Source organism: Microbulbifer sp. MI-G, from assembly GCF_030440425.1.
GTDB lineage: Bacteria > Pseudomonadota > Gammaproteobacteria > Pseudomonadales > Cellvibrionaceae > Microbulbifer > Microbulbifer spongiae.
In genome coordinates, this window is the sequence record NZ_CP098023.1 from 4,045,343 (window position 1) to 4,103,013 (window position 57,671).

The 57,671-nt window shown below is 55.2% G+C and carries 40 protein-coding genes, 1 tRNA gene and 1 pseudogene (1 of these 42 cut by a window edge); 17 read left to right on the forward strand and 25 right to left on the reverse strand.

Features of this window, described 5'->3' with window-relative positions; translation table 11 throughout:
- Positions 1-26 precede the first annotated feature (26 nt).
- Both efp and epmA read left to right on the forward strand, forming a co-directional pair.
- Complete coding sequence (gene efp, locus M8T91_RS16650) at positions 27-599, forward strand: elongation factor P (RefSeq protein WP_301415337.1); 573 nt, start codon at positions 27-29, stop codon at positions 597-599.
- A 48-nt stretch (positions 600-647) separates the two neighbouring features.
- A complete protein-coding gene (gene epmA, locus M8T91_RS16655; RefSeq protein WP_301415339.1) occupies positions 648-1,601 on the forward strand; it encodes an EF-P lysine aminoacylase EpmA in 954 nt (317 codons plus the stop codon).
- A 12-nt stretch (positions 1,602-1,613) separates the two neighbouring features.
- On the opposite strand, the gene M8T91_RS16660 is transcribed toward epmA, so the two are convergent.
- The 6 genes from M8T91_RS16660 to M8T91_RS16685 form a co-directional block, all read right to left on the reverse strand.
- Positions 1,614-2,414, reverse strand: coding sequence for a GNAT family N-acetyltransferase (locus tag M8T91_RS16660; RefSeq protein ID WP_301415341.1), 801 nt, complete (start codon positions 2,412-2,414; stop codon positions 1,614-1,616).
- A gap of 80 nt (positions 2,415-2,494) precedes the next feature.
- Positions 2,495-3,322, reverse strand: coding sequence for a serine O-acetyltransferase (gene cysE, locus M8T91_RS16665; RefSeq protein WP_301415343.1), 828 nt, complete (start codon positions 3,320-3,322; stop codon positions 2,495-2,497).
- A gap of 1 nt (position 3,323) precedes the next feature.
- A complete protein-coding gene (locus M8T91_RS16670; RefSeq protein WP_301415345.1) occupies positions 3,324-4,310 on the reverse strand; it encodes an SrkA family protein kinase in 987 nt (328 codons plus the stop codon).
- A 163-nt stretch (positions 4,311-4,473) separates the two neighbouring features.
- Positions 4,474-4,947 carry an ankyrin repeat domain-containing protein gene (locus M8T91_RS16675; RefSeq protein WP_301415347.1) on the reverse strand — a complete coding sequence of 158 codons (474 nt, stop codon included), beginning with the start codon at positions 4,945-4,947 and terminating at the stop codon, positions 4,474-4,476.
- A gap of 52 nt (positions 4,948-4,999) precedes the next feature.
- Positions 5,000-6,499 carry a catalase gene (locus M8T91_RS16680; protein ID WP_301415348.1) on the reverse strand — a complete coding sequence of 500 codons (1,500 nt, stop codon included), beginning with the start codon at positions 6,497-6,499 and terminating at the stop codon, positions 5,000-5,002.
- Positions 6,500-6,635: 136 nt separating this feature from the next.
- Positions 6,636-7,043, reverse strand: a complete 408-nt coding sequence (locus tag M8T91_RS16685) for a DUF6632 domain-containing protein (protein ID WP_301415350.1) — start codon at positions 7,041-7,043, stop codon at positions 6,636-6,638.
- Here M8T91_RS16685 and M8T91_RS16690 point away from each other — a divergent pair.
- Positions 7,033-7,299 carry a hypothetical protein gene (locus M8T91_RS16690; RefSeq protein ID WP_301415351.1) on the forward strand — a complete coding sequence of 89 codons (267 nt, stop codon included), beginning with the start codon at positions 7,033-7,035 and terminating at the stop codon, positions 7,297-7,299. The genes M8T91_RS16685 and M8T91_RS16690 overlap by 11 nt on opposite strands.
- A 442-nt stretch (positions 7,300-7,741) precedes the next feature.
- Here the strand turns inward: M8T91_RS16690 and M8T91_RS16695 are convergent, their stop codons facing one another.
- Both M8T91_RS16695 and acs read right to left on the reverse strand, forming a co-directional pair.
- A complete protein-coding gene (locus M8T91_RS16695) occupies positions 7,742-8,158 on the reverse strand; it encodes a RipA family octameric membrane protein (protein ID WP_301415353.1) in 417 nt (138 codons plus the stop codon).
- 173 nt (positions 8,159-8,331) lie between these two features.
- Entirely contained in the window at positions 8,332-10,269 is a 1,938-nt protein-coding gene (gene acs, locus M8T91_RS16700) for an acetate--CoA ligase (protein ID WP_301415355.1), read from the reverse strand.
- A 959-nt stretch (positions 10,270-11,228) separates the two neighbouring features.
- On the opposite strand from acs, the gene M8T91_RS16705 reads away from it, so the two are divergent.
- Positions 11,229-11,546 carry a heavy metal-binding domain-containing protein gene (locus M8T91_RS16705; RefSeq protein WP_301415357.1) on the forward strand — a complete coding sequence of 106 codons (318 nt, stop codon included), beginning with the start codon at positions 11,229-11,231 and terminating at the stop codon, positions 11,544-11,546.
- Positions 11,547-12,051: 505 nt separating this feature from the next.
- Here the strand turns inward: M8T91_RS16705 and panD are convergent.
- Positions 12,052-12,438 carry an aspartate 1-decarboxylase gene (gene panD, locus M8T91_RS16710; protein WP_301415358.1) on the reverse strand — a complete coding sequence of 129 codons (387 nt, stop codon included), beginning with the start codon at positions 12,436-12,438 and terminating at the stop codon, positions 12,052-12,054.
- Positions 12,439-12,452: 14 nt separating this feature from the next.
- Complete coding sequence (gene panC / locus M8T91_RS16715; RefSeq protein WP_301415360.1) at positions 12,453-13,301, reverse strand: pantoate--beta-alanine ligase; 849 nt, start codon at positions 13,299-13,301, stop codon at positions 12,453-12,455.
- 286 nt (positions 13,302-13,587) lie between these two features.
- Here panC and M8T91_RS16720 point away from each other — a divergent pair, with 286 nt between their 5' ends.
- From M8T91_RS16720 to M8T91_RS16745, 6 genes are all read left to right on the forward strand, one after another.
- Positions 13,588-14,292: a DUF6515 family protein gene (locus tag M8T91_RS16720; RefSeq protein WP_301415362.1), complete on the forward strand. Its 705-nt coding sequence runs from the start codon at positions 13,588-13,590 to the stop codon at positions 14,290-14,292.
- Positions 14,293-14,536: 244 nt separating this feature from the next.
- Complete coding sequence (gene speA, locus M8T91_RS16725; protein WP_301415364.1) at positions 14,537-16,459, forward strand: biosynthetic arginine decarboxylase; 1,923 nt, start codon at positions 14,537-14,539, stop codon at positions 16,457-16,459.
- 55 nt (positions 16,460-16,514) lie between these two features.
- Positions 16,515-17,708, forward strand: coding sequence for a saccharopine dehydrogenase family protein (locus M8T91_RS16730; RefSeq protein ID WP_301415365.1), 1,194 nt, complete (start codon positions 16,515-16,517; stop codon positions 17,706-17,708).
- A gap of 69 nt (positions 17,709-17,777) precedes the next feature.
- Complete coding sequence (nspC, locus tag M8T91_RS16735; protein WP_301415366.1) at positions 17,778-18,971, forward strand: carboxynorspermidine decarboxylase; 1,194 nt, start codon at positions 17,778-17,780, stop codon at positions 18,969-18,971.
- A 63-nt stretch (positions 18,972-19,034) separates the two neighbouring features.
- Positions 19,035-19,943, forward strand: coding sequence for an agmatinase (gene speB / locus M8T91_RS16740; RefSeq protein ID WP_301415368.1), 909 nt, complete (start codon positions 19,035-19,037; stop codon positions 19,941-19,943).
- A 74-nt stretch (positions 19,944-20,017) separates the two neighbouring features.
- Positions 20,018-20,650, forward strand: coding sequence for a DUF6515 family protein (locus M8T91_RS16745; protein ID WP_301415369.1), 633 nt, complete (start codon positions 20,018-20,020; stop codon positions 20,648-20,650).
- Here the strand turns inward: M8T91_RS16745 and M8T91_RS16750 are convergent.
- The 6 genes from M8T91_RS16750 to rpsF form a co-directional block, all read right to left on the reverse strand.
- Positions 20,640-21,731, reverse strand: coding sequence for a winged helix-turn-helix domain-containing protein (locus M8T91_RS16750; protein ID WP_301415370.1), 1,092 nt, complete (start codon positions 21,729-21,731; stop codon positions 20,640-20,642). The genes M8T91_RS16745 and M8T91_RS16750 overlap by 11 nt on opposite strands.
- Before the next feature lie 47 nt (positions 21,732-21,778).
- Positions 21,779-23,221 carry a replicative DNA helicase gene (gene dnaB, locus M8T91_RS16755; protein WP_301415371.1) on the reverse strand — a complete coding sequence of 481 codons (1,443 nt, stop codon included), beginning with the start codon at positions 23,219-23,221 and terminating at the stop codon, positions 21,779-21,781.
- A 109-nt stretch (positions 23,222-23,330) separates the two neighbouring features.
- Positions 23,331-23,777, reverse strand: coding sequence for a 50S ribosomal protein L9 (gene rplI, locus M8T91_RS16760; RefSeq protein ID WP_301415372.1), 447 nt, complete (start codon positions 23,775-23,777; stop codon positions 23,331-23,333).
- Positions 23,778-23,811: 34 nt separating this feature from the next.
- The gene (locus M8T91_RS16765; RefSeq protein WP_301415373.1) at positions 23,812-24,654 is read right to left on the reverse strand and encodes a hypothetical protein; all 843 of its coding nucleotides are present in this window, start codon (positions 24,652-24,654) and stop codon (positions 23,812-23,814) included.
- Between the two features lie 43 nt (positions 24,655-24,697).
- On the reverse strand, positions 24,698-24,928 hold the full coding sequence (gene rpsR, locus M8T91_RS16770) for a 30S ribosomal protein S18 (protein ID WP_067084304.1): 231 nt from the start codon (positions 24,926-24,928) through the stop codon (positions 24,698-24,700).
- 12 nt (positions 24,929-24,940) lie between these two features.
- A complete protein-coding gene (rpsF, locus tag M8T91_RS16775) occupies positions 24,941-25,396 on the reverse strand; it encodes a 30S ribosomal protein S6 (RefSeq protein WP_301415374.1) in 456 nt (151 codons plus the stop codon).
- Between the two features lie 258 nt (positions 25,397-25,654).
- Between rpsF and M8T91_RS16780 the strand changes: the two genes are divergently transcribed.
- Positions 25,655-26,485 (forward strand): alpha/beta fold hydrolase, encoded by an 831-nt coding sequence (locus tag M8T91_RS16780; RefSeq protein ID WP_301415375.1) that lies wholly within the window; start codon positions 25,655-25,657, stop codon positions 26,483-26,485.
- Between the two features lie 86 nt (positions 26,486-26,571).
- On the opposite strand, the gene rlmB is transcribed toward M8T91_RS16780, so the two are convergent.
- Together rlmB and rnr are read right to left on the reverse strand one after the other, a co-directional pair.
- Positions 26,572-27,351 carry a 23S rRNA (guanosine(2251)-2'-O)-methyltransferase RlmB gene (rlmB, locus tag M8T91_RS16785; RefSeq protein ID WP_301415376.1) on the reverse strand — a complete coding sequence of 260 codons (780 nt, stop codon included), beginning with the start codon at positions 27,349-27,351 and terminating at the stop codon, positions 26,572-26,574.
- A 12-nt stretch (positions 27,352-27,363) separates the two neighbouring features.
- Positions 27,364-30,105, reverse strand: coding sequence for a ribonuclease R (gene rnr / locus M8T91_RS16790; protein WP_301415377.1), 2,742 nt, complete (start codon positions 30,103-30,105; stop codon positions 27,364-27,366).
- A gap of 238 nt (positions 30,106-30,343) precedes the next feature.
- Between rnr and M8T91_RS16795 the strand changes: the two genes are divergently transcribed.
- The 4 genes and pseudogenes from M8T91_RS16795 (at position 30,344) to M8T91_RS16810 (ending at position 33,403) form a co-directional block, all read left to right on the forward strand.
- Positions 30,344-30,430, forward strand: a tRNA-Leu gene (locus M8T91_RS16795).
- Positions 30,431-31,015: 585 nt separating this feature from the next.
- Complete coding sequence (locus M8T91_RS16800) at positions 31,016-31,630, forward strand: 3'-5' exonuclease (protein WP_301415378.1); 615 nt, start codon at positions 31,016-31,018, stop codon at positions 31,628-31,630.
- 571 nt (positions 31,631-32,201) lie between these two features.
- A pseudogene (locus M8T91_RS16805) lies at positions 32,202-32,453 on the forward strand (transposase); the annotation flags it as partial.
- A gap of 461 nt (positions 32,454-32,914) precedes the next feature.
- Entirely contained in the window at positions 32,915-33,403 is a 489-nt protein-coding gene (locus tag M8T91_RS16810; RefSeq protein ID WP_301415379.1) for a GFA family protein, read from the forward strand.
- A 126-nt stretch (positions 33,404-33,529) separates the two neighbouring features.
- On the opposite strand, the gene M8T91_RS16815 is transcribed toward M8T91_RS16810, so the two are convergent.
- Positions 33,530-34,408: a LysR family transcriptional regulator gene (locus M8T91_RS16815; RefSeq protein ID WP_301415380.1), complete on the reverse strand. Its 879-nt coding sequence runs from the start codon at positions 34,406-34,408 to the stop codon at positions 33,530-33,532.
- 156 nt (positions 34,409-34,564) lie between these two features.
- Between M8T91_RS16815 and M8T91_RS16820 the strand changes: the two genes are divergently transcribed.
- Positions 34,565-35,644, forward strand: coding sequence for an NAD(P)/FAD-dependent oxidoreductase (locus M8T91_RS16820; RefSeq protein WP_301415381.1), 1,080 nt, complete (start codon positions 34,565-34,567; stop codon positions 35,642-35,644).
- A 920-nt stretch (positions 35,645-36,564) separates the two neighbouring features.
- Complete coding sequence (gene csrA / locus M8T91_RS16825; RefSeq protein WP_301415382.1) at positions 36,565-36,753, forward strand: carbon storage regulator CsrA; 189 nt, start codon at positions 36,565-36,567, stop codon at positions 36,751-36,753.
- A 189-nt stretch (positions 36,754-36,942) separates the two neighbouring features.
- Here the strand turns inward: csrA and M8T91_RS16830 are convergent, their stop codons facing one another.
- From M8T91_RS16830 to M8T91_RS16855, 6 genes are all read right to left on the reverse strand, one after another.
- Positions 36,943-37,395, reverse strand: a complete 453-nt coding sequence (locus M8T91_RS16830; protein WP_301415383.1) for a hypothetical protein — start codon at positions 37,393-37,395, stop codon at positions 36,943-36,945.
- 548 nt (positions 37,396-37,943) lie between these two features.
- Entirely contained in the window at positions 37,944-38,465 is a 522-nt protein-coding gene (locus tag M8T91_RS19055) for a DUF6933 domain-containing protein (RefSeq protein ID WP_436970308.1), read from the reverse strand.
- Positions 38,466-38,588: 123 nt separating this feature from the next.
- On the reverse strand, positions 38,589-39,683 hold the full coding sequence (locus tag M8T91_RS16840) for an alkaline phosphatase D family protein (RefSeq protein WP_301415385.1): 1,095 nt from the start codon (positions 39,681-39,683) through the stop codon (positions 38,589-38,591).
- A gap of 629 nt (positions 39,684-40,312) precedes the next feature.
- Positions 40,313-52,960 (reverse strand): filamentous hemagglutinin N-terminal domain-containing protein, encoded by a 12,648-nt coding sequence (locus tag M8T91_RS16845; protein ID WP_301415386.1) that lies wholly within the window; start codon positions 52,958-52,960, stop codon positions 40,313-40,315.
- Between the two features lie 55 nt (positions 52,961-53,015).
- A complete protein-coding gene (locus M8T91_RS16850; protein ID WP_301415387.1) occupies positions 53,016-54,995 on the reverse strand; it encodes a ShlB/FhaC/HecB family hemolysin secretion/activation protein in 1,980 nt (659 codons plus the stop codon).
- An 83-nt stretch (positions 54,996-55,078) separates the two neighbouring features.
- On the reverse strand, positions 55,079-57,671 hold the 3' portion of the coding sequence (locus M8T91_RS16855) for a protein kinase domain-containing protein (protein WP_301415388.1). 26 nt of this gene lie beyond the right edge of the window; 2,593 of the gene's 2,619 nt are visible here — the last part of the coding sequence; its start codon lies off the right edge, out of view; the stop codon is at positions 55,079-55,081.

Here is a 57,671-nt window from a genome sequence, read left to right on the forward strand (position 1 = left end):
ATAGACTTTATAAGGCGCGATCATATATGGCTAGTTACTCCACCAACGAATTCAAGGGCGGTCTGAAGGTAATGCTGGACGGCGATCCCTGCTCTATTGTGGAAAACGAATTCGTCAAACCCGGTAAGGGCCAGGCATTCAACCGGGTAAAGCTGCGCAACCTGAAAACCGGCCGTGTGTGGGAGCGCACCTTCCGCTCCGGCGAAAGCCTGGAAGCCGCCGATGTCATGGACCGCGACATGGAATACCTGTACAACGATGGCGAGTTTTTCCATTTCATGGAACCGGAAACCTTTGAGCAGCACCAGGCCAGCAGCGATGCCGTAGGCGACACGGCCAAGTGGCTCAAGGAGCAGGACCTGTGCACCGTCACTCTGTACAACGGCGCGCCGCTGGCAGTTACCCCCCCCAACCATGTGATCCTTGAAATCACTGATACCGACCCGGGCGTGCGCGGCGACACCGCCCAGGGCGGCACCAAACCGGCCACCCTGGCGACTGGTGCCGTAGTCAAGGTGCCGCTTTTTCTGGAAATTGGCGAGACCATCAAGGTGGACACCCGCACCGGTGAATACCTGGGCCGCGCCAGGGAAGAATGATCGCTCCCTGTCCTGCGGGTCCAACTGCTCGCTGTCAGAGCCATTTATATGACTGCAAACCACTGGCACCCCAGCGCCACCGGTGCGGCTCTGCGCCAACGCGCCGCACTTCTGGCGAAAATCCGTCACTTTTTCAGCCAGCGACAAGTGCTGGAGGTCGAGGTGCCGGTACTGTCCCACCGCGCCACCAGCGACCCCCATATCGAATCCATCCCCGCGGAATACTGCGGTAACACCTCTTACCTGACCACCAGCCCAGAGTTTGGCCTGAAGCGCCTGCTGGCCGCAGGCATCGGCGACTGCTACTACCTGGGCAAGGCATTTCGCCAGGGCGAGTGCGGCCGTCGCCACAATCCCGAATTCACCCTGCTGGAATGGTACCGCTGCGGATGGGATGATCGCCGGCTGATGCTTGAAGTGGCCGAGTTACTGGGCCTGGTACTGGGCATATCCCAGGTACAATCCCTGAGCTATCGCGCGCTGTTTCTGCGCGAGTTACAGCTGGACCCCCACAGCGCCAGTGACAAAGAACTGACCGCCTGTGTCGGACGTACAATAGCGCTGTCTTTCACCCCGGGTGATCGGGCCGAATGCCTGGACCTGTTGATGAGCCACTATCTGGAGCCCGCCATGGGCGAGGGCATCACCCTGTTATATGATTTTCCCGCGCACCAGGCCGCGCTGGCCAAGGTGGTTGCCGACGAACAGGGCACTCCTGTGGCACGGCGCTTCGAGGCCTATGTGGGTGGGGTGGAACTGGCCAATGGCTATTGGGAACTGACTGACAGCGCCGAGCAACTGCAGCGCTTTCAAGCAGACCTCCAGTACCGGCGCAGCCACAGCCGTCCCACCCCTCCATTTGACGAGCGCCTGCTGCTGGCCCTGCAGGCGGGGATGCCGGAGTGTGCCGGAGTCGCTCTCGGTGTGGATCGCCTGATGATGCTGGCGGGAGGCTACGGGTCTATCGAGGAAGTGATCGCCTTCCCCATAGCGCGCGCCTGATTTGCAAATGCACTAGGGCCTATACAAATAACACGCCACTTCCCCAACAGCAAAAAAACCACAGTCCAACGGTAGCTGCTGCCGGTCGGCCGGCACCAGTGCCACCAGGCTGCGGTGGTGGCTGGCCTGGGCCTGTTGCAACAAATGGCAGAAAAGCGCACGGCCGACCCCCTGTCCCCGGTAGTCCTCCAGGGTAAACAGATCGTACACACCCAGGGCATCGGCGGAGGCAAACAGGCAACCGGCTGCGGCTGCGCAGCCATCCAGTCGGGCCAAAAAAAACCGCAGACGTGCGCGCCTCTGCTCGGGTATATCCACCAGGGCCCCATAAAACTTGTTCAACTGGGCTGCCTCACGGGTACTGCCGCATCCCGCTGCCTGCACCTGGGCATAGTCGGACAGATCTTCCTTTTTCGCCTGGGAAAAGGTTAACCGCCCGCGCAGCTCGGGCGCCAAAACCGAATCCGGGGTGAGGAACTGTACCTCCGCCGCCATCGCCACCTGAGACGGTTTTCTATGCAGGCCCAGTTCTACCAGCGCACGATCGTCCAAGGGCTTGGTGGCACTGTGCCAGAGGGTGAAGGGGCTGTGGCGCTCGGCAAAGTAATCCACCGCAAAGCGCTGCAGGATACGCGGGGGCATCACCGTGTTGGAGACCACTTGGTTGAGGCTGCCCGACAACAATCCGCTGTCACTGCGCACTAGACCGGTAATTTCCCGGGTGTGGTCGGGACTGATCAGGCCCGCTTTATAGCTGGCATAGGTTTCGAGGTTTCGGCAGACGAGGTTTTTGGCGCTGAGACTGTATTTCATGGATACAATGATAGTTCCAATTAGCCACTTCCCGAGGGGCTGGAAGCCCACTGCGCTCTGTGCAAACGGGAGTAAGCCCGCTATTTTTCCACTGCCGGGAGCGCACACTGATCCATCGACATGGCCGGCTGGGCGCAGGTTGCCGGTCCCACCACCTCGGCCGGCACACCGGCCACCAGAGTCTTCTCCGGTACCTGCTTGAGTACCACACTACCGGAGGCCACCTGGGCGCAAACCCCCACTTCGATATTACCGAGCACCTTGCTGCCGGCGCCAATCAGGACCCCGCAGCGGATTTTCGGGTGGCGGTCACCGGTCTCCTTACCGGTACCCCCCAGGGTCACTGACTGCATGATGGAGACATTGTCCTCCACCACCGCGGTTTCTCCGATAACAATGCCGGTGGCGTGATCCAGCAGTATGCCCTCGCCCAACTGTGCGGCCGGGTGAATATCGACACCGAAAACCACGGACACCCGGTGCTGCAGGAACATCGCCAGCGAGCGGCGTTGTTGTTGCCACAACCAGTGGGCTACCCGATACACCTGCAGGGCGTGAAATCCCTTAAAATACAGTAACGGCTCGCAGGGAGAGTGGCACGCGGAATCGCGCAGATAGGTGGCTTCCAGGTCTGCGCGCGCAGCCGTGCCGATACCGGGATCTGCGGCCAGGGCCTCATCGATCACCTCGCGGACCAACAGCGCCGGCGCCACGGTATTATCCAGCTTGTTGGCCAGATGAAAGCTGAGTGCAGCCTCCAGGGTAGTGTGATTTAAAATGGTGGCGTGCAGGAAGCTGGCCAGAATCGGTTCCCGTTCGACCTGCTGTGCCACCTCGGTGCGAATTCTCTCCCACATCAGATCCATGTCAGTCCCGGTGCCAATAGCGTCCATAGTGGATTTTTCCATATTATACCGTGCCCAGTGTCAGTGGCGGCTCCAGCAGTGCCGACTGCTGCTCCCGTAGCGCCAGAATATGTTCCGCCCAGTAGCGGGGGGTATTAAACCAGGGGAAGGCCCGGGGAAACGCCGGGTCCCGCCAGCGCCGTGCGAGCCAGGCGGCGTGGTGCATCTGGCGCAGGCAGCGCAGCGGCTCCACCAGTTGTAATTGCTTGGGATCAAAAGGGTAAAAGGTTTCATAGCCTTCCAGCACCGCATCCAGGTAGGCGGTCTGCTCCGCGCGATTACCCGAGATCAGCATCCAGATATCCTGGATGGCCGGGCCCATCAGGCAATCATCCAGATCCACAAACCAGGGGGTGTCATCGCGCCACAGGAAGTTGCCGCTGTGGCAGTCACCGTGCAGGCGCAACAGGTCCCAGTCGCGCTCAAACAACGGCGCCACCTGCTCAATGATATGACCGGTCACAGTGGCGTAGGCCTCGCGGTTTTCCGGCGGTAAAAAATCACCATCCAGAATAAATTCACGGCTGTCAATGGCGAAATGTTGCAGGGTCAGGGCCGGGCGATGGGTAAATGGCTTCGCAGCAGCAATGGCATGGATGCGCCCGAGCATGGTCCCCACCTGCACCAGGTGATCGAAGTTGTCCAGCTCCAACTGGCGCCCCCCGCGGCGGGGGAACAGGGCGAAGCGGAATCCGGCGGACTCCAGCAGGGTGCGCCCTTCAAATTGTAGCGGCGCCACTACAGGAATCTCCGCTGCCGCCAGCTCCAGGGTGAACTGGTGCTCCTCCAGTATCTGTGCATCGCTCCAGCGACCGGGGCGGTAGAACTTGGCAATGCGTGGTTCATCCCCCTCAATACCCACCGAGTAAACGCGGTTCTCATAGCTGTTGAGAGGGAATATACGCGCATCGGAAATCAACCCGCTGCTCTCCACACAGTCTATAACCACATCCGGTGTCAGGGCTTCGTAGGGATGGGGGTTCTGGGGCATAGCGGGTACCAGCTGGATTACAGTTGACTATGCTAACGCGGTCGCGGGGGCGGGGACAAACACTGATTGAGCGGTCACCGGTTGATGCGGCAGCCTCCGTTGAATTCCCCCGGGGAGATTCTTTTGTCGCCTTCGCAGACTACCCAGGTCGGCGTGTAATGGATCAACCCTCTGCTGCCATGCGCCGCTGTTGCAGTAACTGCACCACCCGCTCGCGCCCAAACACCCGGGCAAAATCCTCTGCGCTTTGGCCGGCCTTGTTGGTTCGTGCGGTATCGCAGTCCTGTTTAAGCAGGGTGCGAGCAATCGAGAACTCCCCGCGAAAGATTGCGGCCATCAGGGCAGTGTTGCCTCGGCGGTCCTCCACGCAGGCGTCTGCACCCCGTTCCAGAAGGTAATCCACCGCCGGCTCATTGCCGTTATAGGTGGCGATCATCAATGCCGTGTAGCCTTTGGGGTTTTTAAGATCCAGAGGGAAGCCCGCCTGGGAAAATTCACGCAGTACCTCTGTATCGCCGATTCGGGCCGCGGCAAAGTAGTAGCGGGAAAGCTCGGCAAAGCCAGCATCTTTATCAGCCGGTTCCTGGGCAAAAGCCCCCACAGTGACAAAGAGTGCGGTGAGAAAAACATACCTCATGGTTCCACCTCTGGAAAATCCCGGGCGGCAGTTGCCGCCCCTTGACAGAAGCCTACCGGGCCAGTTTCTTGACCCGGTTCAAGTCCCCGCCTACAGCCTTGGTCAGACGCTCGCCGTAGTCCTTATCGGCCCGGTAGAAATAACTCAGCATAATGTGCCTGGTATTGTCATCGCGCACTTTGCCGAGATCACCCGCGAGGTTTTCAATCAGGCTTTGGCGCTCCTCTGGGCTTAGGCCGCGATAAAAAACCCCGGCCTGGGCAAAGGGGAGCTTTTTCTCGATCGCTCTTTGCTGTGTGCTCCCGGTCAATGGCTTGCTGCTGTAAAGGCCCTTGGGATCTTCATTACGCGGGTCAATACGGCTCGGCTGATAATTCACATCCGAAGTTTGCTGACCGTAATTACCTGCACCATCCTGGTTCCAATTCTGTACTGCAACACGGGGGCGGTTAATCGGTAGCTGTTGATGATTTGCCCCGAGTCGATACATCTGCGTGTCAGAATAGGAGAAGATACGTCCCTGCAACAAGCGATCTTCCGAAGGCTCGATACCCGGCACTATATTCGCCGGCGCAAAAGCGGATTGCTCTGTTTCCTGAAAGAAATTTGTCGGCATCCGGTTCAGGGTCATGGTGCCAATTTGAGTTTCTGGCACATCCAACCACATCTTGGTGGCATCCAGCGGGTTGTAATCAAAGCCATTCAGCTGCGACGGTTTCAGAACTTTGATATACAGGTCCCACTTGGGGTAGTCCCCTTTTTCAATCGCCGCATACATATCTCGAGTTGCGTGACTGAAATCTTTCGCCTGGATTTCCGCTGCTTCCTCAGCAGTCAGGTTGTTGATACCCTGACGGGATTTCCAATGGAATTTTACATAATTTACATCGCCATTCTCATTGATAAGCTTGTAAGCGTGCACGCCCCAGCCGTCCATCTGACGCAGATTCGCCGGCGTTCCATAATCAGAATATACCCAGCTCAGCATATGGGTGGCTTCTGGTACATGGCTGAAAAAATCAAAAAACCGATTGGGGTCCTGCTGGTTGGTTACCGGTGAAGGCTTCAGCGAGTGCACCATATCCGGGAATTTAATTGCGTCGCGTATAAAAAATACTGGCAGATTATTACCAACCAGATCCCAGTTTCCTTCTTCGGTATAAAATTTGGTGGCAAAGCCGCGCGGGTCACGCAGGGTTTCCGGGGACCCTTTGGAGTGGATAACCGTGGAAAAGCGTACAAACACCGGCGTCTTGCTACCGGGCTCAAATACTGCTGCGCGAGTCAGGTTACTGATATCCGCCGTGGGTACAAACTCTCCATGGACCCCGGTTCCGCGCGCATGCACAACCCGCTCGGGAATTCGTTCACGGGAAAAACGCTGCAATTTTTGTAGAAGCTGCACATCCTGTAGCATGTTGCCGCCATTTTCTCCCGCTGTCTGCGCGTTCTGGTTATCGCCTACAGGCGCGCCATTATCACGGGTGAGTGTTTCAGCATTGGCACTGCCTATCAGACCGATAGTAAAAGCAAATAAAGGAAGATATTTCATTGGTTTGTTTACCCCGCCAGTAGTCTCTGTTACGAAAACAAACAGTAATGGGGTATACCGTCAACGGGAAATTAGACCTTGTTATCGGCCTTATAGCGCAGGCCAATTGTCGCGTAGAATCAAGAGGCCACTGTTCTCAAGAATTATCGCTGAGCTGTTGATTTTTAAAGCTGCGGCTGGGCATCAGATACCAGAGAACTCCCGCCATCAAATAAAAACTCGGGATACTCCCGATCAGATGGGCGCGCTCAGTCGGGTCGGCCAGCACCTGCAACAGCATAATGGTGGCGTGCACCAGGCTGGACCAGATCGTGAACCAGATCAGGCTCGCATGGGCAATGGGATTTTTTGCAGCGCGAATCAGGAATATGCCCAGCGTTGCGTAGGTTCCCATTAGAATCTGTTCATATTCAGGTTGTGGTGGCATCCAACGCCAACCCGAGGGTGATATCCATGTCATCATGGGGTAGACGGCGAAGATAAAAATCAGACCAATTACCACCAGAGCAATGGGAAGGTATTTGGCGCGTGCCATGTCATTCATCTTTTTCTCCGCTGTCAAACCAGTGGCACTGACTGTCAGGCTCTTCCTGTGGCCCATCGGACAGGGTACAGGCCCGTTTGGTGTTGCTGCTGTCTGGCTTGGAAAGTGGTGGCGCAAGGTATTCGTGACGCCTATAGACACCTGCCACGCCGCCGCCCGGGCCAGCAGCCCGCGCAGCAGACAGGTCATGTCGGCACAGCAACGCACGGTGATTGACGAAAAAAGCAGTCAATGTCTGTGTACTGGCTGTTGGTGATACCCTGTTTCACTCCGCCGCACCGCACTGTAGCTGCAAATCGGCAGTGCCAGCCAGTAGTACACAATCTTCCTGCAGAGGAGCGGAGCCCCACTGTATTCTGCAAGATAGTACAGGGGATGGTATCCCGCTGCTCCCAGGCAGCAGAGAAACCCAATTTCCATCCAGCCAATGAGGTGTCTAATTAATGAATTTAACGCCAACTGAATACTGCCAATGCAGTTCAAGCTGCATCGCGGCATACAGACACAGAATCGGCGGATAGCAACAGCGACTGCACGCAAAACCCCAGCCGGCGGCCTTTTTTATCCTGCCGAGTGTTCTGTAAAGAGAAGCGGGACTGGGTATTATCGATCTGATGCGCGCATCAAACCTGGCAGGTCAAATCCTGGATGCGCACAAATATGCAAAGTCCCTGTGGTGGACAGGTTTTCCCGATCCTTCAGGGAGCGATATACCAGTGATGCAGACCATAGGTAGCAACACTCAGGCCGAAAAGCAGCTGACCGACCAGGAGGATGCGAAAAGCAAAAGTGTAGCGGGCCACATCTCCCCTGCGCACTGCATCGTTGGAAAAAATCCTGGCCTCTTCGGGATATTCCTGCTCCAGTCTTTTTAATGCAGGCACGGCAAGCTTGAGCAGCTGTCTGCTGCGTATATCCATCAACCAGAATACTGTCACCACAATAATAACCAGCCCTCCCAACAGGGCCAGAATCAAAGGGTGAAAATTTTTTTCCACTGCGGTAAAAATTCCACCCTCTACAAACATGGTCAAGACAACAAAAAAGTTGAACACCTTCAAGCGCTGGTTTGCCGCGAAACGGTAGTGTTCACAAAGGTACTGTCCCTGGTCCAAGCTGTTTCTTCCTTATTGCGAAGCACTTATCCGGATTGCGCCGGGCTTGCTTCTGGGGTGTGCAATTCTCCAGCGCATTTTTCCCATGCGTGAATAACAGATTTTCGCACCCTGTGACCGGCGCGAAGACCGGGCGGAGCCGGCCTTTTCTGCAGGCCGTGTGACAGGCAGGGTCAGCGATTTTCTCGATGCGCGATCAATTCGTCAACGACCGAGGGATCCGCAAGTGTGGAAGTATCCCCCAGGCTATCCAGCGCATTGCAGGCAATCTTGCGCAAAATACGCCGCATAATCTTGCCCGAGCGTGTCTTGGGCAGGCCCGGCGCCCATTGGATAATGTCGGGCTTGGCGATAGGGCCTATCTCCGTTGCGCACAGGTCAATCAGTGCCCGTCGCAGGGCTTCACTGGGGGCGTGTCCCGATTTCAAGGTGACAAACGCATAGATACCCTGCCCTTTTACAGGGTGAGGATAACCCACCACCGCCGCTTCGGCAGTATCCTCGTGCAGCACCAGTGCGCTTTCCACTTCCGCCGTGCCGAGCCTGTGGCCGGAAACATTCAGCACATCATCGATACGCCCGGTAATCCAGTAGTAACCATCCCCGTCTCGGCGCGCTCCGTCACCGGTAAAATAATAACCGGGATAGGTGGAAAAATAGGTATCAATCATACGCTGGCGATCACCGTAAATACCGCGAATCATCGAAGGCCAGCTGCGTTTGATCACCAGTGAGCCCTCGCCCTGTCCCTCGATCTCTTTGCCATCACCATCCAGCAGGGCGGGCTGGACACCGAAAAAGGGCCTGGCAGCGGAACCGGGCTTGAGCGCCATGGCGCCTGGCAGCGGAGAAATCATATGGGCACCGGTTTCCGTTTGCCACCAGGTATCCACAATTGGACAGCGCGCGTCACCGACCACCGTGTAATACCACTCCCAGGCCTCCGGATTGATGGGCTCACCCACGGTACCCAGCAGCCGGAGAGAACTGCGGTCTGTCTTCGTGACAAAGTCGTCACCAGCGCCCATCAGGGCACGAATGGCCGTAGGCGCCGTATAAAATGCATTGACCTTGTGCTTATCCACAACCTGCCAGAACCGCGAAGCATCCGGGTAAGTGGGCACGCCCTCAAACATCAGGGTGGAGGCACCAGCACAGAGCGGTCCGTAGACGATGTAGCTATGGCCGGTAATCCAACCGACATCGGCCGTACACCAGAAAACCTCCCCCTCTTTGTAATCGAACACATATTTGAAGGTCATGGTAGCCATCAGCAGATATCCGGCTGTCGTGTGCATCACGCCCTTGGGTTTGCCGGTGGAACCTGAGGTATAGAGGATAAACAGCGGGTCTTCGGCATGCACAATTTCCGGCGCGCACTCGCTGTCCATTCCGGCAACGGACTCCGCATACCAGATATCGCGCTTGCTGTCCCAGTCCACCGGGACACCGGTGCGTTTCACAACGATCACCCTGCGCACCTCGGGGCAATCGGTCAGGGCGCGATCCACATTGGCCTTGAGGGGAATGTGTTTCCCCCCCCGGACCCCTTCATCCGCCGTTATCACCAGACGGCAATCGGCATCCAGAATACGGTCTTTCAGAGAAGCCGGCGAGAAACCGCCAAACACCACAGAGTGCACCGCACCGATACGGGCACAGGCGAGCATCGCATAGGCGGCCTCCGGGATCATCGGCATATAGATACAGACGCGGTCACCCTTCTTAACCCCCTGCGCCTTCAGCAGGTTGGCCAGCCGGCACACCTTTTCGTACAGGGTGCGATAGCTGATCGCCTGGTTATCCGCCGGATCGTCCCCCTCCCACAGGATTGCTGTCTGGTCCGCGCGGTTGGCCAGGTGTCGGTCAATGCAATTGACAGTGACGTTCAGGGCTCCATCCGCAAACCAGGCGGTATCGCCGCGTGACAAATCCTCATGGAATACCCGGGTAAAGGGCTGGTCCCAATGCAGGAAATCCTTGGCCTGCTGGGCCCAGAAAGCCTCCGGATTCTCCACCGACTGACGGTACATCCTCTCATAGTCATCGGCACCAATCAGCGCATTTTCAATAAATGCTGCGGGTATGGGACGGGTGTGGACTTCTGACATTATCTTCTCCTTTATTATGGGCGCGGCGCTTGTTGTGTCGGTGAGCCTGAATTTTACAGAACCTTTTTCATCTCTCTTGATAGTATTACAGCCCTAAAGTCATCACCTTTACATGACCCGAAACCTATGGGCACAGTATCCATTATATGGCGAGTGTAAGTCCTGGCAGGCTGTCCGGCAAGCGATGCCAGGTCTTTAGCACGCCTGGAGTAATTATGCTTGAAGTATTCCAATCACCGCGATTTAGAATCAATAAATGTTGAATAAACCCGACTGTAGCTTATTGGGAAATTCTGGTTTTTGTGCAGTAAATGCCAGGACGGAAAAAACCGGGCATAGTCAGCAGCTCACCCACCGCCGACGCCTTTTATTGTTCCCCAACCAGTGCAACAGAAACATGCATAGAGTCCCAACGTATCGCTTGTGCCCGTTACGACTGGAGGCTTTATATACACTGTTCTACCCCGATACTGTCCGCCATCACAAAACGCTCTTTCCACACACCTGGAGATCCCAGTAAAAACCTTTTCGGTATCCCGCTAGCCAGGACAAGTGCACTCTCCCAGCTTTTCCAAACTTAAACCGGCAGTCCGCAATCTCTGCAATTACTTTGCGAGACCAACGGCCAAAAACCCGATCGACCTTGTGGTGAATACTCTGTTGTAGATAGTGTTGAAGCATTAACTGCATGTTGATATCAACTTTTCACCTATACCCAGTCTGTAACCTGCGTCTTTCTAGCAGGAACACACCCCTCCGGCCAAACGCATGGTATCGGTTGTACTTTTCAGCGGCCAGACGTTATGATCGTCACAAGGTGGCAGTCAATCTATTCCTGGGGAATCTGCAGCTCCTTCCTTCTCGCTCAGGCTGAGTACAGGAAGAACCCTTTCATAAAATAATACCTACAAGCCCCTAATTTATCATTAGGCACGGCATGATCTCATTGAGGAAAACCGATGATTTATACCACAACCCAGACTGTTCCCAATCGTGAAATCACAGAAATTCTGGAAGTCGTTAGCGGTAATGTCGTTCAATCGAAACATGTTGGTCGAGATATTATGGCTGGGCTTAAGGGAATTGTGGGCGGGGAATTAAAAGGGTATACAGAAATGCTGACCGAGGCCAGGAGTGTTGCAATAAAACGCTTGTTATCAAAAGCGCAGGAATTGAGAGCCGATGCTGTGGTAGGCATTCGATTTACCACAAGTTCAATCACGGAAGGATCATCAGAAATATTGGCTTTTGGTACAGCGGTTAAGCTTTCCAGATAATTGAATACACTGGAGCCAGAACCCCTCCCCGCATTGCCGTCTGTGAGCAGAGCATATCAATCCTTTTCCCGGGCTGAAGCCGGATACTGCCCGCTCGATTGTAGATTAGGGTTGTGCAGTATCTGAGGCAGCCCCTTCCCAGGATATGGGCACCACCACCATCCGCCGCTGGGTCAAATAGTTTGAGGGCGAACGCAGCGGTGAGATACCAGCCAGTTAGGGGTTTTTCCTGAGCGGCAAAAGCTCCAAAAGCTTGGGGCCGGATTCAACCAATTGGAAGGGGAGAAAGAGAGAAGATATAGACTGCTGTTCCCTCAGTCTCCGGCAGGATATCCCGGGTATGGAGAAGCCGATTAAGGGAGCAGGAGGTCGTGGAAGCAGCTGAGAAGCGTTTGATGTGCTTCGATTATGCGACTACGAATACAGGAGCACAAAGATCTCACTTGACGCGCCCAGTATGCATTCGCTTCGGGGTTCACGTGATCTTTAAGCGCAATCGTAAAACTCAGACCTCAGCGAGCTGCACCGGGATTGTGTTGGTGCTACGCGCCACCTGATTTTTTTCATCCAGGTAAACCAGACTGGGCTTGAAATTATCGGCTTCTGCTTCAGACACCTGTGCATAAGAGGCGATAATGACTCGATCACCCACCTGCACGCGGCGCGCCGCGGCGCCGTTCATGGAAATAACGCCGGAACCGCGCTCGGCCAGGATCACGTAGGTGTGGAAGCGTTCGCCATTACTCACATTGTAGATATCAATCTTTTCGAACTCACGCAGACCGGCCAGCTCCACCAGATCCTGATCAATTGCACAGGAGCCGTCGTACCAGAGTTCAGCCTGGGTGACTGTGGCCATATGCAGTTTGCCTTTCAACATTTCGAATTGCATGCTCAGGTGCCCCCTCAGAGTTCCAGAGATAGATTGTCAATCAAACGCGCTGCGCTGGTGTACATCGCACCCAGGATCGTAATCTGTTTGTCGTCATCTGCAGCCGGCTGCAAGTCCCTGCTGTGGCAGATGGAAAAGTAGTCGGCACGGAAACCACTGTTTTCCACACGCCTGCGCGCCTCGGCCTCCAGGGCGGCAAAATCCCTGCGTCCCGCCAGTATCTCATTCCTGACCCAGTTCAGCGACTGATTCAACACCGCCACCTTGGGCCGCTCTTTCGCGGTGATGTACACATTGCGGGAACTCATCGCCAGGCCATCCGCCTCGCGGTGCACCGGAGCCGCGAGGATGTCCACGGGCAGGCACAGGTCCTCCACCATGCGGCGAACAACGGCCAGCTGCTGGAAGTCCTTGATGCCAAACACCGCCTTGTCCGGCTGCACAATATTGAACAGTTTGGCCACCACAGTGGTAACCCCTTCAAAGTGACCGGGTCGGCTGGCACCACACAGTACACCGGTCATGGCCGGACAGACCACGCGGGTCTGCTGGTCCATACCATTGGGGTAGATTTCGCCCTCATCCGGGTGGAACAGGAAATCGCACGCGGCATCGCGCAGCCTGGCCATATCCCGCTCCATGGTGCGCGGATACTTGTCCCAGTCCTCGTTCAGACCAAATTGCAGTCGGTTGACAAAAATAGAAACCACTACCCGATCGCAGTGCTGTCGGGCCATTCGCACCAGTTCGATATGGGCATCGTGCAGATTGCCCATTGTGGGTACGAAACCAATGGTTTTGCCGTCCCTGCGGGCCTTGGCCAGTGCCTCGCGCAGGCTTGCTACGTGGTGGAAGACTTGCATCGCTCTCCTGCTCACTGGGGATCTGCGTGGCATCATACTCGCCGCAGTCAGGTGTCTCAACAGGGCAAAACTGGCGCTATTCCCGGGTTTTCCCAGGGTACAGTTCCAAGCCTCGCACAGGGAAAGTGTCACTGGCTGGATTACCAGTCATCCCTTTGTTCCACTCCCTGAGTGACAATCAAAGCAGTTCAGGAAGTGTTCAGATGCGTCAAGGCAAACTACCCGCCATGATACACAAAAGACCGCAAACAACATAAAAGAGCCATCCGGGCTCGGGAGTGCCGCCATGAGACATCTTGCGACCGCCATCGTCACCGCGGGCCTGCTGCTGATAGCAAACCCCGCACTGTCCGAAGTTTCCCGGGGACTCCAGCGCGCACTGGACCTCGATCACCACGGGCAGGGAAAGGCCCATCGCGAGCAGCGCCATGTGAAGCGCAGCCACGACAAATACCATGACAAAAAGCACCAAAACCGCAAGCAGGAAAAGAAACGCCGCAAGCAGGAGCGCAAGAAGGAAAAGCGCAAGCAAAGACGCAAGGAAAAGCGCCAACACCGCCGTGAAGTGCGCCACGCCTACAAATCGGGTTACAACAAAGGCTACCGGCAGGGACATCGAAAAGGGCACAGGCACGCCTTTCGCGCCGCCTACAGACCCTACTACCGTCACGGCTACCGCGGACATCGCCCCCACTGGCGCCCGGTGCACTATGGTTACGGATATCGCTGGCGCCACCTGCCACACAGCTTCGTTGGCCTCAGCCTAGGTGCCGCAAGCTTCTTCTATAGCGATGGTATCTTTTACCGCCCGGCATCCCGCGGATATGTGGTCACCCATGCGCCCCAGGGAGCCATAGTGCACAGCCTGCCAGCCTCTGCCCTCACTGTGGTTGTCGGCGGCCGCCACTATTACGTCGCTTACGACACCTACTACCTGTGGGATGACGTGCGACGCGGCTACCGGGTGGTCCCCAATCCCGGCCTGTTTTAACCCCGATTCCATCCCCCCACCTCTGCGGCCTCCGGGCCGCCTTTTTACTTTTCGGCTTCCCTCATACCCGCCAAATTTGCACAATACCCCGGCGGTGTCACAGCGCTAAAACAGCACCCGGGCACCCCGGGTGTAGCGCTGCTTCTGCGCCGGACAAAAATACCGTCTTTTTATCTATAGTTATTGCTTTCCAGCGCTGCTGGGCCCAAGATTCGCGCCCGCCGAGGCTCAACAGACAAGTGCCATGAAACAGCAACAAATTCAGGATTGGACCTGCGAGGATTCAGCCGATCTCTACGGTATCCGCAACTGGGGCGCCGGTTATTTTGATCTGAATGCAAAAGGAGAGATTTCGGTTCAGGTGGAGGGCCCCAGTGGCAAAGCCCACAGCGTCTCCCTGATGGATATCGCCCGCGGTGCCACCGAGCGCGGACTCGGCATGCCGCTGTTGCTGCGTATCGAAAACCTGCTCGATGCCCAGATCGCCCGCATCAATACCTCCTTTGCCCGCGCCATCGTCCGCTGCGGCTATGGCAATGTTTACCGCGGCGTCTTCCCCATCAAGGTCAACCAGCAGTGCCAGGTGATCGAGGAAATCGCCAGTGCCGGCCATCCCTTCAACCATGGCCTGGAGGCCGGCAGCAAAGCGGAGCTGATTGCAGCACTGTCGATCCTGGACAACACCGAGTCCCTGATTGTTTGCAACGGCTACAAGGATGAGGAATTTATCAATCTGGGTCTGCAGGCGCAGCGCCTGGGGGTACAGGTTTTCTTTGTGGTGGAAACCCCCTCGGAGGTGCAGACCATTATCCGCTGTGCCGAGCGGGAGCAGGTGCGCCCCAATATCGGCGCGCGGGTCAAACTCGCCTCCAAAGTGGGCGGCTACTGGAATGCCACCAGTGGTGATCGCAGTATTTTCGGCCTCGGCAGCAACGACCTGATCGCTATGGTCGACCAGCTGCGCAAGCACGGGATGCTCGACTGCCTCAAGCTGCTGCACTACCACCTGGGCTCGCAGGTACCGAATATCCGCGATATCCGCACCGGTGTACTGGAGGCCTGCCGCTATTACGCCGATCTGGTGGAAGAGGGGGCACCCATGGGCTATCTGGACCTGGGCGGCGGCCTGGCCGTAGACTACGACGGCACCAAAACCAACCACATCCACTCCAAAAATTACTCCCTCGATGAATATTGCGTGGATGTGGTGGAGGCCATTATGGGCACCCTCGACAGTGAGGGTGTGGCCCACCCGGTGATTATCACCGAGTCCGGCCGCGCCACGGTGGCCTACTCCTCGGTGCTGTTGTTCGATATTCTCGACACCACCCGCTTCGAGCCGGTGGAACTGGAGCACACCAGAATCAACGAGGGGGATCACCCGATGCTGATGAACCTGCAGGACGCGGTGCGCAATATCACCCCCAGAAATCTGCAGGAAAGCTATAACGACACACTCTATTATCGCGATGAGGTGCGCTCTCTCTACCTGCACGGCCAGGTGAGCCTGCGCGAGCGCGCCAATGCGGAAAACCTGTTCCTTCAGGGCGCCTGGGAAATTCGCCAGCTGCTGGACGAAGCCGAGGAGATCCCGGCGGACCTGCAGGCACTGCCCGAGGTATTGTCGGATATCTACTACGCGAATATGAGCGTATTCCAGTCGCTGCCGGATATCTGGGCCATCAACCAGATATTTCCGCTGCTGCCGATCCACCGCCTGGACGAGGCACCGACGCGCTCGGCCATCCTCGCCGATATCACCTGCGACTGTGACGGCAAGATCGACCGCTTTATCGGCCGGGAGAAAGCGCAGAAAACCCTGCCCCTGCACGAACTCAAAGAAGACGAGGACTATATTCTCGGCACCTTCTTAATCGGCGCCTACCAGGAAACCCTTGGCGACCTGCACAACCTGTTCGGTGATACCCATGTGGTGAGTGTGCGCTTCCAGGAAGACGGCAGCATTGATTTCAGCCGCGAAATTCACGGCGACAGTATTGCCGATGTGCTCAGCTACGTGGAGTACCAGCCCAAGGCGCTGTTCGAGCGCTTTCGCCGCCTGGCGGAACGCGCGGTGAAAAAGGGCTTGATTACCGCCGCCCAGCGCAAGCAGATTCTGCATACCTACACCGCCAGCATGAGCGGTTACACCTACTTTGAGAAATAAGGCCCAGCGCCAGAGAAGACAGCGGCGAGAAAAGCTGCAGATTAAGGAGATCCTTATGGCCAACATACTGATCATCGGCGCCGGCGGCGTCGGCCAGGTGGTTGCACACAAGTGCGCCCAGGTTGCGGAAGTGTTTGAGCACATCACGTTAGCCAGCCGCACCAGGAGCAAGTGCGACAAGATTGCAGCGATGCTGCCGCGCAAAATTGATACTGCCGAAGTGGATGCGGACAATGTGCCGGAACTGGTCAAACTGATCGAGAGTGTGCAGCCGGACATGATCATCAACGTGGCCCTGCCCTACCAGGACCTGCACATCATGGATGCCTGCCTGGAGACCGGCGTGCACTACCTGGACACCGCCAACTACGAACCGCCGGAAGAGGCCAAGTTCGAGTACAAATGGCAGTGGGCCTACCAGGACCGATTCGAGAAAGCCGGTTTGATGGCACTGCTGGGCAGCGGTTTCGATCCCGGCGTTACCAGCGTATTTACCGCCTACGCCAAAAAACACCACTTCGACCGTATCCATACCCTGGATATTCTCGACTGCAACGCCGGCGATCACGGCCTGCCGTTTGCCACCAACTTCAATCCGGAAATCAATATCCGCGAAATCACCGCCAACGGCCGCTACTGGGAAAACAGCCAGTGGGTCACCACCGAGCCAATGGCAGAGAAGCGCGTGTTCCATTTCCCCGAGGGCATCGGCGACAAGGATATTTACCTGCTGTATCACGAGGAGTTGGAGTCCCTCTGCAAGCACTTCCCGGAAATCGAGCGCGCGCGCTTCTGGATGACTTTTGGCGAGAGCTACCTGAAGCACCTGGAAGTCCTGCAGAATGTGGGTATGACCGGTATTGAACCGGTGGAATTCCAGGGGCACAGCATCGTACCCATCCAGTTCCTCAAGGCGATGCTGCCGGACCCCGCCAGCCTGGGCCCGCTGACCAAAGGCAAAACCTGCATCGGCAATATTATCCGCGGCACCAAGGACGGCGAGGAAAAGATCTACTACCTCTACAACACCTGCGATCACCAGGATTGCTACAAAGAAGTGCAATCCCAGGCCATTTCCTACACCACCGGTGTTCCCGCCATGATCGGCGCCAAGATGATGCTGGAAGGCAAGTGGATGAAGCCGGGCGTATGGAATTTGGAGCAGCTGGACCCGGACCCCTTTATGCACGACCTGAACAAGTACGGCCTGCCCTGGCAGGAAACCTGGCTGGACAGGCCCTTCCAGTAAACCCGCACCCCCCATAAATCCCCAGGGCGGGCCAGGGGCCTGCCCGCCACACCAGGATACAGTGCCCCCATGGACCTCACCCCTCGCGTAGACTACTTCGGCAGTTTTGATCCCGGTCGTGTACCCTCCCCCTGTTTTGTGATCGACGAGATTGCCCTGCGTGATAATTTGTCGGTACTCGCCGATGTACAGGCCCGCAGCGGCGCCAAGGTGCTCGCCGCCCTCAAGGCCTTCGCCATGTTCAGCACCGGCCATATCGTGGCCGAATACCTGTCCGGCACCTGCGCCAGCGGGCTGTATGAGGCCAAGCTGGGATTTGAGGCGTACGGCGGTCACGACCAGGGCAGGGAAGTGCATGTGTTCAGTGCCGGTTACAAGGAGGGGGAACTGCGCGAGATTCTCACATTCGCCCACCATGTGATTTTCAACTCCTTCTCCCAGTGGCAGCGCTACCGGGCACTGTGCCTGGAAATGCAACAGCAGCGCCCGGAATTGCGCTTCGGCCTGCGCATCAATCCCGAGCATTCCGAAGGGCACACCGAGCGTTACGATCCCTGCGCACCCCGTTCGCGCCTGGGCATTGTGCGCGCGCTGTTTGACGGCGAATCGCTCGAAGGTATCAGCGGCCTGCACTTCCACACCCTGTGCGAACAGGACTTCAAACCCCTGGAACGCACCATTGCCGCCGTGAAAGAGAAATTCGGTCACCTGATTCCGCAGATGGAGTGGATCAACTTCGGCGGCGGCCACCATATCACCCGCAGCGACTACCAGGTGGACGCACTGGTGGCAGCGGTACGCGCCTTCTCGGCAAAATACGCCGTACAGGTGTACCTGGAACCCGGCGAAGCCATCGCTCTGTTTTCCGGCATCCTGGTATCCGAGGTGGTGGACACCAGCTGGAACGGCCAGAACCAGGCCATCCTCGACGTCTCCGCCACCTGCCATATGCCCGATACCCTGGAGATGCCCTATCGCCCGGAGATCACCGGCGCGGCGCGGCCCGGCGAACTCCCCCACACTTACTGCCTGGGGGGGCAGAGCTGCCTGGCCGGTGACAGTATTGGCGAGTACAGTTTTCAGGACCCCCTGAAAGCTGGCGATCGCCTGGTATTTGAGGAGATGGCCTATTACACCATGGTAAAAACCAATACCTTTAACGGTATTCCCCTGCCGGCCATCGCCCTGTGGAACTCCGCTAGCGACGAGCTGCAAATCATCAAGGAATTCAGTTACCGGGACTTTAAGGAACGGCTCTCCTGAGTGCATTCCACAGTGCAATAAACAGCCCCAGCAGAAGCGCATCCGCCGCCAGAGGAACCACACATGCTGTCTGAAAATGATTACCCCATTTTTCTCGGCTCCGAAATCGAACAGCCAAAGCCGGAAGAGGCCTTTTTCCATATCATACCCATTCCCTACGAGGAAACCGTTTCCTATGGCGGCGGTACCGGCAGGGGCCCCGCCGCCATTCTGGCAGCCTCCTGGCAGCTGGAGACGTTCGACAACTTCTCCTCCCCCTGTGAAATGGGCATCTACACCCGCTCACCGGTATCGGTGTCCGGTAGCGCGGAACAGGTGATGGGCCATATCGCCGCGGCCACCCAGGCGGTGCGGGCACTGGGCAAGATGCCGGTGGGTATCGGCGGCGAGCACTCGGTGACCTGGGGCCTCATCCAGGGCCTGCTGGACGCCGGCGAGACCGACTTTGGCGTGGTGCAGATCGACGCCCACGCGGACCTGCGCGACCGCTACGAAGGCCACAAGCACAGTCATGCCAGTGTGATGCGCCTGGTGGTGGAGGCCGGCGTGCCGCTGTTCCAGTTGGGTATTCGCGCCTACTGCGAAGAGGAAATGCAGGCGCGCAGGGACTACCAGGTAGGCTACCTGGACGCCCACCAGCTGGTACCCAACCAGGTGCAGGAATTTCAGCTCCCGGAGCATTTCCCCGGAAAAGTCTTCTTTACCCTGGATGTGGACGGCCTGGACCCCTCGGTATTCCCCGCCACCGGCACCCCGGTGCCGGGCGGCCTGGGCTGGTACCAGACCCTCAACCTGTTCGAGTCCGTCGCACGGCAAAGGGAAATCATAGGCTTCGATCTACTGGAATTTGCGCCGATCAAAGGCTTCCATGCCTATGATTTCGCCGCTGCGCAGCTGTTGTACCGGCTGATGGGGATCATCCAGCGCAATCGCCCCCAGGCACCCACTCATGGGAAGGTTGACAATTCTTAACCGAATAACCTGTCTTTACTGCCACGATACGGGGTAGCATCCGGGATGTGAGTGACCACTTCGCTGGAGAAACCGTGAAACTGCTGAAGAGTATACTTGGCGCCAGTGCGTGCATTGCGCTGGCCGCATTCGCCTTTAGCCCGTCTGCCGATGCGCGGGGCTATGAGCGCAGGGGAGACCATCACCATCACCGCGGCGGCTACTACCGCGGCCCCCGCGTTTCCATCGGCTTTATCGCACCGGCATTACCCCTGGGGCACGTGCGTGTTGCCGTCGGCGGGCGCCCCTATTATTACCATGGCGGTCACTTCTACCGCCACAGCCCCAGAGGCTATGTGGTGGTTGCCGCGCCCCTGGGCGCCTCTGTGGTGACCCTGCCGGCCAGCGCCGTGCGGGTACAGCTGGGCGGCGTGACTTACTACCAGTATGGCGACGCCTATTACCAGTGGTACCCGGCCACCCGTACCTATGTGGTGGTGGCACCGCCGGCACCGGCTCCCGCACCGGTAGCGGTCGTGCCGGCACCTGCGCCCGCTAGCCCGAACCCCGGCCCCAATGGTTTCCTGCCCGGCCAGGTGGTTGAAACCCTCCCCAACGGCTACGCCGCCGAAGTGATCAACGGCATCCAGTATTACCGTTACGGAGGCAACTACTTTTTACCCACCCAGCGCGACGGCCGCGAAGTCTATGTAGTGGTCAAGCTGTAAGCGCCGCCCCGGCTTCCAACCCCTGGAAGCGGGCAAACTGACCCAGAGCCCGGTGAAAACCTGCTTCGAGTGTGACACCGGGCTTTTTCACCCAATGCAGCGCCTCTGTACGCAGCACCCCCGCTTCCCTGTCCGCTTTCAAGTCCACCAGTCCCACAAACTGATCACCGTACAGGATCGGCAGGCAGAAGTAGCCAAAGCGACGCCTGGCCGCCGGCACATAGCACTCCAGTTGGTATTCAAAGCCGAACAGGCGGCGCAGGCGCTTGCGCTGCAGTACCAGGGGATCGAAAGGCGATAACAGGCGCACCTTGCGCGGTGCCCGTTCGGGGTGCCGCGCAAGGTGTTCTGCGAGTACCAGTTCCCTCCCCAGCGGCACCAGCTCGCCGCTTGCCAGCATAGCCTCTGCCGCTTGCTGTACCAGGGGCTTGTCTTCCCGGCGCAGGTAGGCAACCTCTTCGGCGCGACCAATACCCTGGCACCCCAGGAAGGTGCGCACCAGATGGCAGCCGTATTCCAGTTCTGAGGCGGCACGGGTTGGCACCTTGGCCGGCAGTAGGCGTTCGGGCAGGTCAAAGACTTTCTGGAAGCCGTCGCGGTGGCTGACCATCAGCTCACCCTCGTGAAACAGTTGCTCCAGGGCCTTTTTCTCTGCCGACCAGTCCCACCAGCCACTCTTGGTGCGCACAAAATCGCTGGCGCGCAGCGGCCCCTCCGCACGCACCCGATCCAGCACATAGCGGCACAGCCTGGCATTTTTCTCAAACCAGTGGCGCTGGCCAGCGCGGATACGGTCCATGCGCACGCGGGCATAGGGATAGTGTGCCATGGGCAGGTAGGCGGCGGCGTGGGACCAGTACTCAAAGATCTCGCGGCGCTGTTCGGCCCCGGCCAGTTGCGCTTCCCGGTAGCGGGGCAGGCGGTTGTAGAGCTGGTGGTGGTGGGCGCGGGTAATGCGCTGGATGGCGTCCAGCTGCAGCGCACCCAGGTGTGTCAGCAGGGCGGAGAGATCCCCTGGCCAGGGCTTGTGGATAAACTGGCGCTCCAGCACCAGGGCTCGCATCTGTTGGTCGGATAACACACTGTGACTCCCTCAAGCCCGGCTGGCAGGAAGCTGCCGGGGCGGGCTTATTCGCCCTGGTAGTATTCCGGTGCCAGGTTATCGAAGCGGGTGAATTTGCCCACAAAAGCCGCCCGGCAGGTACCGGTCTCCCCATTTCTCTGCTTGCCGATAATCAGTTCCGCCATGCCCTTGTCGGGGCTGTCCTCGTTGTAGTACTCATCGCGGTAGATAAACAGGATCACGTCCGCATCCTGTTCGATGGCCCCGGATTCCCGCAGATCCGAATTCATCGGGCGCTTGTTGGGGCGCTGCTCCACGCTGCGGTTGAGCTGCGACAGAGCGATTACCGGGCAATCGTATTCCTTCGCCAGGGCCTTCAGGGCACGGGAGATTTCGGAAATCTCCTGGGTGCGCCCCTCGCTGGCCCCCTGCACCTGCATCAACTGCAGGTAGTCCACCATAATCACCGCCGGCAGGCTGCGGACCTCGGCCTCCTCGCGGCTCAGCTCGGGATGTGCGAGCATCAGCTTGTTGACGTGATCGCGCACTGTGCGCTTGGTGCGCGCGCGCACCTCACTGGGGCTGAGCGCCGGGGTATCGTCGATATACAGGGCTTTGCCCTTCATCTTCTGCACAGCGCTGGAGAGCTTGGGCCAGTCTTCCTCCTGCAACTTGCCGTTCCTGATCCTGCCCTGGTCGATGCGGCCGATGGACGACAGCATCCGCATCACCAGGCTGTCCGAGGGCATCTCCATACTGAAGACCAGTGCCGGGCGCTCCTGGCTGAGCATGGCGCTCTCAATAAAATTCAGTGCCAGCGCGGTTTTGCCCATGGAGGGGCGCGCGGCGAGGACAATCAGTTCGCCGGGCTGCCAGCCGGAAGTGCGCTGGTCCAGCTCGGTAAGGCCGGTGCTCAGGCCGGTGATATCCCCCTCGGTCTTGAACAGCTCATCAATGCGCTCCACTGTCTTTTTCAGCAGTGCGTCCACAGCGACGAAACCGCCCTCTTTGGCGCGCCCCTCGGCGATCTCCGCCACGCGGCGCTCCGCCATCTGCAGCAGATCGGCAGAGGCCAGCCCGCCGGGATTGAAGCTGGTGCGGCTGATTTCGCCGGCGGCAGCGATCAGCTGGCGCAACATGGCGCGCTCGCGCACAATCCTGGCGTAGGCAACGATATTCGCTGCGGAGGGGGTGTTCTCGGCCAGCTCCGCCAGGTAAGCGGGGCCACCCACATCGCCGAGCAGGTCGCGGCTGGTGAGCGCCTCGGCGAGGGTGACAATATCCAGGGGCTGCCCGCCTTCGGTCAGCTCGCGCATCACCGCAAAGATCCTGCGGTGACTGGCGGTGAAGAAATCCTCCTCCCCCAGCTGCTCGGAAACGGCATCGATGCGGCCCGGATCCAGCATCAGGCCGCCGAGCACGGACTGTTCGGCCTCTACCGAATGGGGCAGTGGCGAATGCGCATCGCTGTGCATCTCCTGTTCCGGCGTGGCGTATTCGTCGTTCATTGAAACCTGTTGGATAGCAGAAACAAAACGGGCGCTGACCCCACAAAGGGTGCAGCGCCCGATTGTAGCGCGGCTGGTATCCCAGGCACCAACCGCTGACCGGAAAAGCCTACTCGGCTTCGATCACCACTTTTACCACCGCCGTCACATCGGAGTGCAGCTGCACGTCCACTTCGTACTCGCCCACTTCGCGCAGGGTACCCTGTGGCAGCCGCACTTCCGACTTGGCGACCGCAACGCCGCTGGCGGTAATCGCTTCGGCGATATCACGGGTGCCGATTGAGCCGAACAGCTTGCCTTCGTCGCCGGCGTTGGCGGCAATGGTGACAGCCAGGTCGGCCAGCTTGGTGGCGCGGCTTTCGGCTGCTGTCAGCTTGGCTCCGGCAGCGGCCTCCAGTTCAGCGCGCTTGGCCTCGAACTCGGCAATATTGGCGGCGGTAGCGGCAATGGCCTTACCCGTCGGCAGCAGGAAGTTGCGGCCAAAACCGGCTTTCACCTCAACGCGATCACCCACGTTGCCCAGCTTGCCTACTTTATCGAGCAGAATAACTTCCATCTCGGTTTCCTCAATTTCTCTATTGTGCGGTGCGCTACTTGGCAAAGCGCCCGCGAATATCTATCCAGCTATCTACCAGGGCCAGGCCGCACAGGAACCCGGCCAGAGGCAGCCCACCAATTACCAGCAGCACATACATCGCCACCAAAGGGCCAATGCCCCAGCCGCGGCTGGCAACCAGCCAGTGGATCAGGGCGATGCCCGCCACCACCATGGGAAAGGCGATCACTGCCCCCCAGAAGGCGTAGCCCGGTGTAACCAGGCCCGACACCCACAGCAGCATGCACACCGCTGCCAGCCACAATGGCAGGCGCAACTGGTGAAACTCCTGGCGGAATCCGCCAGGATTGTACAGCAGCGCCTGCCAGTAGCGTCCCAGTACCAGGGCCAGGGTGGCACTCATTGCCAATATCAGGCTGAAGTATCCGGTGATCTGCAACTCACCCGAAAAGACCTGCCTGAGCTCCTCCATGGGAACGCTGTCGGGCTGTTCCGCGGCCCGCTCCACCGCCTGCAGGAAGCCCTGCAGGAGGCCGCCGCTGAAATAGGACGTGAGCCCTATGCTTACCGCCGAGGCCGCAATCACGGCCAGCAGGGCGGCAACCCATGAGCGGCGGCTGCGCAGCGCCAGGGCACCGCAGAGCACCGAGACAAAATAGCCGGCGGATATGCCCGCCACCAAAAGTGGCACATGGCCGCTCATACCAGCGACAACGATCGGCAGCAGCGCCCAGGCCAATACCATCAGGCCGTCACTGCTGCCGCGGCGCAAACTCACCAGGGCGAGAATCGCCGGGCTGACGAGCGGTATCCCCAGCATGGTGAGAATGACCGCGCGCACGCGTCCGCGCATAATAAATTCAGCTACGGCGCGCATTTCCAGATAGCTTCTCTATTAATCAGACTAAGCAAACTGCGGCTTAGGCTTCGTGACTGTCCGTATACGGCAGCAGGGCCAGGTAGCGGGCGCGCTTGACCGCGGTGGCCAGCTGGCGCTGGTACTTGGCTTTGGTACCGGTAATACGGCTGGGAACAATCTTGCCGGTCTCGGAGACGTAGGCTTTCAGGGTATCGAGGTCTTTGTAGTCGATACGCTTGACACCTTCAGCGGTGAAACGGCAGAACTTGCGACGACGGAAAAAACGTGCCATCAGATAATCCCCTTACTCTTCGCTTTCAGTGTTATCGGAAGCGGTTTCTTCCACAGCATCGGAGGAGGCTTTGCTTTCCTCTGCCCGCTCGCGGCGTTCGCGGCGCTCACTGCGCTCACTGCGTGCCGCTTTGCGCTCGCGGCTCTCTTTTTCCGCCTTCATGATCGGGCTCTCTTCAGTGATCGCCCCATCTTCCCGCATCACCAGGTTGCGGATGACCGCATCGTTGTAGCGGAAGTTGGTGGTCAGTTCCTGCAGGGCCTCTTCGGTGCACTCAACGTTCATAAGCACGTAGTGGGCCTTGTGGATCTTGTTGATCGGGTATGCCAGGCGGCGGCGGCCCCAGTCTTCCAGGCGGTGGACCTGTCCACCGGTCTCGGTGATGGCAGCGGTATAGCGCTCCACCATGCCGGGCACCTGCTCACTCTGGTCCGGGTGAACCAGGAATACAATTTCGTAATGACGCATTTTTGCTCCTTACGGGTTAATCAGCCTCCCGGATTTCCGGTAAGGCAAGGAGTAACAACGGGCGCGGAAATATCGGGCCCATCGCGGGCGGCGTATTCTAGGCACTCGCGCCCCCGCTTGCAAGCTCGCCGAATTGCGTCAGGGCGGCATCCAGCGGCGCGGTGTCTTGGCGGATTGGGCCAGCAGAGTGCGCAGTCTGGTCATGGGCCGTGGGCGGGCGCTGGCCTATAGTGCCCGCCGGTTGAAGCGAGAAGTACCATGCCCCAGGAAATCCACGCACTGGCCTTTGGCCCCTTTCGGGTCCCCGTGACTATCACCCGCAACCGTGCAGAAAGCCCCCTGGCGCTGGTGATCCCCGCCATGGGCGTGCCCGCCGATCGCTACCGGCTGCTGCAGAAGGAACTGCAGTGCCTGGGCTACAGCACCGCCATCACCGAGCTGCCAGGCACCGGTGAAAGCCGCCCGCGCCCGCACCGCGGCGCAGACTACGGCTATAACGCGCTGGTGTTTTCATTTATCCCGCAGTTGTTGCAATTGCTGCAGCAACAGTGCGCACAGGAACCGGCGCTGATTCTCGGCCACAGTATCGGCGGGCAGACCGGAACCCTGGCAGCCAGGGCCGGCCTGACCGGCGATGCCAGGGTTGTGAGCATTGCCTCGGGCCATATCCACTACCGCTGCTGGCGCGGCCCCCAGCGCTACGCCCTGCTCGCCTTTGCCCCGATCGCCAGCCTCACCGCCAGCCTGCTGGGCTACTTCCCCGGCGCACACATGGGCTTTGGCTGGCGCGAGGCGCGCGGGTTAATGAAGGATTGGGCCAGGGCTATCTACACCGGCCGTTTCGCCCCGGAAAAGTGCTTTGGCGATCGTCGGCAAACGGTGCAGCCCACCCTGCATATTGCCCTCGCCGGCGATACTTTCGCCCCGGTACAGGCCGCACGCAAACTGGCCGCCATTGTCGGTGGCGAAACACAGGAAATGGCGGCCACCTACCCCAGTGGCAATCCACACCTGAGCTGGATCAAAAACCCGCGCCCGGTGGTTGCCGCCGTAGACCAATGGCTGGCCCGGCAACCCGTTTCGCGCTAAATATGGACAGGGGACTGCAACCGCGGCAAACCGCTCCACGGCAAAGACAGTGCAGGCGCCGCCCGCCGCGCGTGATCAGGTCTGTATCAGTTTTGAAAATCGTCCGGAGTGAGAGCGCTGCGTTGGCGCACCGCCTCAAACAGGCACACAGCAGCGGCGACCGACACGTTCAAACTGCTGACTTCCCCCGCCATGGGGATTTTCACCAGGTGATCACAGTGCTCGCGGGTGAGCCGGCGCAAACCGCCACCCTCGGCCCCCAGTACCAGTGCCAGCGGACCCGTGAGCTGGCTCTGGTAGAGGCCCTGTGCGGCCTCCCCCGCCGCCCCAAAGATCCAGACACCCGCCTGCTGCAACTGGCGCAAGGTGCGGGCAAGGTTGGTCACGGTAACCAATGGCAGTATCTCTGCCGCACCGCAGGCCACTTTCCTGGCGGTAGGGGTGAGGCCGGCAGACTTATCCTTGGGGGCAATCACCGCGTGGACACCGGCAGCCTCTGCTGAGCGCAGGCAGGCCCCCAGGTTGTGCGGGTCGGTCACCCCATCCAGGACCAGCAGGAAAGGCGCCTCACCTTTGCGGGCGAGTTGCTCCAGCATTTCCTGCAGGTACTTTTCATCATGGACCCGGGTTTCCCCGGCACAGAGCGCAATAACGCCCTGGTGATTGGCATTGTCCCCGCTTTTTTCATCCAGCGTACGGCGGTCGACAAACTGCAGTGCAATCGCATTTTTTTCTGCCTGCCGGATAATTTTCTGCAGGCGCTGGTCATTGCGCCCGCGCAGCAACAACAGTGCCTGCACATTTTGCGGGGCACTTTTCAGCAGCGCCTGTACCGCGTGCAGGCCGTATACCACTTCCTGTTTCAATTTATCCCCCGGTCATTTTTTCTTTTTGCTGCTGGAAGTAGTCTTCCTCTTCTTTGCCTTGACGGTGCCTGCCTTGCCCTTGCCTGTTTTCTGCGCCGCTTTGCGCGCGACCACGGCGGGGCGTTTCCCGCCCTTGCGCGGCGGAGTGCGCCTGGCACTGCGGCGCTTGGGTGCCGTATCTTCCTCTGGCTTTTCTGCAGGGGCTTCGCCCGCCGCCTTTTTACGGGCGGGCTGTTCCCCAGAGGCGGCTACCGGCACTGCCTCGCTGCTGCCGACTTTGCGCTTGCGGAAAGGGGGCACTTGCGCGGCGGTTTTTGCAGATCCACTCCAGGGACTGTCGCCGGCTGTGCGCTGTGTGCTCTTCTTCTGTTTGCCGCGGCGCTCGCGATCCCGCTGGTGGTCCACCGCCATTTCCATAGCGCGCGCACTGACTTTGGTGGCTCCGGCCTCGCTGGTCCCGCCCCCGGCCCGGTTTTTCCGTGTGCGCGATACCAACTGCTGCAGGATAAAATCGACCTTGCGCTCTTCCAGGTCAACCCGCGCCACCTGCACCGTGACAGAATCGCCCAAATGGTAGCGCTTGCCGCTGCGCTCGCCGATCAGGCGCTGGTGTGCCTGCTCGAAACGATAGTAATCCCTGGGCAGTGCCGTGACGTGAATCAGCCCTTCCACATACAGGTCATCCAGTTCGACAAACAGACCAAAACCTGTCACCGCGCTGACCACCCCGGAATAGACATCCCCGACATGGTCCTGCAAATACTCGCATTTGAGCCAGCTGACCACATCCCGGGTGGCATCATCGGCGCGGCGCTCGGTCATGGAACACTGTTCACCCAGCTGCACCATGGCCGGCAGATCGTAGGGCAGGATATCCCCGCGATCGATGGGCCCGACACCGGGTTCCGCATGGACCTTTTGCGCCACGGCACGCTGGTTGGCCTTGCCATTGTGGATCAGCCAGCGCAGGGCACGGTGCAGGAGCAGATCCGGGTAGCGGCGAATCGGGGAGGTGAAGTGCGCATAAGCGCGGTAATCCAGGCCGAAGTGCCCGCGGTTTTCCGGCTGGTACACCGCCTGGTTCATGGAGCGCAACAGCATCATCTGGATAATGTGGGCGTCGGCACGCCCCTCGACCTGCGCCAGCAGTGCCTGGAAGTCCCTGGGCTGGGGCTCAGCACCCCCGGGCAGGCGCAGGCCCAGCTCACCCAGGTACTCGCGCAGGTTACTGAGCTTTTCCTCCTTCGGCACATCGTGCACACGGTAGAGCGACGGCAGCCCCGACAGCGCCATCAGGTCTGCAGCACAGACATTCGCCGCCAGCATGCACTCTTCGATCAGCTTGTGGGCATCGTTGCGCACAACGGGCACTATGCGCTCAATCTTGCGATTGCTGTCAAAAACGATGCGGGTCTCGGTGGTTTCAAAATCGATGGCACCGCGGCGATCACGGGCACCGCGCAGTGCCAGGTAGAGGTCGTGCAGCCTGTCCAGGTGCGGCGTCAGCGCCGCAAACTGTTTGCGCAGGCCGTTGTTGCGCTTGTCGTCGCGCGCCGCCAGTAACTCGCCCACCTGGGTATAGGTGAGGCGCGCGTGGCTGCGCATCACACCCTCAAAAAAGCGGTAGTCGAGAATGTCACCGGCACGATCAATCTGCATCTCGCACACCATACACAACCGGTCCACCTCGGGGTTGAGGGAACAGAGCCCGTTGGACAGCTTTTCCGGCAACATGGGGACAACAAAATCGGGGAAGTAGACCGAATTACCACGCTTGTGTGCCTCTTCATCCAGGGCACTGCCCGGGCGCACATAGTGGGAGACATCCGCAATGGCCACCAGCAGCTTCCAGGTATCGTCCGGCAACAGTTCGCAGAACACCGCATCATCGAAATCCCGCGCATCCTCACCGTCGATAGTCACCAGGGGCAACTGGCGCAGGTCAACCCGTGCGCGCTTGTCTTCTTCAAGGACCTCTTCAGAGATCGCTGCCGCCTCAGCCTCCAGCGCGCTGGGCCAGCTGTGGGGAACACCGTAGTTGCGGATCGCAACCTCGATTTCCATGCCCGGTGCCAGGTGATCACCCAGCACCTCGACCACTTCCCCCTGGGGCACCCGGTCGCGCCCGGGCTGGGTGACAATCCTCACCACCACATACTGGCCGTGCCCGGCACCCGCGCTGTCTTCCGCAGCCACCATAATGTCGAGATTGATGCGCGGGTTGTCCGGGCGCACAAAACAGATACCATTCTCCCGGAACAGGCGCCCGGCCAGCTGCTCGGTGTTGTGTTTGATCACCCGTAACACCGCGCCTTCGCGCTTGCCGCGAAAACCGCCCGGGGTTTCCCGCACCAGCACCTCATCACCGTCGAACACCCTGCGCATCTGGCGGTGGGAAAGGAACAGGTCCTCACCGCCATCACCGGGAATGACAAAACCAAAGCCATCGCGATGACCGATAACGCGCCCGCGAATCAGGCTCATTTTGTCCAGCACACCGAAGTCCCCGGAGCGATTGCTGGCGATCTGCCCATCGCGGGACATGGCAATCAGGCGCCGACGCACCCCCTCGCGGCGATCCTCATCCTGCAGCCCCAGCAGTTCCGCCACATCCTCCCAGGACACAGGGCCGGCCTGCTGCTCCAGCAGCTGCAGCAGGAACTCACGGCTGGGTACCGGTTTTTCGTATTTCTCCGCCTCGCGCTGGGCATGGGGGTCTGTACTGAAGGGGTCTGGGGTATTTCTGTGAGTCAAAACAGCATCCGTTGTTGAAAGGCGGCAGCCATGGCCACATCCGGGGATCATCCGGCCAAAGGCAGGCAGTGGAAACGTAAGGAATAGTTCACTAATTTTCGTGGCAATTGCACGCAGTATAAGCGATTTTACAGCGTTTCCCGACCTTAACAGAAAGTGTAGAAAAAAGCGCAGGGAGCCGTTGACACCCCCCCGCCGGAACTCTATAGTTCGCGTCCTCAACGACACACGTTGAATGGCCCAGGTGGCGGAATTGGTAGACGCGCTAGCTTCAGGTGCTAGTGACCTTACGGTCGTGGAGGTTCAAGTCCTCTCCTGGGCACCATATCCTTTCTATAAATCCAAAAACTTATGTGTGGCTTTGTGCAACAATAACAATGATGCACTGCGCATGAACTCTTGCCTCTTACCCTTTCTGATCCTCTCCCATCCCGTAAAGTTCGCCTCAATCTACCTTCATCTAAAATATCCTGGGATGGCCCGATATAGCCGAGAGGTGTATTCCGGCAAGAGGGAAGTAATCAACACTCCGTAGATGCGTGACAAGTGCCAAGCTGAAAAGGAACTGGTCCGCAGAGCCAGGTAATTCAACGCAGCCCTACTTCCCTGCGCCAGGGCAATACGCATTGAGAAAGTAGAAACAGACCAGATTCAACAACTGGCCGAAGTTTGAGCGGATGGAATACGATTGGATCAACCGCTTATCGATGCCAGATTCGGTCACGAAGGTCATGAGGGTAGGAAGCGAAACTTGTGTTGCAACTGCCAACCGATCAGAATCAGCCCTCATTCCAAATGAAACAACATCTCAGCCTGGCGAATTATTTGACTGACGCAAGGCGTTGAATGTTCCTTAAATGAAAGATAGCCTTTGCGATTATGGAAGGCGTCACAAAGATAATCCCTGAGAATGAAAAAAAATAATGCAGATACCGTAGTGGTACTAGACTTTGAAACCTCTGGCTTATCCCCGGATATGGGCGATAGAGCAATAGAAATTGGGGCTGTTTTAATAGAAGAAGGAAAAATAACTGATCGCTTTCAGCAGCTGATGAATCCAGGATTTAAAATTAATTCTTTTATCCAGCAGTATACGGGTATTACCAACTCGATGTTGCATAATGCTGATATTGGATCGGTAGTAATAAAAAAATTTGCCAAGTTTATCGGTAAGAATAACCTTGTGGCTCACAATGCCGCATTTGATCGGCGATTTCTCGATAGTGAGATGGCTATAGCCCAAAAAGCATATAGTGGGCAATTCAATTGTTCTATGCTTCTGGCAAGAAGAATATATCAAAATGCCCAAGATCATAAGTTGGAAACACTGGTTCGACTCAAGAAACTACCGATTAGCGGCACTTTTCATAGGGCTCTTGCTGATACAGAAATGACAGCTCACCTGTGGCTTAAAATGCTGGAGGATCTTGAGGTTGAGTATGGCGTTATGAAACCGTCATTTGAATATATTAATAAACTGTCTAAAACCCCCAAGCATAAAGTTGCAATTTTATTGCGACCATAGCTATTCATTACCCACCAGCAGAAAATCTACCCTCCATCAAAACACAACGCTCTCAGCTGCAGTGTTTAACCTGGAGAATGCATGTCATACCTGCTCCTATAAGTTAGAGCCACTTTAAACGAATTAACACACTGATCATTCCAAAACCACCACTTCCGGATCATATCTGTGAGAGTAATTCAAGAGATCGCAAACGGTACCTTAGTACAGGTTGGGAATGGCCGATAAATTTTAAATAGTGCCCTGAGGAAATAACACCAATTTACTTCTGAGAATGTAATCGGGATAATCTGTCCATCATGCTCACCATTTAGATAGTTTCCTGAAATAGGAAAAAACATATTAAGGTTGCTATATAGAGAGAATATATATGGATGCAGTTCTCCAGTTTAAATGCCTGACGGATTTGAGGGAAATAATCATCCAGTTGGATGGCTATTTTGCAAGGCCAACTCCTCGCAGCACCCATCCTACAATATATGCCGATAGAGATGATGGACCTTATCGGACAGTCATGGGCATGAATCACCCCGGGTTTCTCGGAGGCTAACTTTCTTGAGAGAATTAGCCAATGAGCAAACGACCTGGATACTCTCCCGAAGTACGGGAACGCGCAGTTCGCATGGTGTTGACCGGCGAGCACGAGCACCAATCACGCTGGGCAGCGATCACATCTATCGCTTCCAAGATCGGCTGCACACCCGAGACCCTACGATCATGGGCCAACAAGATGGAAGTCGACAATGGTACTAAACCCGGCACCACCAGCAGCGACACGGCCCGTCTCAAAGAGCTGGAGCGCGAAGTCCGCGAGCTGAAGCGCACACTGCGGTATACAAAGGACTTGTGCTTGAGGCACCGACTCAGGATAGTCTTCAACTGCATCTGTTGGGTTGGTGTTTTGGCGATCTTTTTTGATGAAACAGATCTTATTCAAAACACACCAACAGATGCACCTTCCTCATTTCTGTCTGGATAGGTGGCCAAGGAAGAACGCGGACGCTTGCGTCGAGTAGTCCTTGACTGCCTATACCGGATAATACTCACTTGCGTCCCGGTGAGGGTGGGGCAAGCCCTAGGCGGCGGAGCCCCTATTCAGCGGGTTTCAGACCCACAGATTCCGCTGAGGACCCCAAAACAAAGGATTAAATGAAAATGCGTAAAATGATAGCCTTCCTGATTACTGCATTTATCTCTCTTTTGGCGACAGCAGAAAATGTCTTGCAAGAAAACACCAGGAATTTATTGATTCTATAATGATAAGCAAACACTCGGGATTTGAATATGAAATATACGGGCTCCTGCCATTGCCAGTCGGTGCGCTTCAGTTTAAATATGAAACAACCGTATCCCTTTAACCGCTGTTACTGCTCAATATGCAGAAAAACCGCCGGGGGCGGGGGATATGCCATTAATCTGGGAGGTGATTTCAACTCGTTGCAGATTGAAGGTAAGGCGTTTTTATCGATCTACCAGGCAGAAATCAGGGATTCTGCTACAGGAGAAAACAATAAGAGCCCTGCGCAGCGTTCCTTCTGTTCCAGATGTGGCAGTGCCCTTTGGGTTTGGGACCCGCGCTGGCCGGATCTGGTGCATCCTTTTGCCTCGGCCATAGATACCGAACTGCCCGTACCGCCCCAGCGCACCCATATGATGCTAAAGTATGCCAGGCCCTGGATTGAGCCTGATATCCGCAATAGCGATGAAACCTTTGATACATACCCCCAGGAATCCCTGGCGCAATGGCATAAACGCCATCAGCCCGGTGTATAGTTCTGATCCGGCATTAACCGTCTCCCCGTATTAAAAGATGGAGAGGGGGCCAGTGTTGATTCCCGTTCGGGAATAACCAACCCAGGATTTTCACTGATCGCAAAAACTGCGGAATCACTTCAGCTTCTACAGTGGATTAATCTCCCAATCGGTTTGTTGCTTCAGGAGGTCAATAAATGTCCTGATCTTGGGCATATTGATCATATCCCGATGCACCAGTGTCCAGAGAGATAGTTTCCAGTCTTCACCCACAGGAATTTCAACCAGTTCCCGGTTCGCTGTTACCAGGGTCTTTGGCATGCCGCCAATACCAATGCCAGAAAAAAGCGCGTGGCTCAGGATCTGGGTTGCCGATGTGGTTAAAATAATGCGTTCTTCATCTACGTTGCTGTAAATCCAGTCATTCCATGGCAAGTGTATCGGGCGCTCATTCAAAGCGATAAACCTGTGCTTTTGCAGATTAGCCTTTGCCGGGTGGCCGTGCTTTTTTATATAGCTTTTATGGGCACATAACACAATCTCAACAGTGGTTAATGGTAAAACAATATTGTCCGGGGTTTCGGGCTTCGGGCCGCCACGGATTGCAATGTCTGCCTCCCCGTATTCAAGCTTGAAATTGCGCAAATCCCCAATGATATTCATCCGCATGCCTGGGTGTTGGGCCTGGTATTGATTGATGGTGGGCATCAATACACTGGCCACTTCATTGACCATGGTGATGGTCAATGTGCCCTGCAGGGGTTTCTCCCTGCTTTGCAGCCGGTCAGACAGATTGTTGAACTGATTATCGGTCACCTCCCCAAGGCGCATGATCTCCAGGCCCGCTTCGGTTGGGAGGTACCCCTTATCGTTGCGTTGAAAAAGCACGATACCAAGGCTCTCTTCCAGGGCATCAATATGGCGCATCACCGTTGACCTGTGCACGCCGATTGCCTGGGCGGTGGCGCTTAAGGTACCGAGTTTGGCCAGTTTGTAGGCCGTGCGCAGCTCAGTCCACTTTTCCATACATCACCTGGCTCACCCTTCTTTTGGCACTGGTATTCCCTGGCACCTAATGTGCATATATGCACATTAGTGTCTTATATTTGCGCATTTACCACATAAATGCAACGGCCTATTCTAGGGCTTCCAAAGTAGGATTGCAGGTTCAGGTGCAGTGAAATGACGATTCAAACCGATGTATTGATTGTGGGTGGTGGCTTTGCCGGGGTCTCTGTGGCCCAGGCTTTGGAGAAACAGGGCATTCACACCACCCTGGTGGACCAAAAAGAGTACTTTGAGGTGACGTTCGCTACCCTCAGGAATCTGGCTGATCCCGGTGCAACCGGTAACCGGGCCCGCAAGCATTACAAGGATTTCCTGAAAGGGCGTTTTATTCAAAGCCGCGTTCAAACCCTCGGCCCTCAGCGTGCGGTATTGTCCGATGGCGCAGAGATCCGGTTCAAGCACGGCATTATAGCCTCGGGCACCCGCTATCCCGGTTTGCCGATTGCCAAAACAGACGAGTCCATGGGTTTTCAGGCGCGCAATAATGAATTGATGACAGCCCATACCCGGCTTAAAAAAGCGCGAAAAGTGATGATCATTGGCGGTGGCGTTGTGGGTGTCGAGTTGGCCGGGGAAATTGCCCATGCGCACCCTCATATCCAACTCATCCTGGCGCACAACAGCGATGTGTTGCTGAATGGCTTCAAACAAAAGGCACAAGCCAGGGCACAACAGCAATTAAAAAGCCTGGGGGTTGAGATTGAATTCAATCGCCGGTACCAGAAGCAGGATGACCGGTACATTGACCAGAATACAGGCCATATCAGTGATGCCGACCTGGTGTATGAAGCAACCGGCGTATTGCCCAATAATGATTTCCTTAAAGCGGAACTTGCCCAAATCCTGAATGCAAAAGGCTTTGTAAAAATCGATAAACAGCTACAGGTTGAGGGCATCAGTCATTTATATGCGCTGGGCGATATTGCCGAGGTCGGCGAGGCCAGGCTGGGCTATCTTGCCGTAGAGCAGGGTAAACACCTTGCCAGGGTGATCGCCAACAAGCTCGAAGGCAAGGCTGTAAAAGCCTATAAGCGCAATCCGCTTATGGCGCTGATTCCCGTGGGCCAAAAGCAGGGAGTGGTGCAATTTCCCTTTGCTGTGACTACTGCGGGATTTTTAGTGGGGTTAAAGCAGAAAGACCTGTTTATCAATAAGATCTACAAGGGGTTTGGGACAACACCCAATGCCAGCTAGCCCCTGGCGGCTACTGAGAACCCGCCAGCAACCCAGCCAAATGCACCCTTATGCCGTTCGTTATCAAGGCGTCCCTGCAACCTGGCCAGCAGCAGTACTGCCAATTGCCCCATTAAATGCCCCCCTGTGCCCATACTTGGCGCGGCCATAGCGGGCGGCGCCGGGCCCGCTGGTTACAGTGTTCAGCACACGAAATAATTGCTATCTGGCGTATTTGAGAGATCAGCGCTCGCCAGGGATAAAGCCCAGGCTTGCATCACAGATAAAAGCGTTGGACTCCAGGGCAGTTTCGGCACCCGAAAAATGGCCATGTTGTCCAGTGATCTTCTGGCGTAAGCGGCGGTAGTGCGTACCCCTGTAACCAGTACTTTTAAAAAGGGAATGGCAGTTTTCCCGAGCCCCTGGGGTTATAAATATAGGCATCCAAATGATCTTATTGGATTGCATTCCGTTTTCTTTCGTGTCAAAGCGGCGTAGAATCCAAAGGTTTCTATCAGTATTTGGGCCGGTTTTTGCGAGCCAGCAGCGCAAGGGGCCCAAAAAGCCCGGGCAGTTTCCAACCCGGGCATTTTCTCAAAGAGCCTTCCCTACAACAGGAGAACGGTACGTGACCTAAGCGTAAGTAAAAGGCGCTGACCCAAGGTGCACCAACACCAAAGGGCCAGCTAACCAAATTGATAACTAACCTATCAAAATGGCTCTATGGATCATACGCTAGAAGCCCGCTCGTCTTCAATAAAGTGGGACATTATCAGGCGCCAGGGGTGGTTGCCCAGGCTCTGGAAGCGTTGCACGCGCCTGTTTTGCTTTACCGCCTACCGTTCCCGCGCACCTCCCTGTAGTGCCTTCACAGGTTACTTTCCCAGTATTCCCATCATAAAAAAGTCATCCCGGGATTTGCAACCCGGAAGGAAAGGCTTATGTTGGTTGTAAAACGCCGGCCCGGCGAGAACCTCAGAATCGGAACCAATGTTTCCGTCACCGTATTGAGTATCACCGGTAACCAGGTCAGGGTGGGCATCGCGGCCCCCAAATCCCTGCCGGTACACCGGGAAGAAGTGTATCTGCGTATCCAGAAGGAACAAATGCAGAACCCGGAAACACGTTGAACTGCGGATTTCGGCACCGCTGCTGCCCAAAGTGTGCGGTGGCGGGTATTATTCTGGCCGAGATATACGCTGTGGCGCGGCGCTAATTGCCATTAGACACGCATACACTACAGGCATTCTGCCAGGCTCGAAAGTCCCACGCTGGAATGGGATTTTCCCAGCAGCCCGCCTGGGTGGCCAGTGCCCGGGTTACGGCCAACCATCACCCCTTTCCCAGCCTTCATATCCCGGCGTATCACGGGTATGAAGCCCTTCGATAAAACAAAACCTTGACTCAATGTTCCCTTTATAGCCCCAGGCGCCATTGGTAGATATACCTTTCGGGGGGCCATTATGGCCATTATCGCCCTGTAATGTTCCCGAAAAAAATATGCCATCCTTTGTGAAGTGCGGGCATCTTACTCTCACTGTAAAAGTTGTATTCAGTGCACTTCCCACAATGATCTTCATGCGCCCCTTTTGGCCTGCAAGAGTGCTATCCCATAAAAATACATGCAGGTGGTGCTCCAGCTTAATGGAACCCGCTGCCAGTTGATAGCCACTGGCTTCAGCCGTTAATATACCGCGCTCCCTGATCCGCTGCCTGAGTACATCCAGGCCAACGTTATTTTTATCTATCACAACATGCGTATATTCGTCCATTTTTATTCCCGGTTTTTAAGAGAGAACACCACCAGTAAGCACGGTTGAGCAACTGAAGTTTTTGGAAACCTTGCTGTGGTTTCTACCGGCTTTGACACCTATTGTCAATTTATGTTGCCCTCCCGACTTACTCGATGCAAAGCCCTCAATCCCTGCCCCATTACTCTGGCCAGGACTACACGGTTGTTGCCAGTCAATGCGGGCAGTGCTGCCGGGTGATTGATCATTTTCCGGCCGCTAGAGCCATGGCAATTGAGCAGGCCATCGCTTGGATATGACAGGGTGATCCTTCCAAAACCAGATGCTTGAAATGCACTGGTATCCATATTGCCGCGCAACGCCTCACGGGCGATCAGCAGCGGGTTTTCCCATACTCAAGGATTAATTGAAAACTCACTGGCAGCTTTTATGAATTAAAATCGAATATAGGAGTATTATTTAAGGGCTGTTTTATCATCGTGGAATGCATCAACAGCCTTAACCTGCCAACTGGCGGCTCTACCCACACTCCAGTGCTTGCCAGCTTTTCGGATTCTTGCGAAGCCTGTCTATAGTGCGTGGGATAAAGCCGCAACCCGCTTCGTCATGGCATCATCGGCCATCGAGTATCCGCTGCCACTGCGCGCACGCACCGGATAGTGACAGAGCCAGCGCGTGACCGACAGCGGGTTGAGTAGCATCACGTCATCTACTTTTTCCAGGGGGCCATCCAGCATCAAGCGCATCCGGTTCAGGCTGCCCTGCACCGAACGATTGGTGTTGGTATCAAATTGCACCGCCCCCAAAGCCAGTTCTGCGCGGCTCACCTGATTGTCTGGCAGGCCCATATAGGCCAGGGATGCGGTAAAGGCCTCCCTGAACCAGCGGCCCAAGTTAGCCAATTCCCGTTTCGGAAGCAGTGGCAAGAAGACGGTATAGCGGGTTTCATCATGGCAGAACAACAAGCAATGACGACGGTGAACTGCATAAATGTGCCCATGCCAGCTACCTAGTGGGCTGGTTTCCGCCAGTGATTCAGTGGAGACTGCCGGGAGTATGGATGCCAGTTTTTTGGTACAATGAATAATCATTTGTATTGATGTTGAAAGACTTATTGGTTCACAATACAAATAGTTTGACTTATAAAGCCGGCAATCTCCACACCTTTGTTCTGTTGGCTCGTATATGAATTGTTCGGCTCAATCTGCGTTCCCTCACGCAGTCTCTTTGATCTGTAACTCACTCAGGGCAACGGTATGTGCAATTTTGGCATCGCCATTGATGTCACAAATTTGCAGGGTAATTTCTGTGTCGCTACCCTGCCAGTCTATAGTAATTTGGCCGAAGTTTCTTTCAGCAAAATAAGCATCATCCTTACGGTGTTGATTGGGGCTGACTTGTGACCAGGTATTCGTTAAACCACTGGAAGTCAAATCATAGAGTGGATAGGGTACGCCCTCTGTTTGTCTGGACAGCTCCGCCCAGTGTGTATCACCACTCACAAAGATAATTCCGTTAGCCTGAGTTTTCTTGATTAAACTGAGCATCCTGTTTTTATCCGCCGGATAGTTTGCCCAGGCTTCCCAGCCGGTAAAATCTGCCAGGAACTGAATGCTGGAGCCAATGATTCTCAGGTCGGCAGGTTGTTTCAACTGCTTTTCAAGCCACTGCCATTGTTGTTCAGACATCATACTGCGATTGTCTTCTGCCGGTCTGTAAGGCCCCATGTTTTTTATATGCCTGCCGGCTTCTGCCAGCATGCCCACCTTATGAATTGCAGCTCTTTCATAGCGAAGATCAAGCAGAATCACCTGCACGCGAGCATCGGCGGGCCCGTAGTAGTAGCTGTGATAAATGCCGTCATCCCGACGCCTGGGGCTGTCCAGTTCACCCCAGAATGTTAGGAAAAGATCTCTGGATTCCTGCCTCTTTGGGTACTCAATGCCAGCATCGTTCATGCCATAATCATGATCATCCCAGGTAGCAATAACATTGCACTGGTTACGTATGGCTGCAAAGTTTTTGCCTTGCTGCTCATAAATATTTGCCATAACCTCCATATCTTCCGTGTCTGCATAAATATTGTCACCCAGAAAAATAAACAATTCCGGGTTCTTTGCTATCACACTGTTCCATATTAATTGGGGTTTGTTTTGATCGCAGCAAGATCCAAATGCAATACGGCGCAAGGCAGGCGAATCCGTCAGATCCAGAGAAAGGCCAAGATTTGCCAGGGAATTCTGAGCAAGCGAGAGCCCTGCTGCAGAAAACATGCCCTTTAGTACAGTTCTGCGATTAATTTTTTTCATTGCCCTTATCAGATAATCCAATCGGGAGGTTATTCAATATATAAGTTTTGTATTAAAATTTTATGACGCCTGACACGGTGATTGCAATTTTACTGCCCCTTGCGTCGCTGCCACACCACTTTGCCCATTTTCCCATTCTCAATACGCTCAAAAGTGGCCTGCAGGATTTCCCTTGCCGCAGCTTGCCAAAGGTGCCAAAAACATTCATTGGTTGTCGGGAGAATGACAGGGATAGGTACAGCGAGAACAACGGGAGCGACAACCCATCGCTTACCCGGGCCGCTATGGCGCTGTTTATTCTACTGCTGACGCCACACTACGACCGGCACAAGTCAACTAAAACGCACAGAGAGGGGCTATATTTTGGGAGTGGCTGGTGCTGTGCCGTCTGCAGGGCAAATATTGAATACCCCACACTGCCGCGTTTTTGTGGCACACTTGCGATCAAAATATTCTGATAATGGGTTGTATACACTCATTTTGGTAATGGTGTAAGCATAACTTGAGATGCAGCACCGCATTGCCAATACTTCCATGCCTTGCCGAACAAGGTGTCACGCAGAGAGCATGGCACCTGCGATCATTCACCCCGGTCACTCTTCACCATCCCTGCTCTCAATTCGCCCGGATCAATTTATGGGGGTTAATTCACCAGATTTGAGGCGCATTTCTGGTGAATTGACAGCATCTACGCCACTACTATAGGGATTTACTGCAGTGAATATTGCCGGATCAATTTGTGTAAAGTCTTCCACCTCATTTTGTACAGCAGATTTCAATCCCTGGGCAGCCTGTGCACCGGCTATTGACTGGAGTTCGTCACCGGTACTGGTAAAAACAGGAACCTGGCCAATAAAATCCGGTTCATAATAGGTTATTGAAACAATCTCAACCCGGTTTGTGGCGTCCATACGCAGAGGATTAATGGCACTGCCAATTAAAGCCCATGGCTGAGTCTCAACCCCCAGCTTTACCACACCTGCCGTGATATGGGTATCGCCATAGGTTTCAGCCGTCAGGTTTCCAAAACTGGCACTGGCCAGTGTGACAGTGCCGCGCCCTGCATTGATTTCATCGATCACAAGATCCCCCTGGGCCAGGATGCTGATATCAATATCTCTCCCCGAAGTAGAAACGCCCAAAGTATTGACTGCTGTCTCAATATCAAGGTCCCCAGCAACAGTCAAATCCGCCCGGTCAGCCTTGAGGCGCCCTCCGATCGTGTCCAGTGAACTGCTGACAATCCTGATATCTCCTTCGCCATCATAGCCCAGATACATGCCGCTCCTGGTAAATACCACACCTGCGCCACTCTGGTTCAAGATACCGGGACCTGTACTTTCAGTGGTGAAATCAAAGCCTAAATCCGTCTCCAGGGTAAAGTTGTTTGCAGTGTTCTTCAGCAATTCAAAGCCGTCAAATCGTATATTGCCCACTGAATTCCCTGTTGAGAATATTTGCCAGATACCATCAGCAGGGGTGTACTGGAATGCATCATTTCCACCGCCTCCAAATAGCGCTATTCCCTGGTTGCCTGCGGTATTCACCTGCACGTAATCATCCCCCTGGCCCAGGGAAATAGTGTCAATAACCGTACCAGAGAGCATGACCGAGTCATTACCCGCTCCCGCATTAATTTCCGTAAGTTGACCACCGCCCAGGGTGAACTGATCAATACCGCTACCGGCAAATATCGATTCAACACCACTAAATATCAGGGACCTGCCATCGCTACTGACACGCTGCTGTGAATCATTGATATCCCAGTTAGCATCAATATCCGCACCGTGTATCACGTCTTTTCCGCTGCCCGAGATTAAGCGACTGAGATCGGCAAAGGCTATACCCCCGATGGTCATCGTATTCAAACTGCTGAATACATACTCGCTATCAATATCTTGGCCGGTGTAGGTTCCAGTGCCTTCCACCCCTGCAAGGTTTTCAAACAAAACAGAAATATTATTGATCGTGGCTTCAGCACTGCCGTCGACTAAAGCCCCCCCTTTCATGGTTGAAGTCCAGATAGCACCTTGCGCTGTTACGATATTATTGCCGCCTGCGCCGTCAACGTGATTCAAACCCGCAAAGCGAATGCCGGCTGCGCTGATATCTCCATTAGTAGCGAGCCCAAAGTGGTCGTCTCCACTGGTTCCCAATAATATACTGTCACGCCCGATATTATTGACGCTCTCCAGCCCGTCAATGCGGATTCCGGCGGTTTCAAGGGTATTGTGGCCTGCCAGTTTGAGGATGGCTTGGTCAATCGGGTTTACAAGGTTTCGTGTTGTCGCACTTTGAATACCAGCAAAAGTAAGCGCGCCCGCGGCAAACGCATTATTGCTGCCGGTCAAAGTCAAACCATCGCTATAGGCAAGCGCGTTAAGGCTGTCGCTGCCACCCCGGCCCTGCACTGCAGTCAGGCCGGTAAAGGTCATTTGATAGGCTTCCACCCCACCACTGGCGTTCAGGGCAAAGGCGTCATCGTTCGCGGTGCCCAACAGGTTGGCACTGGTGGCGGTGAGGGTTTCCACATCGGAAAACAGGATACCGCTGTTGCGCGCTTCTTTATTATTGCCGGTCAGTAACCAGTCGGCAGCACCAATCCCATTCACTGTATCGATACCTCCAGCGGCATCTACGCTGCTGATACTGCTGAAAGCGATATCGTTGGCAATCAGGGTATTTAAACCGGTTACTGAAAACGTATCCGCGTTATCCGAACCCGCCAGGCTACTGCCTGTCACCCTGTCGATCTCGCTAAAATGGATAGCACTGGTTACCACTTCCTGGCTGTTGCCAGTCAGGCTTACCAGATCCAATGCCACCAGGCTGTTACTGCCCAAACCTGCATTGACGTTATTCAACCCGCTAAAGTCGATATTTGCGGCATTCAGGGAATTTGTGCCGGTGATGGTAAACTGGTCATCCCCACTGCTGCCGGTTAAAAGCGCTGTGGTTGCACTGAAAATACCCTCGAAAGTCAGCCCACCCGCGGCAAGCGCATTATCTCTGCCAGCTAAAGTCAAACCATCGCTATAGGCAAGCGCGTTAAGGCTGTCGATACCGCCCCGGCCCTGCACTGCAGACAGGCCGGTAAAGGTCATTTCATAGGTTGCCACCTCACCGCCGGCACCCAGGGTAAAGGTATCGCTGTTGGCAGTACCCAGCAGATTGGCATTTATAGCAGTCAGGGTTTCCACATCGGAGAACAGGATGCCGCTGTTGCTGGCTTCTTTAGTATTGCCGGTCAGTAACCAGTCGGCGCTATCGGCTCCGTTGACCGTGTCGATACCGCCAAGGGCATTTACACTGCTGATACCATTAAAGACAATATCATTGGCCATCAGCGCATTCAGGCCAGTGATCTCGAACCTGTCCGCGTTATCCGAGCCCGCCAGGCTGCTGCCTGTCACCCTGTCGATCTCGCTAAAACGGATAGCACTGGTTACCACTTCCTGGCTGTTGCCAGTCAGGCTTACCAGATCCAGTGCCACCAGGCTGTCACTGCCCAAACCCGCATTGACGGTATCCACTTCGCTGAAGTTGATGTTTGCGGCATTCAGGGTATTGGTGCCAGTGATGGTAAACTGATCATCCCCACTACTGCCGGTTAAAAGCGCTGTGATTGCACTGAAAATACCCTCGAAAGTCAGCCCACCCGCGAGCAACTGGTTATCGCTGCCAGTCAATTCCAGGCCATCAATGTAGGCAAGCGCGTTAAGGCTGTCGCTGCCGCCCCGGCCCTGCACTGCAGTCAGGCCGGTAAAGGTCATTTCATAGGTTGCCACCTCACCGCCGGCACCCAGGGTAAAGGTATCACTGTCGGGAGTACCCAACAGGTTGGCACTGGTGGCGGTAAGGGTTTCCACCTCGGAGAACAGGATACCGCTGTTGCGCGCTTCTTTATTATTGCCAGTCAGTAACCAGTCGGCAGCACCAATCCCATTCACTGTATCGATACCTCCAGCGGCATCTACGCTGCTGATACCATTAAAGGCAATATCATTGGCCATCAGTGCATTTAAACCGGTTACTGAGAAAATATCCGCATCATCCGAGCCCGCCAGGCTGTCGCCTGTAACACTGTCGATCTCATTAAAACGGATTCCACTGGTTACCACTTCCTGGCTATTGCCAGTCAGGGTTACCAGATCCAGTGCCACCAGGCTGTCACTGCCCAAACCCGCATTGACGGTATTCAACCCGCTAAAGTCGATATTCGCGGTATTCAGGGCATTTGTGCCGGTGATGGTAAACAGGTCATCCCCACTGCTGCCGGTTAAAAGCACTGTGGTTGCACTGAAAATACCCTCGAAAGTCAGCCCACCCGCGAGCAACTGGTTATCGCTGCCAGTCAATTCCAGGCCATCAATGTAGGCAAGCGCGTTAAGGCTGTCGCTGCCGCCCCGGCCCTGCACTGCAGTCAGGCCGGTAAAGGTCATTTCATAGGTTGCCACCTCACCGCCGGCACCCAGGGTAAAGGTATCGCTGTCGGCAGTACCCAACAGGTTGGCACTGGTGGCGGTAAGGGTTTCCACATCGGAAAACAGGATGCCGCTGTTGCTGGCTTCTTTATTATTGCCAGTCAGTAACCAGTCGGCACCACCAATCCCATTCACTGTATCGATACCTCCAGCGGCATCTACGCTGCTGATATTGCTGAAAGCGATATCGTTGGCCATCAGTGCATTTAAACCGGTTACTGAGAAAATATCCGCATCATCCGAGCCCGCCAGGCTGTTACTGCCCAAACCCGCATTGACGGTACCCACTTCGCTGAAGTTGATGTTTGCGGCATTCAGGGTATTGGTGCCAGTGATGGTAAACTGGTCATCTCCACTGCTGCCGGTTAAAAGCGCTGTGATTGCACTGAAAATACCCTCGAAAGTCAGCCCACCCGCGGCAAGCGCATTATCTCTGCCAGCCAAAGTCAAACCATCGCTATAGGCAAGCGCGTTAAGGCTGTCGCTGCCACCCCGGCCCTGCACTGCAGTCAGGCCGGTAAAGGTCATTTGATAGGCTTCCACCCCACCACTGGCGTTCAGGGCAAAGGCGTCATCGTTCGCGGTGCCCAACAGGTTGGCACTGGTGGCGGTGAGGGTTTCCACATCGGAAAACAGGATACCGCTGTTGCGCGCTTCTTTATTATTGCCGGTCAGTAACCAGTCGGCAGCACCAATCCCATTCACTGTATCGATACCTCCAGCGGCATCTACGCTGCTGATACTGCTGAAAGCGATATCGTTGGCAATCAGGGTATTTAAACCGGTTACTGAAAACGTATCCGCGTTATCCGAACCCGCCAGGCTACTGCCTGTCACCCTGTCGATCTCGCTAAAATGGATAGCACTGGTTACCACTTCCTGGCTGTTGCCAGTCAGGCTTACCAGATCCAATGCCACCAGGCTGTTACTGCCCAAACCTGCATTGACGTTATTCAACCCGCTAAAGTCGATATTTGCGGCATTCAGGGAATTTGTGCCGGTGATGGTAAACTGGTCATCCTCACTGCTGCCGGTTAAAAGCGCTGTGGTTGCACTGAAAATACCCTCGAAAGTCAGCCCACCCGCGGCAAGCGCATTATCTCTGCCAGCTAAAGTCAAACCATCGCTATAGGCAAGCGCGTTAAGGCTGTCGATACCGCCCCGGCCCTGCACTGCAGACAGGCCGGTAAAGGTCATTTCATAGGTTGCCACCTCACCGCCGGCACCCAGGGTAAAGGTATCGCTGTTGGCAGTACCCAGCAGATTGGCATTTATAGCAGTCAGGGTTTCCACATCGGAAAACAGGATGCCGCTGTTGCTGGCTTCTTTAGTATTGCCGGTCAGTAACCAGTCGGCGCTATCGGCTCCGTTGACCGTGTCGATACCGCCAAGGGCATTTACACTGCTGATACCATTAAAGGCAATATCATTGGCCATCAGCGCATTCAGGTCGGTAATCTCGAACCTGTCCGCGTTATCCGAACCCGCCAGGCTACTGCCTGTAACACTGTCGATCTCGCTAAAACGGATAGCACTGGTTACCACTTCCTGGCTGTTGCCAGTCAGGCTTACCAGATCCAGTGCCACCAGGCTGTCACTGCCCAAACCCGCATTGACGGTATCCACTTCGCTGAAGTTGATGTTTGCGGCATTCAGGGTATTGGTGCCAGTGATGGTAAACAGGTCATCCCCACTGCTGCCGGTTAAAAGCGCTGTGGTTGCACTGAAAATACCCTCGAAAGTCAGCCCACCCGCTAGCAACTGGTTATCGCTGCCAGTCAATTCCAGGCCAGCACTGTAGGCAAGGGCATCAAGACTGTCGCTGCCACCCCGGCCCTGCACTGCAGTCAGGCCGGTAAAGGTCATTTCATAGGTTGTCACCTCACCGCCGGCACCCAGGGTAAAAGTATCGCTGTCGGCAGTACCCAACAGGTTGGCACTGGTGGCGGTAAGGGTTTCCACCTCGGAGAACAGGATACCGCTGTTGCTGGCTTCTTTATTATTGCCGGTCAGTAACCAGTCGGCACCACCAATCCCATTCACTGTATCGATACCTCCAGCGGCATCTACGCTGCTGATATTGCTGAAAGCGATATCGTTGGCAATCAGTGCATTTAAACCGGTTACTGAGAAAATATCCGCATCATCCGAGCCCACCAGGCTGCCGCCTGTAACACTGTTAATCTCGCTAAAACGGATTCCACTGGTTACTGCTTCCTGACTGTTACCAGTCAGGCTTACCAGATCCAATACCACCAGGCTGTCACTGCCCAAACCCGCATTGACGGTATTCACTTCGCTGAAGTTGATGTTCGCTGTATTCAGGGAATTTGTGCCGGTGATGGTAAACAGGTCATCCCCACTGCTGCCGGTTAAAAGCACTGTGGTTGCACTGAAAATACCCTCGAAAGTCAGCCCACCCGCGAGCAACTGGTTATCGCTGCCAGTCAATTCCAGGCCATCAATGTAGGCAAGCGCGTTAAGGCTGTCGCTGCCGCCCCGGCCCTGCACTGCAGTCAGGCCGGTAAAGGTCATTTCATAGGTTGCCACCTCACCGCCGGCACCCAGGGTAAAGGTATCGCTGTCGGCAGTACCCAACAGGTTGGCACTGGTGGCGGTAAGGGTTTCCACATCGGAAAACAGGATGCCGCTGTTGCTGGCTTCTTTATTATTGCCAGTCAGTAACCAGTCGGCACCACCAATCCCATTCACTGTATCGATACCTCCAGCGGCATCTACGCTGCTGATATTGCTGAAAGCGATATCGTTGGCCATCAGTGCATTTAAACCGGTTACTGAGAAAATATCCGCATCATCCGAGCCCGCCAGGCTGTTACTGCCCAAACCCGCATTGACGGTACCCACTTCGCTGAAGTTGATGTTTGCGGCATTCAGGGTATTGGTGCCAGTGATGGTAAACTGGTCATCTCCACTGCTGCCGGTTAAAAGCGCTGTGATTGCACTGAAAATACCCTCGAAAGTCAGCCCACCCGCGGCAAGCGCATTATCTCTGCCAGCCAAAGTCAAACCATCGCTATAGGCAAGCGCGTTAAGGCTGTCGCTGCCACCCCGGCCCTGCACTGCAGTCAGGCCGGTAAAGGTCATTTGATAGGCTTCCACCCCACCACTGGCGTTCAGGGCAAAGGCGTCATCGTTCGCGGTGCCCAACAGGTTGGCACTGGTGGCGGTGAGGGTTTCCACATCGGAAAACAGGATACCGCTGTTGCGCGCTTCTTTATTATTGCCGGTCAGTAACCAGTCGGCAGCACCAATCCCATTCACTGTATCGATACCTCCAGCGGCATCTACGCTGCTGATACTGCTGAAAGCGATATCGTTGGCAATCAGGGTATTTAAACCGGTTACTGAAAACGTATCCGCGTTATCCGAACCCGCCAGGCTACTGCCTGTCACCCTGTCGATCTCGCTAAAATGGATAGCACTGGTTACCACTTCCTGGCTGTTGCCAGTCAGGCTTACCAGATCCAATGCCACCAGGCTGTTACTGCCCAAACCTGCATTGACGTTATTCAACCCGCTAAAGTCGATATTTGCGGCATTCAGGGAATTTGTGCCGGTGATGGTAAACTGGTCATCCCCACTGCTGCCGGTTAAAAGCGCTGTGGTTGCACTGAAAATACCCTCGAAAGTCAGCCCACCCGCGAGCAACTGGTTATCGCTGCCAGTCAATTCCAGACCATCAATGTAGGCAAGCGCGTTAAGGCTGTCGCTGCCGCCCCGGCCCTGCACTGCAGTCAGGCCGCTAAAGGTCATTTCGTAAACTTCCACCCCACCACCGGCGTTCAGGGCAAAGGCGTCATCGTTCGCGGTGCCCAACAGGTTGGCACTGGTGGCGGTAAGGGTTTCCACATCGGAGAACAGGATGCCGCTGTTGCGCGCTTCTTTATTATTGCCAGTCAGTAACCAGTCGGCACCACCAATCCCATTCACTGTATCGATACCTCCAGCGGCATCTACGCTGCTGATATTGCTGAAAGCGATATCGTTGGCAATCAGTGCATTTAAACCGGTTACTGAGAAAATATCCGCATCATCCGAGCCCACCAGGCTGCCGCCTGTAACACTGTCGATCTCACTAAAATGGATTCCACTGGTTACTGCTTCCTGACTGTTACCAGTCAGGCTTACCAGATCCAATACCACCAGGCTGTCACTGCCCAAACCCGCATTGACGGTATTCAACCCGCTAAAGTCGATATTCGCGGTATTCAGGGCATTTGTGCCGGTGATGGTAAACAGGTCATCCCCACTGCTGCCGGTTAAAAGCACTGTGGTTGCACTGAAAATACCCTCGAAAGTCAGCCCACCCGCGAGCAACTGGTTATCGCTGCCAGTCAATTCCAGGCCAGCACTGTAGGCAAGGGCATCAAGACTGTCGCTGCCACCCCGGCCCTGCACTGCAGTCAGGCCGGTAAAGGTCATTTCATAGGTTGTCACCTCACCGCCGGCACCCAGGGTAAAAGTATCGCTGTCGGCAGTACCCAACAGGTTGGCACTGGTGGCGGTAAGGGTTTCCACCTCGGAGAACAGGATACCGCTGTTGCTGGCTTCTTTATTATTGCCGGTCAGTAACCAGTCGGCACCACCAATCCCATTCACTGTATCGATACCTCCAGCGGCATCTACGCTGCTGATATTGCTGAAAGCGATATCGTTGGCAATCAGTGCATTTAAACCGGTTACTGAGAAAATATCCGCATCATCCGAGCCCACCAGGCTGCCGCCTGTAACACTGTTAATCTCGCTAAAACGGATTCCACTGGTTACTGCTTCCTGACTGTTACCAGTCAGGCTTACCAGATCCAATACCACCAGGCTGTCACTGCCCAAACCCGCATTGACGGTATCCACTTCGCTGAAGTTGATGTTTGCGGCATTCAGGGTATTGGTGCCAGTGATGGTAAACAGGTCATCCCCACTGCTGCCGGTTAAAAGCGCTGTGGTTGCACTGAAAATACCCTCGAAAGTCAGCCCACCCGCTAGCAACTGGTTATCGCTGCCAGTCAATTCCAGGCCAGCACTGTAGGCAAGGGCATCAAGACTGTCGCTGCCACCCCGGCCCTGCACTGCAGTCAGGCCGCTAAAGGTCATTTGATAGGCTTCCACCCCACCACCGGCGTTCAGGGCAAAGGCGTCATCGTTCGCGGTGCCCAACAGGTTGGCACTGGTGGCGGTAAGGGTTTCCACCTCGGAGAACAGGATACCGCTGTTGCTGGCTTCTTTATTATTGCCGGTCAGTAACCAGTCGGCACCACCAATCCCATTCACTGTATCGATACCTCCAGCGGCATCTACGCTGCTGATATTGCTGAAAGCGATATCGTTGGCAATCAGTGCATTTAAACCGGTTACTGAGAAAATATCCGCATCATCCGAGCCCACCAGGCTGCCGCCTGTAACACTGTTAATCTCGCTAAAACGGATTCCACTGGTTACTGCTTCCTGACTGTTACCAGTCAGGCTTACCAGATCCAATACCACCAGGCTGTCACTGCCCAAACCCGCATTGACGGTATTCACTTCGCTGAAGTTGATGTTCGCTGTATTCAGGGAATTTGTGCCGGTGATGGTAAACAGGTCATCCCCACTGCTGCCGGTTAAAAGCGCTGTGGTTGCACTGAAAATACCCTCGAAAGTCAGCCCACCCGCGAGCAACTGGTTATCGCTGCCAGTCAATTCCAGACCATCAATGTAGGCAAGCGCGTTAAGGCTGTCGCTGCCGCCCCGGCCCTGCACTGCAGTCAGGCCGCTAAAGGTCATTTCGTAAACTTCCACCCCACCACCGGCGTTCAGGGCAAAGGCGTCATCGTTCGCGGTGCCCAACAGGTTGGCACTGGTGGCGGTAAGGGTTTCCACATCGGAGAACAGGATGCCGCTGTTGCGCGCTTCTTTATTATTGCCAGTCAGTAACCAGTCGGCACCACCAATCCCATTCACTGTATCGATACCTCCAGCGGCATCTACGCTGCTGATATTGCTGAAAGCGATATCGTTGGCAATCAGTGCATTTAAACCGGTTACTGAGAAAATATCCGCATCATCCGAGCCCACCAGGCTGCCGCCTGTAACACTGTCGATCTCACTAAAATGGATTCCACTGGTTACTGCTTCCTGACTGTTACCAGTCAGGCTTACCAGATCCAATACCACCAGGCTGTCACTGCCCAAACCCGCATTGACGGTATTCAACCCGCTAAAGTCGATATTCGCGGTATTCAGGGCATTTGTGCCGGTGATGGTAAACAGGTCATCCCCACTGCTGCCGGTTAAAAGCGCTGTGGTTGCACTGAAAATACCCTCGAAAGTCAGCCCACCCGCGAGCAACTGGTTATCGCTGCCAGTCAATTCCAGGCCAGCACTGTAGGCAAGGGCATCAAGACTGTCGCTGCCACCCCGGCCCTGCACTGCAGTCAGGTCGGTAAAGGTCATTTCATAGGTTGTCACCTCACCGCCGGCACCCAGGGTAAAAGTATCGCTGTCGGCAGTACCCAACAGGTTGGCACTGGTGGCGGTAAGGGTTTCCACATCGGAGAACAGGATACCGCTGTTGTGGGCTTCTTTATTATTGCCGGTCAGTAACCAGTCGGCACCATCGGCGCCGATTACGCTGTCGCTGCCACCTCGGCCCTGCACTGCAGTCAGGCCGCTAAAGGTCATTTGATAGGCTTCCACCCCACCACCGGCGTTCAGGGCAAAGGCGTCATCGTTCGCGGTGCCCAACAGGTTGGCACTGGTGGCGGTAAGGGTTTCCACCTCGGAGAACAGGATGCCGCTGTTGCGCGCTTCTTTATTATTGCCGGTCAGTAACCAGCTGGTCCCATCGATACCAGTAACAATATCCTCTCCGCCCCCGAGATCCAGTGCCTCAATACCGGTAAAGGCAATATTATTGGTGGTAAAAGCATAATCACCATCCACCCAAACACTGTCGGCATCTGCCGACAACGTAAACTTGTCTGATCCGCTTCCCGCTGTGACACTACCAGCATTGGAAACAAGAATATTGCCCAGCACATTATTTGTGCCTGAAATCTGGGATGTATCAAATGGATTAATCCCTACAGTTAGGGAGAAATCGGCAACATTGATGCTGCCTAGATTAACAAATGATCCCCCGGAGTTTGCAACCAGAATTCCATTGCCTGCAGAGATGGACCCAGTTTCAGAGATCTGTATACCGCTAAAGGAAGATAAAGTCAGGGTATTGGCAGAACTCCACGCCAGGGAACCAGAGACAAGAATACCTTCGGAGAAATCTGCCCCAGAGCCGGGGGATACATCCCCATCAGGACCACTGGCCGTATTCGCGTCGGTTACACTTATTTCAATGTTAGTGTTCTCTAAATAAGTGCTAATACTCGCGTTTGAAATACAATTTACAGAACAGGCTTCAGCAATTTCCATCCAGCCCGGGTCCAACAGCCAGTCGCCAGTATCTCCGCTGCCATGGCTTATGGTGGAAATAAATAATGCGTCCTCATCAAGGTAGAGATACTGCTTTCCGGAGGTTTCTATTAAACCTCCATCGCCGCCAGATTCACCGGATTCAGCGCGGATACTGCCGGCAATATAAGTGCTGCTGTCAGCCCAGACAATAACTTCACCACCGTTTCCATTTCCTCTACCACTGACATTAATTTCAGCCTCAGCAGTTAGCCTGGTTGTTTGTGCATTGCGGACATCGGGGTTGTCACCATGAAAATCGCCACCGACCAGAACTTTACCTCCAGAGACAAATCCCCTCGCATCTATGGTCCCACTGACAAGAACCTCATCACCAAGCACCATTACCTGGCCGCCGTTACCACTTTGACCCTGAACAGTAATGATGCCACTGTGCTCTGCAGTGTTGCCCTCCATGACTACCTCACCACCAGTGGTGCCAGATGCCTCTAAACTGCCACTATTGACAACACCGGAACCAGAGCCGAATAGACGAATCTTCCCTCCACTATTGTCAATTCCACGAGCATGTATGCTCCCTTCATTATTAACTGCCGCGGTGAACAGCCCCTCAGAGACACTGGCTTCCATCAGAACCTGGGCACCATTTATTGTGCCGGTATTCAACACCGCACTATCTACCCCAAGTTCGTTTTCCATTACCTCTTTAGTTACTTTCAGTCCAATCAAGCCGTCAGTATCAAAAGTAAGGAAAGCTTCATCAGCTGCTGCCAGACTGACCAAGTCAGCTTGAATTAATCCCGTAGAGGTGTTTGTCACCTGTTTGCCAACCAGTACCGCACTGGCTGCATTAATGACCCCTTTGTTGATCACATATCCGGCAGAGCCACTTTCACCTTTAAATGTAAAGTCGCCATTTATAAAATCTTCAGGAGCCATATCAAGTCCGGATGCGGTAAGAGCGCCCACATTCACTGTGGCGCTCTCTGTAAATAACACACCCCGAGGATTCACCAGAATCACATGCCCGTTCGATTCGAGGGCTCCACGAATCGTACTTGGGTTTTGATCCAGAATACGATTAAGCACAATGGAAGAAGCATTGGGCTGTAGAAATTTAACCAACTCCTCCTCGCTCAAATTGAAAGAATCCCAGTCAATTGACAGTAAATCTGTCACCTGATCAATCGTCGTTGTAGTGCCGTTCACATCAATAGTGCCACTGCCACCGGTTACAACACCGCCTTCAGGGCCAGCATGGAGCAGCGGGCTTACCAAACTGGCCAGGATCCCAGCACAGGCCACACGTGACAGCTTAATTCCTCGAGATATTTTTTTTAATTCGGGCTTGTTTATTTTGATATTCATACCGGCACCTGTGAAGATCCGCCAAATGTGTTTAACCTTGGATGGGCCTTATAAGTCAATTGTAAAATACAGAGAAATCGGTATAGACCGTTGGCTGATCTTCGCCAACGGTTAGATTAGGTATAGAGGAACCTGAATCCAGTGGCCAAGCAACAGAAACCTTGCTGGAGAACCTGTCGTTCCAGTTAAATTTAAACAACATGCCGGCTCCTGAGAACCGGGCCCAGTCATCCTTCAGCCCGGCTTCATAATTGTTCACATATCCATACCCGATATCTGCAATAAGAGCCACTTGAAACATATCATTCAGGCGCTGCCCGAAAAGCTCCGGATCAATGGCGTCAGGAAAACTCATATACCATTCAGCAGATAAAACGCCACCCCGGTCTGCGGAAAAGTCCCTCACAGAAAAAGCCCGGACACTATTGGCCCCGCCCAGGGAAAACTGCTCAAATCCAGGCAAATTACTGTCGCTATATTGCGCCCGGCTTTTTAATATCAGCCTGGAGTGATCATCAGAAAACGGCATTGGCAGAAAGATCAATGAGTTGGTATTTAAAGATAGCTTTGTGAATCTATCCCCTCTGCCTTTCTCAACTGTATTTTTGTGTTCACCATATTGCAGTGTGGTATTCACTATATTCAGCATCGAAAGAAAACCATTTGAAAGGCTGTCTATATAGAAACCCACCTCACCACCATACACATGGTCGTTTGTGAAACTTAGAATTCTATCAAGCCCTGGAATTCCACCAATATCGGATTCTTTGTCAGTCAGTGCAAGGGAACCGGTAACATTGAAATCCCGTGATCTTATGAATTTATGATCTATCGAAAAAGTATAGCGCTTGTTGAGACCATTAATATCCAGCACGTTAATGATATTGTTTTCATTTTCTTCGTCATATAGGCTGAAATCATTATAGTCAGCAGACAGCTGCACTCTGGTACGAGGGCTGATCAACGGAAAACTGTATTTCAACTGCGCCAGTTCCGAGCCCACAAAATCATTTGAGCCAGGATTGGATTTCAGATAGCCGACAGTCAAGGCATCGCCAATCCCCAACGGGTTGAGCCAGTCTATGGTGGCGTATGCTCGCTGATCACCAGTATACAATGAGCCATGATTATCCACCCTGAAAGAGGCTTTCCAGCGATTCGTATCGCGTACTTTTAAATTGAGCTTGGTCTCCCCGGGATTTTCGCCCGCACTGAAATAGCCCGTGACATTCAGAGCAGGCAGATCATTCAGCAGGTATAATCCCGCCTCAATATCTGCATGATTGACCAGATTTCCACGCTGATCCTCAAAAGGAGCAACCAATTTCCCCTGTGCATATTGATCGTTATCATCGGCAACAATCTGGCCCAGCAAACCCTCTTGTACGGTGAGCGTTACCACTCCGTTTTCCACATCCTGCGCAGGGATTTGAACCTGAGCCAGAAAAAGCCCCTGGCGCCGGTAAAAACCGGTGAGTTCTGCCGCAATCTCTTCAAGATCCGCATAGCTGAGCCCGCGATCCTCATTTTGTCTTTCAATCACACTGACGAGTTTTATTAATTCTGCAGGACCCAGCCCTTGCGGGTTAAGCTGGGCCTTCATACTATCGAGCAAGCCAGCAAGCTCTTCCAGTTCCTCAAGGGTAAACCCGCTGGCAAGGCGTTTATCTTCCTTCATAAATTGTATCCGCAATGATTCAGCTAATTGCTCAATGATTTCGCGATCAATACCAAGCTCTGGATATTCCTCCAATCTGTGAAACCGGAACTTTTTTACGGCAATCCTCGGCCCTTCATTACGCCGGGAAATCTCGGGAATCCGGGTATTGAGATTTGGAGCTTCCGCTTCATAGGTGCGCTGTAAAAAATCTTTGGTGATATCCGGTTCGTTAACCGTAGGCGTATTCTGGTCGAATGCATCCCTTACGCGACTGCGAAAACCGGCATTATCTTCCTGGGCCTGACCTGGCGTTATGGGCAGTACAAACGTGATACTTACCAAAAGTGCCAATTTGATTTTTTGAAATCCAGGCATCTCCCCCTCCATGCAATTATTGATTCAACCATCGGCTGTATCGGCACGATTTCCTTTCGCCATAAAATGCTAACAGGAACGGACTAATTCACATCCCTGACAAGACGGAAACCCGTCAATGCATCGGCCTGCCCACTGTGAAGCTGCTTGGTTGTCGCCAGACAGCGGCTCATGGGATCTTTGCGGCTACCCCCCAGTACCAGTAGCTCACCACTGGTAGCGCGCGCCCACTCCTGAACATTGCCAACAGCATTCACCAGCCCAAATGCGTTGGGGGAACCTGCCCGGGCGGGCACCAGCTCGGCACCCTTTTCAATGCCGCCGTATTTCAGGTGACAATTGCGATCGGCAACTTCTGCCTGGCCTTTCGCGCTGGCAGCAGCAAACCATTCCTGCTCGGAGGGCAACCGGTAGGTGTAGCCAGTCTCATCGCTCAACCAGTTGAGGTACGCTTCAACATTTGCCAGAGCCAGGGTAGTTGCCGGAAGATTTCCGGCTCCCAGATCCAGTGCCCCGCACTGGTCGGTGGCCCGGCAGAAAGGCTCAAGATCGCTGTTGCTGATCTCATATTTACCAACGGCCAGGGCCCTGCCACCTGCTCCCTTAACCACCACCATGGCGGGACTCAAACTGCCATCGGCGAGACGGTCATGGCAGCTGTAGCGATCCCCCCTGCCGCCACTGCCGGGGGACAGGTGCCCGCAATAGTCCAGCCTGAAATCCCTGAGAGGCTGATAACCAGGTAACAGCGCCCTGAACTGATCTAGCAGGGGCTCTGTGCGCACCGGGTCCTCTCTACCAAGGCGGGCTGCGCAGTTGCTCAATTCTTCCCCCACAACCGGGCGTATTTGCCGGGCTTTAACGCTATCCAGCTTTGCCAATTGCGACAGTTGTGCCCCCACACCGGCCACATTCATGCCGAAGTCACAGGTCAGCGCACCTTCCATATCATCCAGTACGGCATCAATCCGCCTCTGTTTCCTGGCCGCTTCCTGCCGGAGCTGGGCGAGCAGCTCTTGCTGGTGCAAACGCTCAGCTTCGCGTTCGGCCTGTAAGCGTTCCGCCTCAAGACGTGCTCGCAGGCTCTCTCTATCCCTGGCAAGCTGTGACTGGATCGCGGCGGCCTGGCTTGACACTCCGTACCAGTTAGATGCACTGTTAAGCATGGCATCGGCCTGATCCAGGTTACCCAGATTCAACTGGCCAGTGGCTGCTGCCAAAAATAGCTCAGATACCTCGCGTCGCGAGGCATCCGGGTAAGTCTCATCCCCCGGATTCAGCTCGGCGTATTCTTGAAGCTCCAGTTGAAGATCCTTCTCCCAGGCTGGTGTCAGGATGCTGAGGCCAATGAGTCTTGCTATCGCCTCTTTCTTATCGGCGATACGCCGTTGCACAAGCTCCTCTTGCAACTTTCGCTCCAGTTCAGCCTTCACTTTCGCCTGCTCAACGGAATTCTGTTGCTGCAAATGGCTGTAGCCTGCTCCTGCACCCACCAGCATCACAGCGAAAATGCCACCGAGCACCCATTTCCAGGTATTGCTGACAAAAAAAGCCTGAACAAATTTCTCTACAGTATCTGTGCGATCCTCACGCCTGAGTTCAAGAGCCAACTGCAGCGCACGCCACTGCCGCCGGCTCAGACCCTTGATGCGGCTGGGTCGCAGCTTTTGTTCAAAAGCCTTATCCGCTGGCACCTTGTCGTAGGGATGGCGCCCGCAGAACAGCTCATAGGCAACACACCCCAGGGCAAAAACATCATCACTGGGCGCTGGTTCACCCCCTTTTAGCATCTCTAGACTGGCATAGGCCGGGGTCAGGGCGCCCAGACTGCCAGCGTCAAATACGGTCGTCTCACCGCTCTTGCCAGCCAGCCCCCCTTCGGATACAGCTCGGGCAATACCAAAGTCGAAGACTTTGGCTCCTTTCTTGCTGGTAACAAAAATATTGCCCGGTTTAAAATCTGAATGGACAATCTTGTGGGAGTGGGCATAGATCAGGGCCTGGGAGATATCCCAAAACACCTTGCGGGCCTTTTCAGGCTCAAGACCAGAATCAGCATGCTGGCGCAGTAACTTGTCCAATGGAGCACCTTCAAGGTATTCCATGGTCATAAACACACGCTCCCCATCGCGATCAAAATCATAGACCGTTACGATATTGGGGTGGGCCAGGGTCTGCGACTTTCGCGCTTCGCGCTGCAGGGAGATAAAAGCATCCGGATGTTGCTGAAAGTCATCATTCAACAACTTGATTGCTACATAGGGTTCGCTGTCACTGGCTTCCAATTTGCGATGATCAAGGGCTTTGTATACAGCCCCCATACCACCAACACCAAGCAACTTATCCAGTTCGAAGCGCCCCTTGATAACAGTCCTGGTTATTGCATCAGCGGGAGGGGCTTCAGCTACTCCGGTTGTCTCTGTAAGATTTACCGATACGCCACCTGCCAATCGGGTCGCTTTTACCCGTGGGCCAGCGCCTTGTTTTGGGGTCGAACTCAGGACAGTGTCATCAATTCCAGATTCTAAACCCTCAGAAGGTGTTAATAACTTTGCGCCCCGTACAGGCGGGTGATCATTGGCCCCGGTAAACTCCTGTTGAACAACAACAGTGGCATCGCCATCCCCTGCGAGCGTATCCGCAGCTTGCTCGAGACCGGGCCCAGGGCCACCTGGT

Excerpts from the sequence above, each read along its gene's own strand:
- M8T91_RS16780 (WP_301415375.1), top strand. The coding sequence starts at position 25,655 with ATGCCCCAGGAAATCCACGCACTGGCCTTTGGCCCCTTTCGGGTCCCC.
- M8T91_RS16705 (WP_301415357.1), top strand. The coding sequence starts at position 11,229 with ATGATTTATACCACAACCCAGACTGTTCCCAATCGTGAAATCACAGAA.
- panD (WP_301415358.1), bottom strand. The coding sequence starts at position 12,438 with ATGCAATTCGAAATGTTGAAAGGCAAACTGCATATGGCCACAGTCACC.
- efp (WP_301415337.1), top strand. The coding sequence starts at position 27 with ATGGCTAGTTACTCCACCAACGAATTCAAGGGCGGTCTGAAGGTAATG.
- nspC (WP_301415366.1), top strand. The coding sequence starts at position 17,778 with ATGGACCTCACCCCTCGCGTAGACTACTTCGGCAGTTTTGATCCCGGT.
- M8T91_RS16690 (WP_301415351.1), top strand. The coding sequence starts at position 7,033 with ATGTCATTCATCTTTTTCTCCGCTGTCAAACCAGTGGCACTGACTGTC.
- M8T91_RS16765 (WP_301415373.1), bottom strand. The coding sequence starts at position 24,654 with ATGCGCGCCGTAGCTGAATTTATTATGCGCGGACGCGTGCGCGCGGTC.
- panC (WP_301415360.1), bottom strand. The coding sequence starts at position 13,301 with ATGCAAGTCTTCCACCACGTAGCAAGCCTGCGCGAGGCACTGGCCAAG.
- M8T91_RS16845 (WP_301415386.1), bottom strand. The coding sequence starts at position 52,960 with ATGAATATCAAAATAAACAAGCCCGAATTAAAAAAAATATCTCGAGGA.
- speB (WP_301415368.1), top strand. The coding sequence starts at position 19,035 with ATGCTGTCTGAAAATGATTACCCCATTTTTCTCGGCTCCGAAATCGAA.
- dnaB (WP_301415371.1), bottom strand. The coding sequence starts at position 23,221 with ATGAACGACGAATACGCCACGCCGGAACAGGAGATGCACAGCGATGCG.
- M8T91_RS16730 (WP_301415365.1), top strand. The coding sequence starts at position 16,515 with ATGGCCAACATACTGATCATCGGCGCCGGCGGCGTCGGCCAGGTGGTT.
- rpsR (WP_067084304.1), bottom strand. The coding sequence starts at position 24,928 with ATGGCACGTTTTTTCCGTCGTCGCAAGTTCTGCCGTTTCACCGCTGAA.
- M8T91_RS16660 (WP_301415341.1), bottom strand. The coding sequence starts at position 2,414 with ATGAAATACAGTCTCAGCGCCAAAAACCTCGTCTGCCGAAACCTCGAA.
- M8T91_RS16815 (WP_301415380.1), bottom strand. The coding sequence starts at position 34,408 with ATGGAAAAGTGGACTGAGCTGCGCACGGCCTACAAACTGGCCAAACTC.
- csrA (WP_301415382.1), top strand. The coding sequence starts at position 36,565 with ATGTTGGTTGTAAAACGCCGGCCCGGCGAGAACCTCAGAATCGGAACC.
- cysE (WP_301415343.1), bottom strand. The coding sequence starts at position 3,322 with ATGGAAAAATCCACTATGGACGCTATTGGCACCGGGACTGACATGGAT.
- M8T91_RS16820 (WP_301415381.1), top strand. The coding sequence starts at position 34,565 with ATGACGATTCAAACCGATGTATTGATTGTGGGTGGTGGCTTTGCCGGG.
- speA (WP_301415364.1), top strand. The coding sequence starts at position 14,537 with ATGAAACAGCAACAAATTCAGGATTGGACCTGCGAGGATTCAGCCGAT.
- M8T91_RS19055 (WP_436970308.1), bottom strand. The coding sequence starts at position 38,465 with ATGATTATTCATTGTACCAAAAAACTGGCATCCATACTCCCGGCAGTC.
- rplI (WP_301415372.1), bottom strand. The coding sequence starts at position 23,777 with ATGGAAGTTATTCTGCTCGATAAAGTAGGCAAGCTGGGCAACGTGGGT.
- M8T91_RS16850 (WP_301415387.1), bottom strand. The coding sequence starts at position 54,995 with ATGCCTGGATTTCAAAAAATCAAATTGGCACTTTTGGTAAGTATCACG.
- M8T91_RS16810 (WP_301415379.1), top strand. The coding sequence starts at position 32,915 with ATGAAATATACGGGCTCCTGCCATTGCCAGTCGGTGCGCTTCAGTTTA.
- M8T91_RS16680 (WP_301415348.1), bottom strand. The coding sequence starts at position 6,499 with ATGAAATATCTTCCTTTATTTGCTTTTACTATCGGTCTGATAGGCAGT.
- M8T91_RS16720 (WP_301415362.1), top strand. The coding sequence starts at position 13,588 with ATGAGACATCTTGCGACCGCCATCGTCACCGCGGGCCTGCTGCTGATA.
- epmA (WP_301415339.1), top strand. The coding sequence starts at position 648 with ATGACTGCAAACCACTGGCACCCCAGCGCCACCGGTGCGGCTCTGCGC.
- M8T91_RS16685 (WP_301415350.1), bottom strand. The coding sequence starts at position 7,043 with ATGAATGACATGGCACGCGCCAAATACCTTCCCATTGCTCTGGTGGTA.
- acs (WP_301415355.1), bottom strand. The coding sequence starts at position 10,269 with ATGTCAGAAGTCCACACCCGTCCCATACCCGCAGCATTTATTGAAAAT.
- M8T91_RS16670 (WP_301415345.1), bottom strand. The coding sequence starts at position 4,310 with ATGCCCCAGAACCCCCATCCCTACGAAGCCCTGACACCGGATGTGGTT.
- M8T91_RS16675 (WP_301415347.1), bottom strand. The coding sequence starts at position 4,947 with ATGAGGTATGTTTTTCTCACCGCACTCTTTGTCACTGTGGGGGCTTTT.
- rpsF (WP_301415374.1), bottom strand. The coding sequence starts at position 25,396 with ATGCGTCATTACGAAATTGTATTCCTGGTTCACCCGGACCAGAGTGAG.
- M8T91_RS16840 (WP_301415385.1), bottom strand. The coding sequence starts at position 39,683 with ATGAAAAAAATTAATCGCAGAACTGTACTAAAGGGCATGTTTTCTGCA.
- M8T91_RS16830 (WP_301415383.1), bottom strand. The coding sequence starts at position 37,395 with ATGGACGAATATACGCATGTTGTGATAGATAAAAATAACGTTGGCCTG.
- M8T91_RS16800 (WP_301415378.1), top strand. The coding sequence starts at position 31,016 with ATGAAAAAAAATAATGCAGATACCGTAGTGGTACTAGACTTTGAAACC.